This window comes from Serratia sp. 121840015-1, from assembly GCF_053627655.1.
Genome location: NZ_JBSEYF010000011.1, coordinates 1 through 43,170 on the forward strand (window position 1 = coordinate 1; position 43,170 = coordinate 43,170).

General features: G+C 56.8%; 53 protein-coding genes. 6 read left to right on the top strand and 47 right to left on the bottom strand.

Going from position 1 to position 43,170, the window contains the following annotated elements; translation table 11 throughout:
- The 3 genes from ACUXAC_RS25635 to ACUXAC_RS25645 all read right to left on the bottom strand — a co-directional run.
- A partial coding sequence (locus ACUXAC_RS25635; protein ID WP_454267014.1) for a hypothetical protein occupies positions 1-266 on the bottom strand: 266 nt, incomplete at its 3' end.
- 22 nt (positions 267-288) lie between these two features.
- Positions 289-558 carry a ParE family toxin-like protein gene (locus tag ACUXAC_RS25640; protein ID WP_149543304.1) on the bottom strand — a complete coding sequence of 90 codons (270 nt, stop codon included), beginning with the start codon at positions 556-558 and terminating at the stop codon, positions 289-291.
- Positions 546-1,328 (bottom strand): TraX family protein, encoded by a 783-nt coding sequence (locus tag ACUXAC_RS25645; RefSeq protein WP_454267016.1) that lies wholly within the window; start codon positions 1,326-1,328, stop codon positions 546-548. Before ACUXAC_RS25645 ends, ACUXAC_RS25640 begins: the two co-directional genes overlap by 13 nt.
- 221 nt (positions 1,329-1,549) lie before the next feature.
- On the opposite strand from ACUXAC_RS25645, the gene ACUXAC_RS25650 reads away from it, so the two are divergent.
- Entirely contained in the window at positions 1,550-2,554 is a 1,005-nt protein-coding gene (locus ACUXAC_RS25650) for a hypothetical protein (RefSeq protein ID WP_454267018.1), read from the top strand.
- Here the strand turns inward: ACUXAC_RS25650 and ACUXAC_RS25655 are convergent.
- The 35 genes from ACUXAC_RS25655 to ACUXAC_RS25825 all read right to left on the bottom strand — a co-directional run bounded on the left by ACUXAC_RS25655 (position 2,485) and on the right by ACUXAC_RS25825 (position 34,302).
- Entirely contained in the window at positions 2,485-2,868 is a 384-nt protein-coding gene (locus ACUXAC_RS25655; protein WP_454267020.1) for a hypothetical protein, read from the bottom strand. The genes ACUXAC_RS25650 and ACUXAC_RS25655 overlap by 70 nt on opposite strands.
- 10 nt (positions 2,869-2,878) lie before the next feature.
- On the bottom strand, positions 2,879-3,004 hold the full coding sequence (locus tag ACUXAC_RS25660; RefSeq protein WP_342171327.1) for a hypothetical protein: 126 nt from the start codon (positions 3,002-3,004) through the stop codon (positions 2,879-2,881).
- A gap of 83 nt (positions 3,005-3,087) precedes the next feature.
- Entirely contained in the window at positions 3,088-8,259 is a 5,172-nt protein-coding gene (gene mobF / locus ACUXAC_RS25665; RefSeq protein WP_454267021.1) for a MobF family relaxase, read from the bottom strand.
- A 2-nt stretch (positions 8,260-8,261) separates the two neighbouring features.
- Complete coding sequence (traD, locus tag ACUXAC_RS25670; protein ID WP_454267023.1) at positions 8,262-10,367, bottom strand: type IV conjugative transfer system coupling protein TraD; 2,106 nt, start codon at positions 10,365-10,367, stop codon at positions 8,262-8,264.
- A complete protein-coding gene (locus ACUXAC_RS25675; RefSeq protein ID WP_454267024.1) occupies positions 10,368-10,811 on the bottom strand; it encodes a phospholipase D family nuclease in 444 nt (147 codons plus the stop codon).
- A gap of 80 nt (positions 10,812-10,891) precedes the next feature.
- On the bottom strand, positions 10,892-11,206 hold the full coding sequence (locus tag ACUXAC_RS25680; protein ID WP_454267025.1) for a hypothetical protein: 315 nt from the start codon (positions 11,204-11,206) through the stop codon (positions 10,892-10,894).
- Positions 11,207-11,683: 477 nt separating this feature from the next.
- Positions 11,684-12,418 (bottom strand): conjugal transfer complement resistance protein TraT, encoded by a 735-nt coding sequence (gene traT / locus ACUXAC_RS25685; RefSeq protein WP_454267026.1) that lies wholly within the window; start codon positions 12,416-12,418, stop codon positions 11,684-11,686.
- Positions 12,415-12,993 carry a hypothetical protein gene (locus tag ACUXAC_RS25690; protein WP_454267027.1) on the bottom strand — a complete coding sequence of 193 codons (579 nt, stop codon included), beginning with the start codon at positions 12,991-12,993 and terminating at the stop codon, positions 12,415-12,417. The genes traT and ACUXAC_RS25690 overlap by 4 nt, the downstream gene beginning before the upstream one ends.
- The gene (gene traG / locus ACUXAC_RS25695; RefSeq protein ID WP_454267029.1) at positions 12,980-15,856 is read right to left on the bottom strand and encodes a conjugal transfer mating-pair stabilization protein TraG; all 2,877 of its coding nucleotides are present in this window, start codon (positions 15,854-15,856) and stop codon (positions 12,980-12,982) included. Before traG ends, ACUXAC_RS25690 begins: the two co-directional genes overlap by 14 nt.
- Before the next feature lie 3 nt (positions 15,857-15,859).
- The gene (locus ACUXAC_RS25700; protein ID WP_454267031.1) at positions 15,860-17,233 is read right to left on the bottom strand and encodes a conjugal transfer protein TraH; all 1,374 of its coding nucleotides are present in this window, start codon (positions 17,231-17,233) and stop codon (positions 15,860-15,862) included.
- Positions 17,220-17,543, bottom strand: a complete 324-nt coding sequence (locus ACUXAC_RS25705) for a hypothetical protein (protein ID WP_454267033.1) — start codon at positions 17,541-17,543, stop codon at positions 17,220-17,222. Before ACUXAC_RS25705 ends, ACUXAC_RS25700 begins: the two co-directional genes overlap by 14 nt.
- Positions 17,540-18,121 carry a type-F conjugative transfer system pilin assembly thiol-disulfide isomerase TrbB gene (gene trbB / locus ACUXAC_RS25710; RefSeq protein WP_241389624.1) on the bottom strand — a complete coding sequence of 194 codons (582 nt, stop codon included), beginning with the start codon at positions 18,119-18,121 and terminating at the stop codon, positions 17,540-17,542. Before trbB ends, ACUXAC_RS25705 begins: the two co-directional genes overlap by 4 nt.
- Positions 18,118-18,690 carry a DUF2726 domain-containing protein gene (locus ACUXAC_RS25715; RefSeq protein ID WP_342172899.1) on the bottom strand — a complete coding sequence of 191 codons (573 nt, stop codon included), beginning with the start codon at positions 18,688-18,690 and terminating at the stop codon, positions 18,118-18,120. The genes trbB and ACUXAC_RS25715 overlap by 4 nt, the downstream gene beginning before the upstream one ends.
- Positions 18,687-19,031, bottom strand: a complete 345-nt coding sequence (locus ACUXAC_RS25720) for a hypothetical protein (RefSeq protein ID WP_342172900.1) — start codon at positions 19,029-19,031, stop codon at positions 18,687-18,689. Before ACUXAC_RS25720 ends, ACUXAC_RS25715 begins: the two co-directional genes overlap by 4 nt.
- Before the next feature lie 21 nt (positions 19,032-19,052).
- On the bottom strand, positions 19,053-19,403 hold the full coding sequence (locus tag ACUXAC_RS25725) for a hypothetical protein (protein ID WP_454267035.1): 351 nt from the start codon (positions 19,401-19,403) through the stop codon (positions 19,053-19,055).
- Positions 19,404-19,421: 18 nt separating this feature from the next.
- On the bottom strand, positions 19,422-20,204 hold the full coding sequence (gene traF / locus ACUXAC_RS25730) for a type-F conjugative transfer system pilin assembly protein TraF (RefSeq protein ID WP_454267036.1): 783 nt from the start codon (positions 20,202-20,204) through the stop codon (positions 19,422-19,424).
- A complete protein-coding gene (locus ACUXAC_RS25735) occupies positions 20,204-22,045 on the bottom strand; it encodes a conjugal transfer protein TraN (protein ID WP_454267037.1) in 1,842 nt (613 codons plus the stop codon). Before ACUXAC_RS25735 ends, traF begins: the two co-directional genes overlap by 1 nt.
- A gap of 80 nt (positions 22,046-22,125) precedes the next feature.
- Complete coding sequence (gene trbC / locus ACUXAC_RS25740; RefSeq protein WP_454267038.1) at positions 22,126-22,581, bottom strand: type-F conjugative transfer system pilin assembly protein TrbC; 456 nt, start codon at positions 22,579-22,581, stop codon at positions 22,126-22,128.
- Entirely contained in the window at positions 22,551-23,552 is a 1,002-nt protein-coding gene (gene traU / locus ACUXAC_RS25745) for a conjugal transfer pilus assembly protein TraU (protein ID WP_454267039.1), read from the bottom strand. The genes trbC and traU overlap by 31 nt, the downstream gene beginning before the upstream one ends.
- Positions 23,549-24,379, bottom strand: coding sequence for a DsbA family protein (locus tag ACUXAC_RS25750; protein ID WP_454267040.1), 831 nt, complete (start codon positions 24,377-24,379; stop codon positions 23,549-23,551). The genes traU and ACUXAC_RS25750 overlap by 4 nt, the downstream gene beginning before the upstream one ends.
- Positions 24,376-25,035: a type-F conjugative transfer system protein TraW gene (gene traW, locus ACUXAC_RS25755; RefSeq protein WP_454267041.1), complete on the bottom strand. Its 660-nt coding sequence runs from the start codon at positions 25,033-25,035 to the stop codon at positions 24,376-24,378. The genes ACUXAC_RS25750 and traW overlap by 4 nt, the downstream gene beginning before the upstream one ends.
- Complete coding sequence (locus ACUXAC_RS25760) at positions 25,035-25,385, bottom strand: TrbI F-type domain-containing protein (protein ID WP_172690007.1); 351 nt, start codon at positions 25,383-25,385, stop codon at positions 25,035-25,037. Before ACUXAC_RS25760 ends, traW begins: the two co-directional genes overlap by 1 nt.
- Entirely contained in the window at positions 25,379-25,795 is a 417-nt protein-coding gene (locus tag ACUXAC_RS25765) for a hypothetical protein (RefSeq protein ID WP_454267042.1), read from the bottom strand. Before ACUXAC_RS25765 ends, ACUXAC_RS25760 begins: the two co-directional genes overlap by 7 nt.
- A 23-nt stretch (positions 25,796-25,818) precedes the next feature.
- Positions 25,819-26,094 (bottom strand): hypothetical protein, encoded by a 276-nt coding sequence (locus tag ACUXAC_RS25770; RefSeq protein ID WP_172690005.1) that lies wholly within the window; start codon positions 26,092-26,094, stop codon positions 25,819-25,821.
- Positions 26,091-28,700 carry a type IV secretion system protein TraC gene (traC, locus tag ACUXAC_RS25775; protein ID WP_454267043.1) on the bottom strand — a complete coding sequence of 870 codons (2,610 nt, stop codon included), beginning with the start codon at positions 28,698-28,700 and terminating at the stop codon, positions 26,091-26,093. Before traC ends, ACUXAC_RS25770 begins: the two co-directional genes overlap by 4 nt.
- Before the next feature lie 10 nt (positions 28,701-28,710).
- A complete protein-coding gene (gene traV / locus ACUXAC_RS25780; RefSeq protein WP_454267044.1) occupies positions 28,711-29,649 on the bottom strand; it encodes a type IV conjugative transfer system lipoprotein TraV in 939 nt (312 codons plus the stop codon).
- A 68-nt stretch (positions 29,650-29,717) separates the two neighbouring features.
- A complete protein-coding gene (locus tag ACUXAC_RS25785) occupies positions 29,718-29,927 on the bottom strand; it encodes a hypothetical protein (RefSeq protein ID WP_170853452.1) in 210 nt (69 codons plus the stop codon).
- A 43-nt stretch (positions 29,928-29,970) separates the two neighbouring features.
- The gene (locus ACUXAC_RS25790; RefSeq protein WP_241389640.1) at positions 29,971-30,435 is read right to left on the bottom strand and encodes a hypothetical protein; all 465 of its coding nucleotides are present in this window, start codon (positions 30,433-30,435) and stop codon (positions 29,971-29,973) included.
- The gene (locus ACUXAC_RS25795) at positions 30,410-30,769 is read right to left on the bottom strand and encodes a hypothetical protein (protein WP_172690000.1); all 360 of its coding nucleotides are present in this window, start codon (positions 30,767-30,769) and stop codon (positions 30,410-30,412) included. Before ACUXAC_RS25795 ends, ACUXAC_RS25790 begins: the two co-directional genes overlap by 26 nt.
- Complete coding sequence (locus ACUXAC_RS25800; protein ID WP_454267046.1) at positions 30,769-32,112, bottom strand: TrbI/VirB10 family protein; 1,344 nt, start codon at positions 32,110-32,112, stop codon at positions 30,769-30,771. The genes ACUXAC_RS25795 and ACUXAC_RS25800 overlap by 1 nt, the downstream gene beginning before the upstream one ends.
- Positions 32,102-32,821 (bottom strand): TraK domain-containing protein, encoded by a 720-nt coding sequence (locus ACUXAC_RS25805; RefSeq protein WP_170853456.1) that lies wholly within the window; start codon positions 32,819-32,821, stop codon positions 32,102-32,104. The genes ACUXAC_RS25800 and ACUXAC_RS25805 overlap by 11 nt, the downstream gene beginning before the upstream one ends.
- A complete protein-coding gene (locus ACUXAC_RS25810; RefSeq protein WP_454267048.1) occupies positions 32,811-33,386 on the bottom strand; it encodes a TraE/TraK family type IV conjugative transfer system protein in 576 nt (191 codons plus the stop codon). Before ACUXAC_RS25810 ends, ACUXAC_RS25805 begins: the two co-directional genes overlap by 11 nt.
- 9 nt (positions 33,387-33,395) lie before the next feature.
- Positions 33,396-33,692, bottom strand: coding sequence for a type IV conjugative transfer system protein TraL (gene traL, locus ACUXAC_RS25815; protein ID WP_164120214.1), 297 nt, complete (start codon positions 33,690-33,692; stop codon positions 33,396-33,398).
- A 10-nt stretch (positions 33,693-33,702) separates the two neighbouring features.
- Positions 33,703-34,005 carry a hypothetical protein gene (locus tag ACUXAC_RS25820; protein ID WP_149543229.1) on the bottom strand — a complete coding sequence of 101 codons (303 nt, stop codon included), beginning with the start codon at positions 34,003-34,005 and terminating at the stop codon, positions 33,703-33,705.
- A gap of 99 nt (positions 34,006-34,104) precedes the next feature.
- Positions 34,105-34,302 (bottom strand): TraY domain-containing protein, encoded by a 198-nt coding sequence (locus ACUXAC_RS25825; RefSeq protein WP_164120215.1) that lies wholly within the window; start codon positions 34,300-34,302, stop codon positions 34,105-34,107.
- 251 nt (positions 34,303-34,553) lie between these two features.
- Here ACUXAC_RS25825 and ACUXAC_RS25830 point away from each other — a divergent pair, with 251 nt between their 5' ends.
- The 4 genes from ACUXAC_RS25830 to ACUXAC_RS25845 are packed head-to-tail and all read left to right on the top strand — an operon-like array spanning position 34,554 to position 36,819.
- On the top strand, positions 34,554-35,138 hold the full coding sequence (locus tag ACUXAC_RS25830; RefSeq protein WP_164120216.1) for a helix-turn-helix domain-containing protein: 585 nt from the start codon (positions 34,554-34,556) through the stop codon (positions 35,136-35,138).
- Between the two features lie 14 nt (positions 35,139-35,152).
- The gene (locus ACUXAC_RS25835; protein WP_172689996.1) at positions 35,153-35,671 is read left to right on the top strand and encodes a hypothetical protein; all 519 of its coding nucleotides are present in this window, start codon (positions 35,153-35,155) and stop codon (positions 35,669-35,671) included.
- Position 35,672: 1 nt separating this feature from the next.
- Entirely contained in the window at positions 35,673-36,395 is a 723-nt protein-coding gene (locus ACUXAC_RS25840; protein WP_172689995.1) for an SDR family NAD(P)-dependent oxidoreductase, read from the top strand.
- Between the two features lie 22 nt (positions 36,396-36,417).
- Entirely contained in the window at positions 36,418-36,819 is a 402-nt protein-coding gene (locus ACUXAC_RS25845; protein ID WP_172689994.1) for an acyl-CoA thioesterase, read from the top strand.
- A gap of 108 nt (positions 36,820-36,927) precedes the next feature.
- Here the strand turns inward: ACUXAC_RS25845 and ACUXAC_RS25850 are convergent, their stop codons facing one another.
- Entirely contained in the window at positions 36,928-37,329 is a 402-nt protein-coding gene (locus tag ACUXAC_RS25850) for a relaxosome protein TraM (RefSeq protein ID WP_239511736.1), read from the bottom strand.
- A 356-nt stretch (positions 37,330-37,685) separates the two neighbouring features.
- On the opposite strand from ACUXAC_RS25850, the gene ACUXAC_RS25855 reads away from it, so the two are divergent.
- Entirely contained in the window at positions 37,686-38,267 is a 582-nt protein-coding gene (locus ACUXAC_RS25855) for a lytic transglycosylase domain-containing protein (RefSeq protein ID WP_454267050.1), read from the top strand.
- A 292-nt stretch (positions 38,268-38,559) separates the two neighbouring features.
- Here the strand turns inward: ACUXAC_RS25855 and ACUXAC_RS25860 are convergent, their stop codons facing one another.
- The 8 genes from ACUXAC_RS25860 to ACUXAC_RS25895 form a co-directional block, all read right to left on the bottom strand.
- Complete coding sequence (locus ACUXAC_RS25860; protein WP_454267051.1) at positions 38,560-38,856, bottom strand: DUF5983 family protein; 297 nt, start codon at positions 38,854-38,856, stop codon at positions 38,560-38,562.
- A 101-nt stretch (positions 38,857-38,957) separates the two neighbouring features.
- Positions 38,958-39,785, bottom strand: a complete 828-nt coding sequence (locus ACUXAC_RS25865) for a DUF932 domain-containing protein (protein ID WP_454267052.1) — start codon at positions 39,783-39,785, stop codon at positions 38,958-38,960.
- A gap of 56 nt (positions 39,786-39,841) precedes the next feature.
- Positions 39,842-40,213, bottom strand: coding sequence for a dehydrogenase (locus ACUXAC_RS25870; RefSeq protein ID WP_454267054.1), 372 nt, complete (start codon positions 40,211-40,213; stop codon positions 39,842-39,844).
- A 574-nt stretch (positions 40,214-40,787) separates the two neighbouring features.
- Positions 40,788-40,913 (bottom strand): hypothetical protein, encoded by a 126-nt coding sequence (locus ACUXAC_RS25875; RefSeq protein ID WP_255326676.1) that lies wholly within the window; start codon positions 40,911-40,913, stop codon positions 40,788-40,790.
- A gap of 37 nt (positions 40,914-40,950) precedes the next feature.
- Positions 40,951-41,748 carry an N-6 DNA methylase gene (locus ACUXAC_RS25880; protein WP_454267055.1) on the bottom strand — a complete coding sequence of 266 codons (798 nt, stop codon included), beginning with the start codon at positions 41,746-41,748 and terminating at the stop codon, positions 40,951-40,953.
- Between the two features lie 53 nt (positions 41,749-41,801).
- On the bottom strand, positions 41,802-42,062 hold the full coding sequence (locus ACUXAC_RS25885; RefSeq protein WP_094887931.1) for a hypothetical protein: 261 nt from the start codon (positions 42,060-42,062) through the stop codon (positions 41,802-41,804).
- 85 nt (positions 42,063-42,147) lie between these two features.
- Positions 42,148-42,495 (bottom strand): hypothetical protein, encoded by a 348-nt coding sequence (locus ACUXAC_RS25890; protein WP_454267057.1) that lies wholly within the window; start codon positions 42,493-42,495, stop codon positions 42,148-42,150.
- 36 nt (positions 42,496-42,531) lie between these two features.
- Positions 42,532-42,972 carry a protein TraE gene (locus tag ACUXAC_RS25895; protein ID WP_454267059.1) on the bottom strand — a complete coding sequence of 147 codons (441 nt, stop codon included), beginning with the start codon at positions 42,970-42,972 and terminating at the stop codon, positions 42,532-42,534.
- Positions 42,973-43,170 lie beyond the last annotated feature (198 nt).

Below are 43,170 nucleotides of genomic sequence, written 5' to 3' on the forward strand. Positions count from 1 at the left end.
AACAGGCCGGGGCGTTTCACCAGGCCCAGCAGCGCCTGCTCTACCTGGTCAGTGACCCGGTGATGGTGGGCAAAGCGGTGAATGGTCTCGCGCGCCGCCCTGTCGTACCGGTCACCCGGACGTTGTTCATCCACTGTTACGGTCACGTTACTGCCGCGTACCCAGCGCAACAGCGCCGCGTTCTGCGGCTGGATGGCCGGCAGGAAGGACACTGCCACAAATACGCTCACCCCCACGGTCAAAAAGCCGATAATGGTTTCCAGCATCTTTTCCCTCCTTTGATTGATTTCACGGCCTGCGCTGCAGGCGCTGCGTGTATTGCGCATGCGACAGCAGCGTCCAGCAACTTCCCTCGTCATCGCTCAGCAGCCGCCAGCCCTGACCTACATCCAGCTTGAGCAGCTCCCGCCGCGGCTTTAACCGCACCGCCTTGCGAAGTCCCGCCACCCAGTCGCGCCAGGCAACTTCCGCGCGCCGGCGCACGCGCACATCAAAGCCGGCCGGCAGCCGCAGTCGGCACCGCCGGCCATCGGCTCGCCGGGCCGTTACGCACTCCATGACACTCCCGCCGATAACGCCCAGAGCAGCGCCAAATGGGCAACGTAGGCCACAGGAAAGAACTGGCGCGGCAGCAGACGTCTTTCGCGCAGGGTACCGAGCGGCCGCAGTGCGATGGAGACCAGCAGCACAACCACCGACACCAGCAACCCGGCCAACATCGGGGCAGCGCCACCGCCAAGGTTCAGCAGCAAGACACACGCACACCAGGTCAGGGCAACGGCCGGGCGATACTCGGCAAGCCACCCCTGCTGCCGCGTCTCATCGGCCGGGGCATAGCACAAATAGCTCGCCAACATCACAAACACCCCGGCCCAGCCAAATGTGCCGCCGGCAAAATGATTGACCCAGGTCACCAGCAATACAATACCCAACCCTGCCCAGACAAAGCCTCCACGCGCATAAAACCGCTCGAACAGGCACAGATACTGCGTCATCACGGCAAACAGAAACAGGATGTTCATATCATCCAGCACGCCGGCGTCCGGCGCCACCGCCCGCCAGTAGACCGGCTGGGTAACCAGCGCCCACAACCACAGCCGGGTCGCCTGTCGCTGAGTGACGGGTCGCTGTGCCAGGTTAAATCCCCATACCAACGCAAACAGCGGGAAGGCGCCGCGCCCCAGCCACATCAGGATATCGTGATTGAGGTGCAGCGCCGCGTTGGCGTGGTCGCCCATCATCAGCAGCAGCGCCAGCAGCTTGATGCCGTCCTGCTGCAGTGAGGTAAAATCAAGCCGGCTGGCGGCCAGGGTTGAGATCCTTCGCATAGTCAGTTCCTTGTTCATGGGCGATCGGGTTAAATCGATAACCGTCCCCGTCAGACCCAACGCTGATTCGGCGCGTGTTGGTTCGTGAATGCGATTTCGTGAACGTCCTCGATAGTAACGATGCGATTAATATCCGCATCGGCGGCACGGGTGGATAATTGTTTCATAAAGAACCTCATTGCGTTAATTTTGAACAAATTTTGTTTGTGTAGGAGGGGCATATGCCAGCAAAGAAAGTACTGGTCGCTTTTTGTCACGAGCTGGGCTGTAACGTGACAATTGATGATGCACGACGTGCATATTTTGCGCTCGAACAGAAAGACCGTAAGCGGTTCAGATTTTCCTGCAGCGATCGCCATTGCAACGTCACTATGAGCGGCGTCAACTATCACATAAAAGCTGAAGACGGTGATAAATTCAAGGCCGCTCACTTTCGCTCACCTCATCCACACACGCCAGGCTGCGAATGGAATCAGTTCACCTATGATATCGAACAAGATATACAACCGGGTGAAACAAAGGATGATTTCACTGAAAGGAAAGCCAGACAAAAACTTAGAGACGACATCAATTATTTTGATGCGTCACTCGATAACGATACAACTACAGGAATTCCGTCACTTCGCCCCATTAACACGCCAGCCCCGGAACCCAAGCCAGACGAATCAAACAACAGCAAGAAAAATTCCAGGTGGAGTAAATATACGAAAACCACGGTGCTTCAGCGGCTTATTGATTTCTGGCAGGAAGCGAAGAACACTCTGCCCCATAAGGAATTCATGAAGTTGCGAATACATGTAAAAGGTATCGGCTCAGTTTACCTCAACAGATATATCACCCACATTCAGAATGGACTAACCAACCAATATGACGGGGTTATATACGGCGGTGGCCGCCTGGTCCGACGATATGGCCGTGGTTTTCTTTTTAGCTTTTTTGACAAGCATGAAGAAAAAGACGTTTCACTTTACGTAGATAAAGAAATCATGGCATCCGGCAACGGGATGTCTAATTACCTCCATGAAATATTGGAAACCGAAAATGTTCGCTACTTTCGGGTGTTTTTATTAAACCCGTCCTGGTCACAAAGAATCAATAAAGTCGGCGAACATGTAATAAATTTACATATAACGACAGTAAAGCAGCTGGTAATTTTTTATGAACTAAATTCGAGCAAGGTACATGAATCGACGTCCACCGAAAATGATGGCGACAATCCTGCATAACGGGCAAGCCTTACTGAAAAAAGAGTAATATCGGTGACATCCGGCAGCGAGATCTCCTTATGCGCCAGCCGGATGTCGTCGGGTAAAACTGGCGGTACACTGAGCCTGCCTTCCCAGATAGTCAGCAGAAAGTGGCCTTCAGCATGATCTATGTTTAATTCCGCAACCGCGCACCCCGCTCGGTAGCAGGTCATGCTGATTTTGTGAATACCGGGCAAATACGCTGTTAAATCGCTAATTACCGCTTTGCTATAGGCATCCTTTATGACGGCATCTGACGCCGTAACATCAAAAAGGTATACACGCTCAGGCATAATGAACTCCTTACGTTTGTGCCGCTGAAATCAGCGACGGGCGGCATGCATTGACGAGACGCTGGTCACCTGTCAGCAGCGCCAGCAGCGAGGTGAAATCCAGCCGACTGGCGGCCAGGGTTGAAATACGTTGCATGGCGGGCTCTTTGTATATGGCGACCGGAATCGCTGATCGGATGAAATCGGAATCAGCGATCGAGTTACCGTAATGCCCCATCGCTATTCCATGGTTTTCTGTTTGGTTTTGCTCATGTCCGGGTCTATTTCCGGCGCATGGCGCACGATATTGACCTCGTCGTTGGCCATCGATGGCCGCTTGTCATCCGTCGCTTCCAGACCGCGCACCGCATCCCGCAGGTGGTCGGCCTCCTGCCGGGCTTCGGCGTCCAGGGTAGACAGGTCGAGCTGGGCCGCGTCGTCCTGCGGCCGGACTTCCGCTTCCAGCGCCTTTTCATCCGGCAGGCCGGTCGCCTTGCGCTCACCGAACACCTCGGCTATCGCCTCCCGCTCCCGTGCCGCCTTCAGTTCTTCCTCGAGGCGCAGCGTATCGGCCGCCGGCGTATCGCTCTGCGCACTTGCAGTTCCGTCCGTGGAGGCCACGGCGTCGCCCCGCAGCAGCACCACCGCCCGGTCAGGCTGCGCCTGCATCAGGGCGCGCGCCTCATCAAGCTTCGCCGCCGTCAGCGGGGTGGTCTCTTTCTCCCCCTGCCGCAGCACCACCCGCTCCCCGTCTTCCGCGCCCTGGTAGTGCGCGTTATCGATATCCAGTCGTCCGGTGGCCGGCGACACCGGCACCACCCAGTTGCCGCGATGGCGGCCATGTTCATTGACCACCGCGTACAACAGGGCCGGCCGGCTGCCGCCCTGGAAGTGCGCTGCATCGCGCATGTCCGCGTCCAGCCGACTGGCGAGGCGGGTCTCGCCGGCCGGGCGACCGGCCTCAAAGTCGCGCACCGCCGCCTGCGCCGCGGCGTCATCGGCGCGCAATAGCACGTCATGCACCGTTTCGCGCCCGCCGGTGTGCTTTTCCACCTGCCGTTGCCAGCCCTCAAGGTCGTCGACATACAGCTGCACATGCTGCTTTGCGCGCGACAGGGCAACGTAGGCGCTGTCCTGTGACGCCATGCGCTTACGCGCGCCCTCAACCCCCTCAAGGGTTATCACGTAGTCCACCGAGGCGCCCTGGGCGCTGTAGGTGGTGACGGCGTAGCCATAGTCGATATGCCGGTCCCCCGGCACGGCGGTCGGGTCGAGGCTGACCTGCTGCTCACCGACCGTCACCTGCAGCCGCCCGCGCGCATCGATGCCGGTCACCACACCGATGTCGTTGGTGCGCAGCATCCGGTCGCGGTCGGTGGTGGTCAGCCGTAGCCGCTCCCCGACCGATACCGTCATCGTTTTTGCCTCAAATACCGCAACCTGGCTGCGCCTCAGGGTAGCCGGCGCCAGCCAGCGTTCGTCATGACCGTCCAGGCCGGTGAGTGATACCGTGCCGCTTTGGCCATCGACGGCCTTGATGGTGAAATAGTCCTCGCCCATCTTGACGACATGCCCGGTATTCGCCTGCCAGAACGCCCGGCTGCCGAGGTCCGCCTGGCTGTTCGACACGCGACTTAAGGTGCTGACCGTGATGCTTTCCCCAAGCTTGCCCTCTGCCTGCAGCCGGTCATGCACCGCGTCATTGATGGCACGCCGGTCGGCGTTCAGTTCGGCAACAATCAGGGTGTTGTCCCGGGCCTCGGGGGTGCGGCCGACATAGTCGGCCGCAATCAGCGCCGCCACATCGGACTCGCCGAGCGTCTTGAGGTCGATGACGCTGGATGACGGCACCGGAGCACCCGACTCGCGCGGGATGATGTCCGGCCCTACCTGCTGTGACACGGTCACCGCCTCGCGCACATTGCCGGCAATCATCGCCTCGATGGCCGGCCGCAGGGCCGGCGTCTGACGCACGATATCCTGCATGATGGCGATGTCGGCGGCGCTGCGATGCAGCGTGAGCGAGAACGGCACGCCGGACTCGAGCGGCTTGAGCTGGGCCTCGTCGCCGCTCATCACCGCCCGGCCGCCCCCCTGTGCAATCAGCGAGACGGCGGTGGCCATATCGCGGTTGCCCACCATCGAACTTTCGTCTATCACGAACACCGTGCGGGAAAAGTCCGGCTTCTCACCGCCTTCCTGCGCGCGTGACTGCTCGCTGAGGAAGCTGGCGAGAGTTTGCGCCGGGAGTCCCGCCGCGGTCAGCTCGCTGACCGCCCGGTGCGTCGGCGCCAGCCCCACCACCTGCGGCGGGTTGTCGAGCCTTGCCAGCGCGGCGGCGACCACCTTGAACTGGGTGGTTTTGCCTACCCCGGCATAGCCCTGGATAGTGACAAAGCGATCCTTGCTGGTTAATATCATCTCTGCAGCCTGCCGCTGTCCCTGAGTCAGGTTCGGGTACGGGTCCGCAACTCTCCCCGTTTGGCTGGGGTCACCCTCGTGATTGGTTAGGCCACTGTTTGTTGTCAACAGCGGCAGGCTGTTCTTCCCCTCGGCGATATGCCGCAGCAACGTTTTCTCCTGCTCCCAGCTCTCGCGCCGGATATAGGTGTCACCGCGCCCCTGAACGGTGGACAGGGCAATAATGTCGCCGCGCCGCTCAAGCCGCGCCAGCTCACCCAGCGCCACATCCGGGGTGACGCGTTCGTCCATCTGCCCGGCCAGTGCCGCCACCTTCAGTGCGGAGAACATCACGTTCGTGCCCGTCGCCTTTTCGATAGTCAGCCCCACCGCGCGCGACGTCGGCGTCATGCGCGCCTGCTGCAGGCTGCGCAGGGCCTCGGTGACCGTGTCCTTGCCGCCGAGCGCCTGCAGACCCTGCGTTACCGTCACCGAGGTGCGCGTGTGCGACAGCCTGGCTGTGATATCAGCCTCTGATAGCGGCGTGAAGGCGAGGATGGCGTCTCCGCTGCGCCGCAGCTGGTTGACCGTGGCATCCGAGACCTCCTTGCCGGCCAGCACCGCCACCACCTGCCCCTGCGTTTTGCGGCTTGCCCCCAGCGATTCGGTATAGGCGTAGTCCATCTTCAGCGGGGCACCGGTCAGCGGGATATGCGCACGCTTGCCCTGCATGTCCTCAACAACCAGTCGCTCCCGAAGCAGCAGGTTTTTGGGTTTGATGCCGACCACCCGCAGCTCGGCATCGGCGCGCAGGTGATGCCCCAGCTCGCCGGTCGCCCTGACCCGCTCACCTTCCTGCAGCGTCAGTGATGCCTTTTGCCAGAGACGATAGCTGCTGTCGATGGCGCTTATCGCCAGGCCGCTGCGGTTCCCGTTTGCGTCCTCGACCGACAATTTGTGGGTCTCCTTGCTGACGCCCACCACCGTCATGCGCTCAAGCACGTTTTTGCCCTCTACCCGCTCCAGCACCATCCCCACCTTGTAGGTGCTGCGGTTTTGCCGCGTGCCGGCGTCCAGCCACACGGGCGAAAGCGTATCAACCGTCTTGAGCGTGGCGCCGAGTACGCCTTCCTCACCCAGCGCGGTCCGAATGGCCTGCGTTAATTGGGCGCGCGTGCGGGCATTGCCCGCCTGCGCCACCACTGCCAGCCCGGCGGCCGCCTGCTTCGCCACGTGCCGGGCGGCAACCTGCAGGCGGTCATCCACCGTATCCTTTTGCACCAGCGTCACCGTGGCATTTTCCTGGCGCTCGGCGGTTTTGAGCTGCGTGACGCCGGCGGCGCGCAGCACCTCGGCGCCGAACCCGGTTGCACGCCGCGCATGCGTATCCAGTACGACGGCCACACCCTGACTGCGGTCAACCGCCTGCAGCACCTGATGGAGCTGCGGCACGCTCAGCTGCTCCGACTCGGGCAGCGCCACCTGCGAAGACGCAGGCAGGCCGCGCTCGGCGACCTCTTCCACCGTCATCACCGTGCCCACGTCCGCCCCCTTCAGGCGCGACCGGGCTGCCCGGCTCGCCACCACCACCACGCTCTCGCGCCCGGCCTGCGCCGCCGCCTCACCAAAGCGCGCCAGCAGGTCTGCCTGAAACGCCTGGCCGCCGCGCGCATCGATGAGCGTCAGCCCCCTGCCTGCCTGCGCCCACTGCGCGACAATGCCGGTCGCCTGCGCAGGCGCAGGCGTATCCGCCTGCTCCGCTGCCAGCCGGGCGGCAAGCTGAGACAAGCGCTGCTCGTCCCGCACATGTGCCGCCGACGTAAACAGCGTTTGCGCACCGTCCACTGCCAGCAGCGCGCCGCGCGCCACCGCGGTCTCGATTTCCGCGCGCACCGCGCCATACACCCCTTCACGCATCGGCAGGCGACCCAGCGCCGCGGTCAGCACCGCGTCAATGCCAAAGCGAACCGCGCTTTTGGACACGACGGCTATCGCCTGCTCCACGGCCTGCGCCGGTGTCATGGCATCGTCCTGCGCCGCCTGACGCTGCGTACGGGCCGCCAGCAGCGCGGCCGCGGCGGTCTGCGGCGCCGGCTCCGCGGTCTTATCCGCCGCCCGCGCGTCAACCTCCGCCTTAAAAGCCGCGTAATCAAAGCCGAGCTCATCCTTCAGCTTCTGCCGCCAGTAGTCGCGTACGTCATCCATGCTGGTAAAATCCTTTGCCTTGCGGGTATCGAGCGCCGCCCGGGTTTTCTCCCGGCTGCCGGCATCCGCCCCCGCTGCGGCGAGAATGTCCTGGCGCCGAGACGAGAAGGGCTCGGTCGGCACCCCGTCAATCTCAACCATCCCGTGCGGGCCGGCTTCGCGCAGCACATACCCCGCCCGCTCCAAATCAGCACGAAGAAAACCTCGGTACATCGCGCCGATACTGACCTGCTCTTTCCAGAGGATGTTGTTAAAGCCACTGCCGGCTTTGGTATCACTGGAGAGCGTTTTCCAGCCGCCGGCCGCCAGCGTGGCGTTGGCCACAATGGCGTGGGTATGCAGCTGCGGGTCGAGATTACGCGAGGTGTCGTGCAAAAACGTCGCCACCACCAGGTTGCCGGTCTGCTCAAGCGCGCTCACGCCGTCCGTCATGGTGCGTGTCGAGGCAAACTTCTCCAGCTCGTTAAGCGTGGCGGCCACCGCCCGCTTGTGCGCCCCAATCAGGAACGTGTCACCGGCAACCAGCGCCAGCACCGACACGCTCTTGGGCGCCGAGAAGGTCAGGTCGATGCCCGGCTGATGGGTATTCTTGCCGTTTTTCATGTGCGACAGGTCACCCCCGTCCGGCAGATGACCTTCCAGCACGGACCTGAACACCTCGCCCTTGACCGGCCCTTCAAGCCCCAGGCTCTCGGCGCCGGTGCCGAGCCACTCGGTGGCCATCTCGCCGATAAAGTAGTAGTTGTCTTTCTGCTCGTAGTAGCCGGCAGCGTTGGCGGCCGACTTGACCGCTGAGACGGATAGCATGGTTATCGCTCCACTCCGGTTTCAAATACCTTGACGGCAGGCTTAACCATCTGGTCTTCGTCCGCCAACTCGGGCGGCACCGCTTTGCCTGCTGCGCCGTTTTTCTCTGGCTGCGGGGTGGCTGCCTGCGCCGCGGCGAGAGACGGCGACGCGATATCCGTGCCGCGCCCCTCCGCCTCATCCTCCGCTTCGGGCGCCTGCGCGGCCGCCGCCGGCGGTACCTGCGCGCCGGCAACTATCGGACGTTCTTCAAACAACGCCGCCACCGCGTTACCGGTCAACCCCTGCAGCGTGTCGCCGCCTTCCAGCAATGCCTCGATATCCTCGTCCATCACCGCGTCGACGTCGCGCGGCACGCTCGCCTCGGCCACAACAGAAAAGGGCTCACGCGTCATCTTCATGTGCACCACCGGCAGCCGGCCCGGCAGGGTGATATAGCACTCCAGGTCGTCCAGCTTCTGGATATCCGAGTAGCTCACCAGGTGTTCGTTGACTTCATCCTTGGAGAACTGCACGCCGTCCCGAATGATATCGACGCCGTAGCTGTACTGGTCGCGGAACTTGAGGTGGCGTTTTTCACCCAGCTCTTCCTGCACGAACTTGGCCACGTGCGCACTGGGCGCGCGGCCGAACACGCGGGTATTGAGCAAATCCCAGATATCGGCGGCGCCCTCGCGGCCGAACTGCGTCTCCAGCTGCGGGTAGTTCTGCAGTCCCACCAGGGTGCAGCCGCCGAACTTGCGCGCTTCGGCCACGTATTCGCCGAGTATCGGCAGCTTGTGCAGCGACGGCAGCTCGTCAAGCAACAGCCAGATGCGCCGCTCGCGGTCCGCATCCGGGCGCAACCCCAGCACGTTGACCATCAGCATGTGCAGCCACGCGGTTAGCAGCGGCTTGAGCGCCTCGTGATGGCGCCCGTCGCTGGTGATGAAGATCCAGCCGTTGTCGCCGTCCATGTCCACGGTGTGTACCCAGTCACGCAGGTTGAAGGGCCGCTTGCCCTCCTCATCCAGCCCCTGCAGAAAGCGCAGCGCAGTGACATAGCTGGTGAGCACCATGCGGATGGTCATGGCGGTTTTCTCGACGCTGCCGTCCACCAGGTTGGCGGCATCGGTGTCCTTGAGGAAAGTGCGCAGGTCGTCAAGCGAGACCGACAGCAATTTTTTCATCAGGGTGCGCAGGTTGCGCTTATTCATTTTGGCGAGACGCCGCGCCACTTCCGCAAACAGCCGGCGGGCGGCCAGCAGCCAGAAGGGGTCGCCGCTCGGCGCGTCAGGCAACAGGGTCTTGGCGAAGTTCTCGAAATCCGCCACCGTGCGGCACTCGTCCCATAAATCCCAGGCGGCGCAGCGCGCATCAAACGGGTTGAGGATGATGTCCTTGTTTGCCCGGTAGAACAGCGGCAGGAAGTTGCCGCCCTTGTCGTAAATCATCACCTTGTCGCCGCGTGCGCGCAGCTGGCGGCAAAGGTTGTTGATCATGGTGCTTTTGCCGGCGCCGACGGTGCCGTGCATAACGATGTTCTGCATCTCGCTGTATTTGATGAGGTGCAGCCCGCACAGGGCGAGCGGCGACAGCCGATCGTGCTTCTTCAGGATCTTGTTGACTACTTTCACGTCGTCGACCAGCTCACGGCCGCCGACCATCTCGTTCTGCCGCTGCTTCTTGCCGCGACCGCCCAGATACCAGAACACGGCAAGAAAACCGAGCGTAAAGGTGACGCTGGCCGCACCCCAGCCCCAGAAGGCCACCTCCTTGAGAAGATTGCCCTGCTGCTGGAAATAGCGGTCGGCCACCACCTGCGCCGCCGTGAACTTGAACTCGACGACCTGACCGGTTTGCGGCCGTGTCCAGTGAAAGGTCATGGTGTTGCCGGCGCCGGAGGGGAATTGCCGGTGAAACGGCAGCACCACCCATTTGACCAGCCAGTAACTGCCGCCGTGGATGATTTGCTCAAAACGCATCGACAAACCGACCCATAGCGCAAACACGGCCAGCGAGGCCATCAATATCCAGAACGTGGCGATGTTCATGATTTGCAGGAACATGCCAATCATGTACTTGAGGACCTGACCGCCCTGGGTAAAGTCGCGGGTGTTAAGACTCATTCAGTATCTCCGCAAAACAGGCTCGCCCTCGTCCCACAGGCGGGCGAACTCACGTGAAAAATCGGCGGCAACCGTCGGCATATCCTGCAGCCAGAGGGCGTTCTCGGCATTACGCACATGCGCGCTCGCCGAGTAGTTATAGGACCCCGCCTGCACCGAGCGGCTGTCGATAACCATAAACTTGTGATGCATCGCGGCGTAGCGGTCGTTGAGGCGCACCGGCACGCCCTGGTTGGCCAAAAAGGTCACGGACGTGTATTTGCTGTTGGCTTTATCATCGGCCACCACCCGCACCCTGACGCCGCGCCTTTGGGCGGCAAGCAGCGCGGTGGCGATGGGTTTACTGGTAAAGCTGTAGGCCGCCATGTCGATGGACACCTGCGCACTGCCGATGGCGGCCAGCACCACCTGCTGCGCCGTACCGCCGGGTGAAAATCCCGTCATCACACCGGCAGCCTGCACACGCATGCAGGCCAGGCAGAGCAGCAGGGGAAAGACCGCTCGCCAATCAAGCCGGCAATGCATCATTGCCACGCCCCCCAATCAGCACGGCACTCAGGATTAAAAAGCAGTATCAGAAATTGATGCAGCGTAAGCTTCTCGATACGTTGGTCAATTTTCTTCGCCTCATCCTGATACATTTCAGCTTCTGCCAGCGTGGTTTCAGGCCAGTCATCTAATGCAGGAAAAATGTTCTTTATTTCTTTTCCTCTGCGATGAAGGATTTGGCTGTCCATATGCAGACCGTAATCAGGGATAAGTACTTCCACACGCGTAGTGATTTCCTGATAATGTGGCAGGACGTAATCCATGGCGAAGACCGAATGTTTATTTTCCATATAATTCCTCTGCGCTCATGTGCATTTAAATATTTATGAACATGCGAAAAACTCCGATTTCATCGGAGGTAAAAATCATTTGTTCAGCATTTGAATCAAGACTTACGGCAACAGTCTTTTAGTCTCCTTGAGAAATATCTTTGCATTACAGTTCTGTAAAATGGCATTCATTGTTTTCATATCCACCTTGGGTTGCGGATAGTCTCGTACATCCGCATGAGTCTTACATTTGCGTGTTTTTTCGGTCGTCATAACTAATACCCATTGTCATTCAAGCTGATTGAAAAGAATAACCAGACGTTCAGCAGTACACGGATAGAGAAGAGCGCATGCTTACTTGCTCTTTACGTAAAGAGCATCTTATTCGCCCTTACTGGCATACCTGTGATTTGCTTGCCTTCGGCATGACACTGGCTTGCATATGCGCAGGCTTATCTTTGCTGTCAGCATTGAGAGCAGAAAATTATTCGCTTTGCATTAAAGGATATTGGCAATGGATTTGGCCAGCTGGTCTTCGAGCACCGGTTTGGCTTCCTCAAACTTGAGGTTGACCTTGTTGGCGTTGGACACCACCCGGGTCTGATACTTGTGCTGGTTACCCTGCTGCGTGCTGGTCTGCACCTTGGCGCCGGATGTGCCCTGACGCAGCGCCGCGACGTTGTCGGTGCGCACGCTGGCGGTGGTGCGCTCGGCAATTTGCACATCGGTGACCATGGTGTAGTTGGTGTCTTCAACCAGGGCGTCGGCGGCGGCACCGAGCAGGCCGGCGGCCAGACCGACACCCAGGGTGGCACCGGCGGAATTGGAGTTGTAGGCAGTGATCCCCGCGCCGAGCGCCGCGCCGGCCACGCCGCCTTCGTAGCCCTGACTGAGGAAGCCCTGCGCCTCGCGCAGATCCATCTTGTCCGCCTTGAGTACGTTCGCCTGTACCCAGTAGTAAGCGGAGGCGGGGTTGCTGACCACCACATAGCCCTTGGCCTTGACGGCATCGGCGATTTTGGCCTGCAGCGCGCTCATGTCCTTGTCAGAGGTGTTCTTGATCTGCAGGTACACGGTCCGCTCGCCGGCCGGTTCGAGCCAGATGGTCTCGCTCATCTGGGTCTTGACCTCGAGGTTGCGCTTTTTGATGGCGGTGCTCATGGCGCCACAGCCGGAGAGAGCCAGCGTACTGCTGACCAGGGCTACCATCATTATTTTTTGAGTAGATTTCATTTTTTTTCCTTATTTACACCATTGAGAAACTCTTGCAACTCATTGTTTTTGAAATCATCCTTCGCTGCATCGACCAGCCCCGCCAGGCTAGGGAGGTTGTATCGCCCCAGATCAAAGAGAAGGGCGAAGCCGGTAAAGAATAGTAACGGCACTTGGAGAAATGGGAGGACTGCCGCCCACCCACTTGCCAAACCTAAGGCTGAAGCTGTTAGTAAAACGCCAAAATGGAAATACGCATAGTGAGACACCTTTTCTCTTATTAGTGCGAGAAGCTTAGACTGTTTTCTTGTCGCTTCAGGAATAAACAGATATTGCGTATAATAAGAGTAAATAAATAGCCCAAGCATAACATTGGCTATTAAGGAAGCAACTGCCATCCCACTAAAAAAACCAACATCAAATCTTTGATTAGAAGTCAAGAAGCAAGAAATATTAGCAGCCAATATCAAGTGCACTGCAACTATGTAAATAATCGTAGGGCGCATCCCTTGAGACAATGAAGGCACCTCAGCATCGGATTCCTTTACTGCCTTGACAATCATTGCGACTTCTTCACGAACTTCACTTTGTTTCATTTTTGCCGCCTTTCTGTTGATTCAGTATTTCTTTGGCTTGATCAAGATAGTCAGCATCTTTCCCTTTACCAGGGAAAGTTATTCCTTCCTGATGTAACACCGCCGCCTGATGCTTTATTCTATAATCTTTATTCTGTTGGTTAAAGTTTGTTTTATTATTATTCAGGCCTTTTTCCACATCACCCTTATCGTAATTAACGAGGTCTTCATTGTCTTTCATACGAGCGGTCGTATCTTTCCCCATGGTATCGACTCGCTGTTTGACGTCCTTCTTGATTTTTGCATCGGCAACCTTGCCATCTATATCCCCCATTGCCGCACCGTATGCGCCACCCTGCGCTTTTGCCGTGTTGACGGGCGCGTGGATACCGTCGCCAACGTGGCTGGCCGCCTGGCCATAGTGCGTGTCCAGTCGTCCGCGCAGCTTGTACTCGACGAACGCCTCCGCCAGGTCTTCCCGGCGCATACGCACCGCCTCGCTGTTGGTGTTGGTCAGCACCTCGCGTGCCTCATCATCAGACAGCTTGCCGTGCACATACCCCACAAACTCCTGCGTGTAGTTGCTGCGTGCCTGCGCGCTGAGCGTATCGGTATTCGATGCCATCTGCTGGAACTCGTGCGTGCGGGTCTGGCTGTCGGTGAACTGCTGGTAATGGCTGTCGCTGGTTGTTATGCCGGCAGAGATTTGTTGCATCAGGCCGGCAGCGTTATTGTCGACGTGCTGCCCGTTGAAATTGACGCTGTAATTGCGCATCACGTCCAGGCCATCACTGAAGGTCTTGGCATCACTGGCGGAGATATCGTGCCCCGCATCCCTGGTGTTGCGACCACCTTCCGAGGTTTGGGCCGAGCTACCTGAACTGCCTGTTCGCTCAACGCCTCCATGGATATCCGCTTTACCGGATGCACCGAATGTCAACGATGCAGCCTTGCCAATTATCGACCTGTCGGTGTCGATACCCGCAGAGGCCCTCGCTCCCACATTTACATTGAGTGCTTTGGATTTGTTTTCCAACTCAGAATAAGCCTGATCAAACGAAATGTGATTGCGCTTCGCGTAGGCCTCCGTCACCGCCATCGCCTTGTTCATGCGCTGCGCATCGACGGTCGACATGCCGGTCTGCGCCGCCAGTGTGGTGCTGTCGCTGTTGCCGAACTGGTCGTGGAACTGGCGCAGCTTGCCACCGGTCTCGTTAACCGAGTGATTGTAGCCCTCCAGCGCCGTCTGGGTCTGCACCTCGCTCTCCCGCGTCAGTTTCTGGGCGGCCGAGGCGCGATGGTGGTCGAAGTTGATGTCGACCGGCAGTTTCGACATCGCCTCCCCGGTCTGATACACATGCTGGCCATCTGCGGTCCGGGTTTCGGTGGCGCCGTTGCCCAGCTGCGTGGTGGTCTGACCGCTGCGCCAGACGCGGTTCAGGTCGGTCTTGAAGCCGTTGACGTTGTCGACCGACTGGTTATTGATGCTGTAGTTGCCGCTCGCCACGTTCCCGGCATCGCCCGCCGTGGCGCTCATCAGCGCGTTGCCCACATACGAGCCGGCGCTGGCCACCCCCTGCCCGATGCGGGTGAACAGGTAGTTCGAGAGGAACGGCACCGTCAGCGTCAGCCAGCCGGCAACGCCCGCCAGGGTGGTGGCATCAGACATCACCTGGTTCTCGTTGGACAGCGTCGGGCCGGCGCCCTTGAGCATATAGGCACTGGTGAAGTTGACGATGAAGTTCAGGATGGAGAACATCAGTGGCCACATCATCAGGCTGGCGAACCAGCCGAGGTAACTTTTCACCACCGGCCAGGCCATCTCGCGCACAAACATCAGCAGCAGCATCAGCGGGAACAGGCAAACGAACATCACCATGAACACCGTATGCAGCAGCGGCATCACCTGGCTGGCCATCTGGTAGCCGCTGTGATGGGTGAGCTTGAGTTTCATCAGCGACATTTCCGAGTTCATGTCGACCAGCGACCCCATGTCGCCCATAGAGCGACTGTAGCTGTTAAGGCCGCGCTTGATGCCGGCAATCATCACGTTTTGCTTGAGGATGTCGCTCGACGACTTGCCTGCCTCAAAGAAGTAGTTGTATGACCCTTCCAGGTACTGCGGCAGTACCGTGGTATTGTTGCGCAGCCCCGGCAGCATGCGTTGCACCAGCCGCAGGAAGCTGCCGCCGTTTTGTCCGCTTTCCGCCGCTATCTGACTGCGGATGGTGGGGGTGACCTCGATGCACGATTTGTAAACCGTGTCCGTGCCGGTGTTGAACATGATGCCGCGCAGCGGGCTAGGCTTTTTGAATATCAGGGCATCGATGTCCCTGGACTGCATCAGTTGGCTGACCGTGTATTTGTGGTTGAGCTGCACATCGGGGATGATGCAGTTCTTCACGTATTCGTTGAAGTTCTCCGCCAGCACCTCATTCTTGAGTCTGACGACGAACGATTCCTGCATCAGGCGCGTGCCGAACATCATGCCGGTTTGTGAGTAGGCCCGCTCTGCCGGCAGATGCAGGATATCCTCAAACCCGGTCGACAGGGTGATGGAGGCCGTCGTCATCAGCCACATCGGCACCGCCAGCCCCATCGGGACGTTGTCGACCCGCCCTGTCTCCTGCGGCCGGTTCAGGTCGTTGACCACCACGGTGGCACGCGGCGTGAGCAAGGCGGAGGTGACGATGACGAACGTCAGTCCCCAGCCAAACATCACCTTCGCATCATGCGTGCGCACAAAGGCAATCAGACAGGTCAGCACGCCCAGCGTCTCGGCCAGCCACAGGATACTGCGCCAGCCGGCGGTATTGACCATGGTCGCCACAAAGTTCAGGCCCATGGTGATGATGCTGCCGTTACCCGTCACCCAGATATCCATCCGTCAGCCTCCAAATTCGTAGTTGCTCAGGGTCTTGTCGGTCAGGCTGCTGGAGAGCTGCTGGCGCATGTACCCCAGATTCTGCTCGAGTTCCATCACGCCGTTTTGCTGCACCTGAATGCGCTGCACGCGCTGACCCAGCTGATTGCGTACCGACAGCAGGTTCTCGCGGAACCGCGCGTTTTCGTCTTCGGTATTGAGGGTGCCCGACGCCGCCGTCTCGGCCACATCCAGCAGGCCGTTTATGTAGGTCATCACCATATCGGCGGCGATATATTCCGAGAGCGAGGTCACCACCGTCGCATCCAGCCCCAGCGATGCCGAGTCAATGGTGTAACGCAGCACCTTGACGCGCGTACTGGCCACCAGAGCCTTCTCTTCATTGGTCAGGCTGGCGTCACTGCGGCTTTTGCGGAACACCTCCTGAATGATGTTGCGCACGCGCGACGTCATGCCCTTGTCAGGCGATAGCGTAAACTCACTGGCCGAGGGCTTGAGGCACTCGCTGTTTTCGTTGCAGCGGTAGATTTTGGCGGTGCCACCGTTCAGCAGGGTATTGCACAGCGCCTCGCTGCCGCCCCTGGGTGCCAGGAACGTGGGATTGCCCTTTTCGTCGTATATCACCGTGCCCACCATCGACATGACGAGCTCCTTCAGCTCCCTGTCGTCGCTGATGAACTGATTGATTTTCTCGAAGGTGGACCAGGTCAGGTTGCGACTGCGGGGAATGCGTTTTTTCTCTTCCGGCGTCGCCTTGCTGAACACCTTGTCGGTCTCGTCACCCACGCCGCACCCCTGCCGCGAAGCCGCCCAGTCCGAGAACATGTCGTGCTGGCCGCCGATGTCCTGGCAGATTTTCTTCGAGGCTTCCTGGGTTTTCGGCCACAGGCCGCCGACAATCGACTGCGCGGCCTGGCAGGTCGAGATGTTCATGTTGTTGATGGAAGTGAGCATGTTCTGCAGATTGTCCTTGATGGCCTTGCACTGCGGGCACACGGTTTCCAGCCCCAGGTCGAACGCGTACCCCACGGCATTGCTGAGGATTTGCTTGCCCATCATCTTGAGCTGGTCGGTATTGATGAAAGAGAATGACCCCAGATAGGCATCAATGCCGCCGCAGCCGGATTTGATGTCGGGCAGCGTCACGGAAATCAGCTGGATGTTACGCACCGGCATGCGCATGAAGAGGTTGCCCCCGGTCAGATAGCCCGCCGACTGCCCCTGCCAGGCCGCCGCCTGCGTCACGTTGGCGCCGCCGTCGCCCATCTGGTCAAAGAATTTGTTGAGGTCACCCTGAATGCCGGCGTGCGACGGCTGCGCACTGCAGGCAAGCAAGACACCTGCTGCCAGCAGACCGCCGAGGTTATTTTTTCTCATTTTTGCGTCTCCCGTCCGCCCCGAATTTGTTAAGCAGCCGCCGCGCGCTGCGGAAAATTGCAAGCAACAGCTGCACGTAAAACACCACCGTTGCCAACAGCGCCAGCCCCATGCCCGCCCAGATGAGCACCTTTATCACCCCGTCCCAGCGGAGCACCGGCAGCGCTGTGGCGGCCAGCCATTCCAGCCCCGGCAGGTGCAGCGACAGCCACACCATGTCGGCGCACCACCCCCGAAGCCCCATTGCCGCCAGTACCAGCAAGACCGCATAGCCCATCTGGCGATACGGCTGCGCGATAAATGCCCTCACAGCACCCCCATGCGCAGCGCCATGGCAAAGCTCTCGTCAATACGCTGCTTCAGCACCTCGTCGCTGATGGCGCCCTGCGACAGCGGAATGGCAACCAGCGTTTCGCGGTTGACCAGAAAGTCGGTGGGCGTGGCCTTTGGCAGTTCGGCAAAGAAGTCGTTAATCACGGTGTCATTGGCCGGCAACACGTCGGGGAAAGTGGCATCGCCCTTGCCGTCGAAGCTGTAGACAAACACCGGCAGGTTCAGCTGCGCGCTGACCGCCCGGAGCACCGGATTGAACTGGTGGCAGTACGGGCAGTCGGAGCGAATGAAATGCACCACCTGCCACTGCGCGATATTGATGCTGCGACCGTCGCGCAGCCGGTAGTCAACCCGTCCGCGCCTGGGCGCGGCAGCCTTCTTGTCTTTCCCCTGCACGCCCGCTGCCGGCGAAACGCGCCCGGCATCACCGAGAGACAAGGCCTCCGGCTTTCCCTGCTCCAGCGCCTGCAGCTCGTCGCGCAGCCCGGCGTGCGCGACGGACGCCACGACCAGCAGCACTGCGGCCAGCACGCTCCAGCGTTTACGTGTCGTCATACGCCCAGCTCCTGCAGCCACGCCGGGGCAGTGGCAAGAAACTCGTTCGGACGACACACGCGCCAACAGGGAATGCCAGCCGTCTTCAAAACATCATCAAAGATGGCATCACGACGTCGCCGATCCGGACGATGGTGCGAAAGGTCGTCGAGTTTGATAACGGCCAGCACGGTAAAATCGTCATGACGCACCAACACGAAGTCACAGTGCCACTGCGATATCTGACGAAACAGGGCGTTATACTCCCGGCTCCCGGGCTTGTACCGCGCCGACACAGTGACGATGTCGCAGAGGCGAACCTGCGGACATACCCGAAAACCCAGCGGCAAAGCATGCACCTCAAACGCGCGGAGAAACTGTCGCTCACTGTCCGTCATGAACGGCTTGCGCTGCCAGGCATCGCCCTGCGCCTGCAGCCGGGCAGACATCCCTTTGCCAGGCGCTGTCTTGGCACCTTTTCCGTCTGCTTTCTTGATGAATGCCAACAGAAAGATAAAAAGCACGAAAAGAAAAAAAGCCGCACCAATGAGGGCACCAGAGGGAGACAAAGACGTCGTCCAGTTGTTCACTTATCACCTCCCCGCCCGCATAGCTTCGGCAAGGCCAATTTCCACACCTCGTGTGCGCCTGCCATCGTCGCCGCCGTCAGAGCGGCGATCAGGTCATAGGCTGCAAACACGGCGGCAGCGGTCACCAGGCTCGCGACCAGCAACGCGGCAATCAAAGCGACGGCAATCAGCACCAGCACAAGCTGAGACGCCGGACTCCCCGCGGAAACAGCCTGTGACGCCATGCCATACGCGAACAACGTAGACTCGGACGAGATCGCTTTGATGGCGGCCACGCCGTATTTTTCTGCGTACACCATGACTGACAGCAGCGTTATCAATACAAATGTGAGTTTTCTCATTGGTATTCCTCTATTTATGGATTACAGATCAACTCGCTCAATCCCATCACGCCATAGGGACGCCGTCGGACGCAGCCAGATACACACGGGTCCATCGTCGTGATCGTGCAACGAGCCCAGAAACCAGCCATTACCGGCCGGCGGTCGTGGCATCCAGCCGCATGCATCCCAATCCTCGTCATCAAAGCCGGCCAGGAACAGCGCGGGGTCTTCATCGCGCATCAGCATGACCCACGCTTCCAGATCCTGCTCGCGCAACCAGCCCGAGAAGTCCGCGGCGGTTTCCAGATAAACCGCGCGCATCGCCGGGTGCGTCCAGTACCCCTGCGCATCTCGCTCAACCTCTGCGGCGGTAATGTGTCGTTTTGTCATGTCATGCTCCTTTTTCGTTCAGTCCCGGGGTTTGAAATCGGTGACGACATTCAGCACGCGCCGTGCCAGGTCATCCTGCGTGATAAAACCGTAGGCCAGCGGCTTGTAGGTTCCCGTCCCCGGCTCCACCAGGTAGATGGCCGGAAAATGTTTTATGCCCATCTTTTTGGCCTGCCCGGTATCCCTTCGGCTGTCCGGCAGATCCGCGCTGATGCGACCATCGATACTCACCGGCACCAGGTGCAACCCATACTGCGCGGCAAACTCCTTCACCACGCTGCCCAGCTTGTTATCCAGCGGCTCCTGGCCGCGATAGAATAAAAACACCCCGTAGCGCTGGTTGACCTGGTCGATAGCGCGCGCCTGCGCCTGGCGCTCTTTGGCGTATTCGATAGGCGCTGCCCCGTTGTAGAAGGGGTGCTTGAGGTTGTAGTCCAGCTCCGGGTAGTCCAGCAGCACCTTCTGCCAGGTGGCGCTGAATGCGCTGGCCTTGTTGACCAGAAAATCCTGCACCACCTTGTAGCGCCGTATGTTTTCCGGCTGCGGATCGAGTACCGCCGTGATAAGCAGTTCCTTGCGTATTTTCTCGATACGCGCAAGCCGTTCGATGGGTGATGCGGGCGGCGGTGCTGATGCAGGCGCCGGCGGCGCGTTCTTCGGCGGTTTGGTCTTCTTGTCGTACCAGTACCAGCCCTTGACGGGCTTATCGACATACCCCTGGGGTTCATCATTTTGTTCCGCCACTGCCAGCGTCGGCGCCAGCAGCAAGATCAGAACCAGTAACTGATTGCGCGGTTTCATCAGTTGCTTCCTTTTTGAATGTTGCGACTGATTTGCTCACGGATACGCGCAGAGAGCACATCCTGGTCGGGCAGCTTCACCTTGCCCTGCAGCTCGTCGTAGAAATCGCTGAAATCAATGCGGTCAAACTTGAGCCGTTCGAACTCGCCCATCACCATGCCGCGGCAGTCCGGGCTTTTGCCGCTGCCAAACCCGATACCCAACTGGCCCTGGCGGCCCTGCTCCTGCACGATGCGCGCCAGCAGGCTGTCATAGACGCAATAGCTGTGTTTTTTCTGCAGGCAGGCGCCCAATACCTTTTTCGAGCAATACTCCCCGACATCGATAACCAGCTTGCGTTCCTTGGCCTTGCCGATGGCCTTTTCCTCATCGTTGCAGTGCGCCAGCCCGACATCGTGCCCCCAACCGCCGCCCTTGCAGCAGTTGCTGAACCCGATGGCGGTTTTGCGGCACGACATGGGCTTGCCGGTAAAGAAGCGAATACGTTCCGGATCAAGCCCGGCCACGTCCTTGCCGGCCGCCGCCAGCGCAGCCAGCTGAGACACGGCCGCCTTGAAGTCGTTGTTCTTCTCGTCCTTGATGGACGCGCAGCTGCCGTCATCGCAATAGAATTTGTCGCCGCACAGCCAGCCTTCGCCGCTGACGGTGTGCTGGCACTGGTAGCTCAGCGATTCGCGTACGCAAAAGTCGCCGACTTTCTGCAGGCAGCGGCGGGTGCCGACCGTGCAGTTCCTGTCCCTCTCCCAGCGCCCGCAGCTGTTGTCATCACTCTCATAGAGCTGCCAGTCTTGCGTGGTCTGCCAGCAGTCCTGATAGACCGGATACGCCACGCCGTTATCCCAGACCGTGCGGGTTTCCGCGCCCTGGGAACAATATTCCCGAAGCATGACGGCATTTTCCTTGTCCACGCCGCAGCTGGGCGTCCATTCTACGCGTGTCGTAAACACGCGCGTGTCGACCTCGAGATCAAAGTGGAGGGTGGCCGGGACAGGAGACTGGTGGCGAATACGCGCACCGCCAGAGCCGTGAACATATTGCATGTCGCCATGCGTGGCTTCAAAAGCCTGGCCGGCAACGAGTTCCGATTGCGCCGGCCAAAAGTCGGCACCGGACTGCTCGGTCCATCCGTGGTAATACAATGCCGTTCCCAGCAGGCTGATATCCGTGCGCTGATTGCCGGCCACCCTGGGATATCGGTAGGACGCATGCACAATCCGCCCGCTCATGGGGGGGGTCACGGTGATGTGCACCGCGTCCCCGTAAATCTGGTAAGGCAAATCCGACAAGGTGACTTCAAATGATTTTGTCTCCTTGCCGCCCGTAACGCTGCCGACAATGTTGGCCGTGTTGTGGCATTGCGCGGTCACCGACTGCGCCTTCTCACACGCATGCGAGGTATAGCTGACCTTGTTGACCACCTGCCTGACGCATTTGGGCCCGACGCCGGCGGCGATGACGTCCGCGTCTTTGCGGATGTCGTCACTGCGTTTAATCATGTCGGAGTCGTAATCAATCTTGTCGGCGGGGTTGTTGATAAAGGACTTGCGCATCTCCTTGCCGAGCTCGGTCTGTGCCAGCGCCTGTTGCCCTTTGGCGCCAATATCGGTATCCGTCTGCGTCCCGCCCTGGTAATAGCCGCTTTCCGGCGGGTTATCGGTGTAACGGTCAAAATACTGCTCCGGCTTCACCTGCCCGGCCCCCTGCTGTGCACCGCTGAGCGCCGCCGCTGCGGCGGCCTCACCCTCGTTCATGTCGTTATCGCCGGCAATGGCAGGGGTAGCTGCACAGGCTGCCAGCAGACTGCCGAGCAGTGTGCGAGATAGCGCGTTTCGTATTGTCATATCACCTCCGTGCCACCCTGCCGGCTCTCTGTCGTGGGGTTTCCCTGGTGTTGAAAACCCCGGTGTTGGTCCTGCTCTTTTTATTGTGGTTGTTGGGTGCTGCGCGTTTTGGCGCACTCGCCGCGCGCATCGATAAGCTCCAGCCCGTCGCGCACGGCCAGATTGCCGTACACCACATCAAACTTCTCGCCGCAGCGCCTGACCAATGCCGGCACGCTCGCAATGCCGTAGTGAGCGAACCGCAGCGGGTCGATATTGACGCTGCCCACGCCATACTTGTTCTCCAGCTGGTACACCGCCTGCGCGGTGGTTTTCATGTCGTCATTGACCAGCCCGCGCAGGTAAACCGGCACCTTCTCACGCTGCGCCGCACGCAGCAGCGCAACCAGGCTTTTTTCAGGAATGGAGAACGAGACGAAATAGGCGACCTCGTCCGGCGTGTGGTCAAGCGGACGGCTGCGTTCCTCCGCCTGCGCCCCCAGGGCAAGCATCAACGCCACCGGCATCAGAGCACGACGCAATTTCGTTTTTTCCATATCAGGTACCCGTAGTTCTTTTTGGTGGTTGGCTTCTCTTTGCCCAGCTGCCAGCGCATCACGCTGCGCCCCAGCGGATGGCACGCATTGGCGTCGGGCACCGTGTTGACCATCTGATAGCGGTAGCGGCTTTTGGGCATGATGACGGTCGGATACTCGTGGCAGACCGCCCGGTTGGCACCGATGGTGTCCCAGATCATCCCCTGGCGGTGCAGTTTGAAATTCATGCGCTCGGTCAGCAAAATGCCGCTGTTGAGGCCGCTGCTCTCGTTGACCAGGTTGCCGGAAAACGGGTACATCGAGCCGTGGCCGCCGGCACACCAGAACAGCGCATCCAGCGGCTTGCGCACCTCGGCGGCGATGGCATCGGCTGCGCAGGCCATTTGTGCCACCGGATTGGCGAACAAGATCGCTTCCGGACTGATAAACAGCGCCAGCGAGTCATCTTTCCACATCGGATCAAGCTCCGACATGTAGGCGATGTCGTATTCACCGCCCTGCATGCAGCCGACGGAGGTGATGATGTTGAGCCAGCTGATGAGCGGGTACTTGTACCAGTGAACGTGATAGAAGGTGCCGGGATTATTCACGCCCAACTTGGTTCCCGTACCGGTACCCACCTTCGGGATGGGAATGGAAAACCCGCCCATATTGACCATGCAGCCGGGCGCACGCGTGACGTTACTGATGGCGAACGGCTCCCAGAACCCGATGGCGATACCGGGTCGCTGAAAAAGCGGCGGCGGCGCCGGACAAAGCTGTATCGGCGAGCTGGGGTTACTGGTATCCGTCAGGTCGCCTTTGGACAGTTCGGTCTTGCCGATGGTCATCGGGAACAGGCACTTCCAGCAGATATCGGTGATGGGGTTCATCCAGCGACCGTCGCAGGTCGGATCTTTCGCCTGGGCAGCGGTGCTGCCCAAAGCCAGGGCAAGCGCCACTGCAACACCGGCCAAGCCAGGGCGTTTCATTTGTCCGCCTTGCCCGCGGTCTTGCCGCGCCCTTTTGCAATGGCCGCCTGCAGCGTGGACGCATCCACCGCGCCGTACATCACCGATGTGTTGTCGGCGTTGGCATGTTGGGTTGGCATCACGATAAACGCCGGCGTGCCGCTGATACCCAGATCACCGGCCAGTACCGCATTGCCTTTCAGGTCTGTTTCCGCCCCGATGCCTGAGACCGTGCTGCCGACCTTCTGCACATCGGCCCCCGCCAGCTGCGTAGCCTGCCGAATATCCGCCTGCGTCAGTTGCCCCTCGGCGTGTCCCGTCTTGAATAGCGCATGGTGATAGCGGGCATAGGCGTCAGCCCCCTGTTGCCGCCAGATGCTCACTCCTCGGATAGCGGCGTCGCGGGAAAGCGGCCAGCGTTCACCAAAAATCGGATATTCCCGGAAGGACACCCGCAACGCGGCGTCCTTGTCCATTACTGCCTCTACCACCGGTGCCATGCGCGAACACCAGATGCACTGATAGTCAAAAAACTGGATCAGGGTGACGTCACCGTCAGGGCGCACGGTCGGCGCCTGTTCCGCATCCAACAAAACCTTCTGCTGCGCCAGCACCGCATCCAGCGCCTGGCGCTGTTCGGCAACATTTTCACGCTGCTGCAGCTTTTCGCTCATCTCGACCAGCAGATCGGGATGGTCACGCAGGTAGTCCGCGGCAATCTGGCCAATCGCCGCTTGCTGCTCCGGGGTAAAGGTTACCGCGCCTGGCGAAGCGTATGCCGGCAACTGCGAATACAGCGCTGCAGCGACGCTGACCACGACAGCCTGTGCAGTCGTCTTGATCTTCATGATTTGGGTCCTTTTTTGATTTCCTGGCCGTCATCGGCCACGGCCACTTCGGTGATGCGCAGCAGTTTTTTCCCCGGCATCTGGTCAACGATGGCCGGCACACGGCGAATGCCGAACTTGTTGACCAGCACGGCGCCCTGGTCGAAATAGACGCGCACGTCCAGCGCGTCGCTGCTGTCCTTGATGTTGCCGCCGACCAGGATGAGCTTGTCCATCACGCCCGGCCGTGGGCGTTGCCTGAACCAGGTGAGCTGCGCGGCATCGCGCCCGTCGATAAACACCAGCGTCTGGTTGAAGGTCGGCAGCACGTCGAACGGCGACACCCGCTGCCCCTTGCGGGCAAACACGTTCCCCTTGTCGTCTGCAATGTCTTTTTGCACGACGAACGACGGATCGAACGTCCGCACCACCCTGGCCTCGGCACGCCGCACCCCCTCGATAGGGGCGGGGTTCAACACGCTATCCGTGACGCGGTCACGCAGTTCCTGCTGGATACGTTCCTGCGTTTTCCCGGCGAAATGCTCACCGAGCCGCTCACGAATAACGCTCAAAAGGTCATGCTCCCGGATGGGCCAGATATCGCCCACCGTGCCGAGGTTGGCCGCCTGAGTCAGCGAAGGCAGCGCCAGGCAAAGGGCAACCAGTACGCGGCGCATCACTGCCCTCCTTGCATGGCGGCAGCGAGATCCTTGCGTATCTGCGGCGTCACATCAGGCAGGCCGGCCACCACGGCGGCGCTGACCACAATCACCTCATGCTGCGTTGCGGCCCGCGCCGTCAGCACCTGATTGAGCTTCTGGTTATAGCGCTGCAGCAGCGCGGTGCGCTCGTCATCGCTGAGTTTGAGACGCGCGCTTTGCAGCAAAAACCTGTCGGTTGTGCCCTTCATGTCGAAGGTCACCAGTTTGGGCGGCTGCAACAGCAGCAGCCAGAGTGCCGCCGTCACCAGCACGGCGCACACCACCGAGACAAACCCGGTCAGCCAGTATTCGCGAGGTGTCACCATCCCGGACCTCCAAGGCAATTGCAATGAAGCGGACGATGATGGAACTCGGAGATAACCGTAATCATCGCCCCACCAAGACTGACAACCAGCATCAATATAAAGACAAGGCGCAATAATGCCGCCAGACTCAGCCTGTTGAAGCTTTCAGCGATATACGCCCCTGCACCCACCACACCGATGCTCACCATCGCAATGGGCAGTACCGACTGCGTAAATGCATCGAGAGACTTAAATGCCCTGCCACTGATAAGCGCCTCGGCCCCCTCAATGACCAGTAACCCAAACAGCCAGGCCGTACCGAAGATAAACAGCGTTACCAGCGCATACCCCACGCCGCGAAACCACTCGGTGGCGATAAAGCTTGCGGACAGCGGTGGCCGCTCTGCCACCGTCGATTTTGTGTGATGCATCTTTCCCTCCGTCAAAGCGTTGTCTACGCCAGCAGACCGGCAACGCCGGCAAACACCCACAGCCCCAGGGCCAGGCGCAGCAGACTTACTGCTTGATACCCCTTGCCCGCCCATTGATACCGCAGCGCCAGCCCTGCGGCCGCCAGAAGTCCGGCGACCAGCAGCGCGCGCAAGGCCGCGATGAATTCCCCCGTGCCCATATCCCGCACTGCCATCAGGCCGATGGCCGCCATCGACACAGTCAGCACAACGGCCGGATGACGGCGCAGCGCCCGGCGCACTCGCTCAACCGCGGTCATAACGGCATTTTCAGCAGTGCGTGCAACTCACGCCGCTTGTTCGCATCCCGCTCGACCATCTCGAACAGGATGTCCTTGATATCCGCCCCCTCCGCCAGCCGCTTTTCGCGGTAGGTGAAGTCTTCCCCCCTGGACGAGAACAGCTTGTCGCTGAGCGGATCGAGCAGCAGGCGATGGAAGCTGCTGGACTCTTCGATGCTGACCAGGAACGAGCTGTACTTGGCCTTGCCTGCGGCAGGAAACTTCTTGATGAGTGCCCACTCGTGCTCAGAGAAGGCGTTCGGCTCTTCCTTTTCAAACATGGCGAAGGCCGTGGCATTCTGTTTGCCGGTGAACTTGTAGGAGCTGTTGTCAAAGGCGGCCAGCGAGGCGGTACTGAGGTTCTTGTCGCGGATGGACTGGGTCACCGTACCGCAGGAGCCGTTGTGACGGCGGGCCGTTCGATAACCCTCTTCGATGAACTCGCGGATTTTTACGTTCGACCCGCCCAGCAGCTTCCAGCCCTCATCGATGATGCTCATCTTGCGCAGGTTGCGCGGCGTTGAGTACATCAGGTTTTCCGACCAAATCATCAGCGTGAACAGCACGGCCGACAACAGGTCGTTACGGCTTCGCAGGTCGCCAAGTTCGGTAACCACAAAGCGCAGGTCGTGGCCGAGCGTCGGCTGGTCACTGTTGAAGTACTCGCCGTAAACCCCTTTTGTCGTGTACTTGTTGAGCAGCGTGACCATTTCGTCGATACGTCCGGCTATCTGCGGACCGCTTTTCAGCGCCACGTCACGCTGGCGCTTTTTGAGGTAATCCACCACATGGTCGATGCGCATGCCCTGCTGATATTCCGGCCATTGCGTGGTGATGGCCTCCATCATCAGGGATTCGTGCACCTCATCCAGCAAGCCGCTGGGGCTGGCCAGAATGCACAGCTGGTCGCGTATGCGCTCGGCGGCCAGCTTGATGTCGGTGACGTTGGCGAACGGGTTGAATCGCAGGTTTTCACCGTTGATGTAGTCGCCACCGATGCTGCTGCAGAACGCCTTGTAGGAGTCACCGATATCGGTGATGGCAACGTAGCCGCCACTGTCGCTGACCTGACGCGCGAGCGCCTGAGCCAGCACTGATTTACCGGCACCGGAGGTACCGGAGAGGTACCAGTTGTAATTGACGTTGGGCAGGTTCTCATCGAACACGTCAAGGAACGCCACCTGATTGCGGTAGCTTGCCAGCAGTATCCCGGCGTTTGACAGCTTGTTGTCGCCGATAACCGGCATCAGGTTGGCTGCGTGGAAGCACTCCGCGCGCTGCGTGGCACCGGTGCGGTTGAGGTCGCGCCACAGCTTGTCGTCGGCCATGGTGAACGGCAGCGTCGCCAGCAGATTACGCACCTGCATGTAGTCGGCGCGCACCATCTTCACCCCCTGGCGGGCAAAGGCCTTCTTGGTGTTTTCTGTCTGCCTGGACATGACGTCATCATCGTCGTCGCAGAAGAACGTCAGCCCATAGAAATAGCGCGTCAGCGCCGTGCGCCCCGCGTCCAGCTCGGTCCGCAGACCTTTCCATTCCTGATGTTGGCGGACCACGCCCGGAATATACCTGGCATACGGCGTGTTGACGCGACTGTCGAGACTCAGGAAGCGGTTCCTGGCTTCCCCTTGGCTTTTCACCTGCTCGTCGGTGACCAGTACCATGCTGAACAGGAATGGGCACTGGATACTGCTGGTCGGCGATGCCAGGTCGGCAAGCAGATTGCCGTTCTGCCACAGATAGTGCTCATGCGGGTTGCGGTCCAGGTTCATGCAGACCATGCGGCTGGAAAAATCCCGCTCCTGCTCATCCGTGCCCGATATCCGAATATACCCGGGTTTGACCAGCCACGAGGTGCTGTTATCGACCATCTGCGCTGTCAGGTCTGACTGCGGGTCGTACGCTTTTTCATAGCTCGGAAGGCGGGCCACATCGTGGTTGCAGAGTTCACGCATCACGCCGATGACATCGTCAGCCGACGCCGGCTGCGTGTAGATATCGGCCGCCACCAGGGCGTTAGAAAGGGTTCGCCGCACTTCCTTCACATGAATAAGGTCAGCCTCGGTCACGCGGCGAACCTTCTGCGCCCAGGTGAAAAACAGCCGATAGTCGCGCAGCGTCAGCGGGTGCCCGAGCCCGTTGGGAAAACCGTGGCGGGCGCCATGCAGCGCGAAGCGCCGGTTGATGTCGTTGCACTCGTCGGCGCGGTACCCGCTCCAGCCGAAGTCCTTTAGGCCATAGTCAATCTGCTCCTGCAGCGCCCCGCTGCTGACCATCAGCACCTGCAAGGGCGTGCCGCGCGGTACGGACTCCTGCAACAGCGCCTCCAGGCTGTTGACCACCTGCTCATTGGCCCCGATGAGGGGCTGGGACTCGAGCACAAACCCGATGGAGCCCTTGTTGATGAAGATTTTCTCTTCACTCATGTAGTCGGCGAACGGCAGCAGGTCGCGGATATGGGGGTAATCCATATCATCCAGCATCTTCTGGGTCTCGCGCACGGTCTCCTTGTCACCGAGAATGCTGGCGACATCATCAATGATGTTGAGCGGGTTGAACTTCAATCCGGAAAGGTCGAACTTCATGCTTCAGACCTCACAACACGCCGTGCCAGTTGGCAGGCTTGGTGACGGTATAAACGACCTCGCCCATGTGGACGTTGTCATCGGGAGAAACGTAGGGGGCTATCCAGATGCGGGCCACGCCATCGGGCCGGCGAAACGCCGACGCGGGTTCGGGATAGCAGCGCGGGCTGTTGCATGAGACACCGGTGGCGGTGGGGACAGCCACACCGGAACGGGCCTGCGACGCGGAAGTAAACACCGAAGCGCCCGCGCCTGCGCGCGCAGGCGCGGCAACGCCCCCTGCCAGCGCCGGCTGAACATCCAGCCGCACATGCCCGGTATCTATTAGCCGATAGCCCGCGAGGTTGAGGCCCTTGCCACCGGCGTTACCGGGCTTGCCAGCGGATGCAGAGGTCATTTCATCGGCCTGGGACATCCAGACGCCGGTATCCCGCGCTGGCTTGTCGAACTCGAACTCGGAGTTCATGCCGGCGCAGCCGGTCAGAAGCAAGGGAAGAAACACCAGAGACTTACGCATCGCGACGGCCCCCCCCTGCGCTGCTGCCTGTTGACGTGCCTGCAGCGAGCGCAGCCGTGCGCGAGGGCTGAAATCGTTATAGTAGTCCTCGATATTGGGGAATCCGAGCTCGGCTGCGTGGTAATAGTCGCGCGAAAATTTCATAAGGAGGAGATAAGTGCCGGCGAACAGCGCCATTAGCGTCAACTCGACAAGGCTGTTCGCCAGAACATCTGGCGCAAGATGATCGGTGAATAGCGTATCCGCGCCATTCAGTACCGGCTGGGCGATCATGCCAATGCCCATCACCCCCATAACCGCAAGAAAGCCAAACAGCATCGCGAACAACTCCTGCTCAATGATGCGCAGCGCCAGAGCGCCGCGATGATGCGTCCAGTCGCTCGCAAACAGCTGACGAGATTTGGGACTGGTTGTGATACCGAGAATATTCATGCTTCAACTCCTGTTGGTGACGTCCGTTCCCGGAGACCAGAAAGTAGAGTGGGTGACTCCGCGACCGGCTACAGCGTGGGGTTTTCAGCGGCAGCGTCATCGGCGCGTAGCGCCTGGCCGAGCTCAATAATCCATCGGCGCTGCATATCACCATCGACGATCAACGCATCCGGCAGAGTGACCTCCCCGACGCCGCACGCCCCGGAGATAGCCATGTTGTGTGGCGCACTCGTCAGCATCGTGGACAGGCCGGTATCGTAATTTTTGTGTTGGTGCATTGGGCTGCGCCCTCCGTTTTCCTATATGAATGTCTGCCGTTGCTTACGCACGTTCAGAATCGCTTTGCAGAAGGCAGGCCTCCTCCCTCACCCATGTCAAAAGTTGGCGGGGCGTCAGTCTGTCTTCGTGAGCAAGTTCCAGTAACGCCTGGTGCCACTCCGGTATCCGGGGAACGTAGTGCGCCAGCAAGACCGTAATTTTTCGCCTGATCTGGGCTTGCACCCCCAGAGCCAGAACCGCCCAAAGCGCAATCGCGCACAAAAAGTACTGGCTGTGCATGACCAAAGGGTCCGAATCGGGCGAACGCAGCATTACGATAAAATCCCGTAAGGACGCCACCTGCTCGCTCACCACCAGACCAACAAAGGCCACGTAGGCCAAAGTGGCCAAAGCGGCGACGATGAGCGACCTTTGACTGAACTTCTCGAAGCGCGCATATCGCTGGCCAAGTCGTCCGATTTGGTTCAGCCTGTTACGCTGCTCATTGGCCATCATGGTGGGACTCATGGCTTTCACCTTCGGCTGTCTTCGCTGTTTCACAGGCTGAGGACATTACCTGCAGCCTGCTCAGCATGACCTTGGTCTCTGCCAGCTGTTCACGCATGACCTCCAACTGCGCCAGCAAAAGCGATTGCGTTTCCGAGTCGGCAACGTTATGCACCTCACGCACTATTTCGTCGCCCGCGGCTACTTCGTGAAGCTCACTCTCATTCAGTAGAGTTGCCGTTTGCTGCGTAGACTTGGCCGCGTCATTTGCTGCTACGGTTATGCCGGCGTTGTAGCCAACCCAGGACGCTAAAGCCACAACGCCAATGAGTGCCAGATAAGTAAATGAACGCATCAACTCCCTCCTTGTGCCGGTTTGGCACTCTGCGCGCCTTCAGGTGTGATAAAATCATTGATTTGCAGAGACTCGGCATCACCGAGTTTGCCGATAAGCTCTGGCGGCAGGTCACTGTTCCCCTGCGCGGCGGTGGTCGTATCTGCAGTGTGGGTTGCCGCGCCTTTTTGCGCCGCCTGTTCGCTCGCTTCCTGGTCTTCGATAAACGACGCCCTGAAACCTTCGGTAAACACGATTTCCACGCGGTTGGCAGCGCCAATCGGGATAATCGGGTGGTACTGCTCGGCACGCTGGATGTAGTAGTCGGCCAGCTTGGTGGCCGCCGTACTGGCGCCGCCCCCCAGACCGGCGCGGGCCACGTCGCCGCCGGATATGGTTGAAGTTGCCCCCACGCCGGCAACGGTCTGCCCCACCTGCTGAACGCTCTGGCCAATGCCTGACAGGGCGCCGGCCCCGAAGGCCAGGCCGAGTATTTTGCCGTTGCGCATCACGGGCACACCCTTGATGCCGGCCTTGCCGTAGAACACCGCGTGCCCCTTCACTTCCATATCGATATGCTTGTCTCCAACCACGCAGGAGAGCGATTTGACGCGCACCTCTGCACGTTCACTGGAGACGTCACCGAAAGCGCCGGCGGTCACAAAGCAGTTGTCGAGCTTGCCCAGGCGCTTGTTGTTGGGCAGGTGCGCCATGCCGGTCAGCTTGAACTGCATCGGCTTGAGGTGCTCTTCCCCGGAAACGGACGCGTTGACGTCAGCGCCTTCGAGAATGATGGCGTTGGAGAAGGTGCCTGACGGCACATAGAAACTATCGGGCTTGGGCTTTTTTGCCGCGTCGACCTTGCTGTAATCAAAGGTGAAGTTATCGAGCTGCCCGCGCGCAACAGGCGGGGGCTGAAGACGGTACTGGGCAGCAGGTTGGCCCTGCCCGGCCGCTGCCGCCGGCGCGGTGGTTTGTTCTTTCGACTTGAGCGCCTGCATCTGCGTAAGCATGTCGTCGATACGGCCTTTCAGCTCGGCATTCTCGCTGTTGACGTCACTGAGTTTTTTGTTGAAGTCAGCCACCATGTCCTTCAGGTCGGCGACGGCCTTGTTGGCTTCCCTTTCTCGCTGCTGCGAATCCAAAAGCACGCCCCCCTGTGCGCCTTCAAACGTGTTCACCACCTGACCGGTCAGGTCGGGTTCGGCGGGCGCGTCACCACCGGTAACATCATCAGCGCCGGCTGCGCCGCCCCCGGTGGATTTGTTGAGATACCAGAGCAGCGCGACGAAAACGACGACGCCGGCGATGATGACGGTAAACAGTTTCTGCTGCTTTCCCTTGACCCAACGGTTAATGTTCATCGGCAGCGCCCTCCTTCAACACCACAATGGCCGAGACGGTCACGCCGGGTGAGATGACATCAAGCTGCGGCCAGAAAGAGACGGCCATGACCCCCTTGCTCCAGAGATAACGTTCGTTGAGTTCGATGCGCCCTGCGCTACGGTTAGTGATATCCAGCCGGACGATGCGCAGCCGATCCCCCTGCCAGGCTGATACAGGGCGCACCCTGAATGCCTGCAGAACCGACGCGGATAACGGCACCTCACGGTTTTTGGTGTAGACAAACCCGGCCGGCATGTCGTTATTGACAAAACGCGAGACAAGCTGAGAAATCAGCTCACTGTACCCGGGCTTATCGGCTTCCCATGCACCGGCCTGCGCCGTGCCACGAATGGCCTTGTTGTTGACGATGAGCGACAACCCGGCCTGCCGGCGTGGCGTGGCGTAAAGCGAAAAGGTGAAGCCGCTTTCGGTCGTGACATAAAGCGTGAAGGGCTTGTCGTGAACCGTCGCGAACACCAGTCCGCCGGCATCGTTGACGGCCTGCTGCGTGATGACACCGCGGGTGGCCAGAATGCCTTTTACCCGGTCATCGTTCACGGTGATGTAGTTGGGGTCGGTGGTGCTGACGGTGACCGCAACGCGTGCATTGGGGTTGATATCCACTTCCTGAGCCTGCGCGGCAAAGGCAAACAGCGCAGCGGAAATCACCAGGGATTTACTGTTCAACGGGCACCTCCACAAAGGCGTTGAAGCACATGCCGTCATTGCGCGTGTCCAGGCGAATGCGATATTTTTTCTCAACGGGCCGGACATCGTTCATACCGTAGGTGAACTGCAGATTGCCGGCGACATCAACGATGCCCTTGTCTGCATTGACCTGAATTTTGTTGGGATAGAAGACCGAGCTGCCTTCATTCATGGCAAGACTCCTGCGCTCCGCGCTGAGGGCTGGCTCAAGCACTTTCTTTTGCCCTTCGCAGGCGTAAGCTATTAGCAGCTTGTGTGCGGCATCGGCCGTCTCGCTGGAGATGTTGAGGCGTAAATTGACCAGGCTGAGCGCCATCAATCGCAGATAGCGCGCATCACCGCGCTCACCCACAAACCCGAATTCGCTGTTGGCGCTCATCGGTAAAATAATCAGTTGTCGGTTGTTGAGCAGCGCGTTGGTGAGCGCACGGTTATCGGAATAAAGCCGATGCGCCAGCAGTCCGCTGATAGCGGCGATAATTAGCATAATCACCAACGCCAGCGCCAGATTGCGGTCACGGCGGGACTTCAGGTTATATTCCATGGGGTGACCTCAGGGTATCCAGTGACGTTTGTAGCTTTCTGGCAATACATCAACAAAAAGTCGAAGCCAGCTGGTAGGCAGGAACCAATAGGCAAGGCTGAGCATATAGCTGGAGCCCTTCCCTCTCTTTAAGGCACGCATTCCGAAAAAAGCCGCAAAAACCGTTGGACCGAAAATCCACATATTGACGAAGATGGTCAGCGCGCACAGCGGTATATAGAGAACAAATTCGTCGCGGGGCAATCCAAACCAACGCTTTGCTTCGGAAAGCGTAGCCGGAAAGACATACCGGTTACGCTGTTCCATAGTTCACCCGTTAAAACAAGCCAGTTACGACGTTAACGAACAGCAGGACGGCAACGATACCGATGAATACCGCCGGGCTTTTCGATTTAATAAACATCCACAACGCCGCCAGCATTTCGACGAAATAAATAACGTAAACAACCGCACTCCCCGCGCCGAATGTCGCCTTCACATCCCCTTTAGCCTTGGCAAAATAATCCTTGGCATAAGCTTCAGTAGCCGGCATTAACATCAGCGCCAGCATGAGTACAGTCATAGCTACCGCACCCAAAAAGAGCGGGTTCTTCAGGTACAAAGCCACTTTTCCTTGCATGGCAAAATCCTCAAGGTTAAAGAAATAAAAAAATGAATATGCGTATAACTGATTAAAGGCTCTGGGTAATGGACCTCCTTTTATTAACAACTAAAATAGTCACCTACTAAATCTTTTCCCGGTGGCAGCAATATCAACAAACTCATTGAGGTGGTCTTCAAGTCTCAACAAGGCTTCCTGACGCTTGGTGCGCCCTGAGCGCTCAGCCGAACGAGAAAGGAGTTCGTTAACCCTGGCATTGATCTCAAGGGTAAGCGTAACGTTCCTAAACTCATGATTTGAAGTTAATTTTTTCATTAAACACCAAATGATTATGTAAAAAAAGAATCCACATAAAGACAAAAAGAGGCATAAGATGTGCTTAGGAAGCTATGTTTTTAGTAAACACCCAAAGATAACTCCAAAAAGCACAGGCAATGAATTAAAAACCCCATCATCATCATTAAAAACTCCTACAGAGTTATATTTACATGCTTTAACTTTGTCAAGAGCAAATTTGTTATCATCACTATGCTTTTGTAATATCAGGGGTTTTAGGAGGAGCCCCTGTGAAAAGAGATAAAAATAAAGAGATAGGTGATAGACTTCGGTCGATCAGAGAGCGATGTGGATTGACAAGAAAAGAGGTCGAATTACAAACGAATGGAGAAATCAAATCCGCTTCACTCTCAACTTTTGAAAATAATCAATCGCAGATAAGTCTGCGATACCTAAAGGTTTTATTAGACTTCTATAGATTGAAAGGGGTTAGATCAAGTTATGACTGGGTGATTAGTGGTGACGGAATGCAGCCTATAGAACATGAAGGATTGGCATCTAATATCACAGCAGTTAAAGAGTCAGCGTATTTCTTGCAGAATAATCAAAACTCTAAAATTATAACAGCAACCACTAACAGATTTTCCCCATATATAAAAACAGGAGATTTTATCGGGATTATTAAAAGAGACTCTTTCACACACGAGTTAAAATTATACACACTAATGAGAGAAGACACACCGGAATTTATTTTCGGAAAAAAAGATAAGGAGACAAGCTTAATATACTATATAGACAGATCAGATATCGTTACACAAGAAAATGATCTTCCCCATCAGATATATGAAGTAATATGGGTGAGAAAACAGTCGTAAAAGGGATGAATTGAATGGAAATCATTAATAAAAAAACAGTCATGACGCAATATACTTTGGGTGATATCCTTGAAATAGATATTGCGTTTGATAAGCTAAGAGAATCGATAAGATGCACCTACTTAACATATCTTTATGAGAATGATAACATAAAGGATTATTTCTGTTCGAACTGTGATTGGCAAAAGCAACTTATTGACAATCATTTAATTAACGTTTGCCCAATTTATAAGTATGCCTTCGAGCGCACACATGACTTAAGAGAAGATAATGGTCATATTATAACTGTTTGGGATTACGTACCACATAAAAAAGGAGAAGAACAAGACCTATCAGATTTCAGGTCGTCCTATAATATTGCGCATGGAATCGGAATTGCCATATGCAAAGGTAAATATCGTGAATCAATCGTCTTTGGAGGCCATGTTGATGATAAAAGGTTCTATGAGAAAACACTTAAAACAGAATTTTTGTCACGCCATCTAAAATTATTTAGAGAGGCTATATCTCAACCTAAAATAAAGGAAATGTAAAATGAAGAGAAATGTGTTAATAACTGGAGCTAATCGAGGAATTGGTTTAGGTATAGCAAATGAGTTTTTAAAATCTAGAGAACTTTATAATATTATATCAACAACGAGAAACAAAGGAGAGCTAGCCAATTTAAAGAGGGATGGATTTACCCCAGTATTCTTGGATGTTTCTAGTCAGACTTCAATAGATGAGGCAGAAGCCCAACTAAAGGAACTCAACCTTTTACCTGACATTATTATCAACAATGCTGGTATAGCCAACACAAAATTGTTTATGCAAATTTCCGAAAAAGATGTTGAGGAAATTTTCAATGTTAATTTTTATGGTACATTTAGAGTAATCAGGAAATTTATAAAGAACATGTCTAAAAATAAGTTTGGACGGATAATTAATATATCGAGTGTATTAGCTGGAATGCCACAAAAGGGCTTTTCTCATTATTGCGCATCTAAAGCGGCAATTGAATCGATGACGAGAGTTATATCGTTAGAGTACGCAAGTAAAGGTATCACAGCCAACTGCATTGCACCCGGATTTGTTGAAACTGAAATATTAGACTGCTTAGGAGAAGAAGGGGCAAACATGATTGAAAATAAAATACCTGTAAAATCCATTTCTACTCCAGCAGACATAGGTGCCATTTCGGTATTTCTTGCATCAGAAGCAGCAAGACATATAACAGGAGAAACAATCAACATTAACGGAGGTTTGTACTTTAGATAATAAACATCAAGAGGATTTGAAAATGTACACAAAGCAATATGATGTAATTAATGAACATCTAGATTTTCAGGGAGTAGTTGATGGCTTATACTTCCCATTTTATATGGAATGGTGCCGACACTCTTATTTAAAAGAAGTGGCAGGGATCGATATAGAACTTGAGTTTAGAAAAGGTTTTATATACACAATGACCAACATGTCAATAAGTTATAAAAAGAGCCTCTATTCAAATGATAGACTAACTGTTTCTTGTGATTTATCAAGGAAAGAAGGAAAATTTAAATTTATTTTTCACGAGAGGATTTTTGTCATGGATAAAATATGTGCCGAAGCATATGTAACAGCAGTATGCTTGAAAGAAGGCCGACCAATAATTCCTGATCCAATTAATAAATTACTAGAAGTTAGATGTCAATCTAGATAAATACAAAAGTGCACATCTTCTATGAAGTGATATTATGACAGCTATCAAAATAGGCCACTAATTACGAAGTGGCCTATCGCCCATATCAGTAAGGCGGTTAATTGATAACTATTTAAAAAACTCTGCAAGTTTACCAGCCACCCTTTCATTTACCATAGTGATGAAATCATCACTTAAAAATTGTTCCGTTTTGACGACCTTCTCTCTATCAACAACTTCTTTCATGACAAAGTAGAGAGCTTCTGTAAAAAATGAAGATATGAGCACATTTTTTGATAACATATGAAGTTTCTCATCTAAAGATTTCTGCCCCTCATCTTTATTCTTTTTATTCTCCTCTACTCGCATACCGAGTTTGAACATTTCCATCACATATGCAGCCCTATTTGCTGTATCACGGGTTTCGCCATCATCAAGCCTCATCTGTACCTGGTGGTCTACCTTCTCCATCCAAGAATAAGGAATAGTTAGGTACACCCTGTTATTAGATTTCTTTTCAATATCGGCCATTATGAAACCTTTGTTCATATGATTTAAAACCAATAGGCATCATGCATAACACCTACTAATAGTAACCAGAACGAGTGTACCGCATTCAGAAAGCAACTCGCAAGATGCTTTTAAGCATCTTATAAGCAGCTCTACAATTGCTCTTAAGATGCTCACTACATTCTATTCAGCATCCAATAGAAGAATGTTATACTTAATACACTGATTTTAAATCAGTTGCTTAAAAGCTGCTTTCAAGCACTTTATGAGCAACATACTGATTGCTTTACAGCAATAGCACAAAACATACATGAATTACGTAATTAGATTATAAGTCATTGTTAAATAAAACAATAATCAAAAATAATCATTTTTGCATGTGGTGTGAAAAATCTAGTTTTACATATACGCCTGTGTTAATATTAACCAACGTTGAGTTAATACCTTACGGGCCTCTTGCGATGATGTGTAGAATAGCGGCAGCATTGCTGGCAATTATGGTTTTCTTTAGTGGTAACGTTCGCGCTGATTGTTTCAATCGGGCGGGTGCTTACTATCGTATAGATCCGGATTATCTCCGTGCCATCGCATTTAGAGAATCAGGCTTCAATAACTCGGCGGTCAATCACAACAGAGACAAGACGGGAAAAATCATCAGTTCAGATTATTGCGTCATGCAAATCAACACCAACACTGTCAATCGCTTCAAACGAGAGTACCCCTTGCTATCGATAAAACAGCTCAAAGATAATCCCTGTCTTTGCATACATGTTGGCGCCCTGGTATTAAGACGTAACTTTAATCAATACGGACTGAGTTGGTTAGCAGTAGGTATGTATAATGCCGGCGTAAAAAATCGGCAGGAAACCATCTCTAACAGGTATAACTACGCAATGAAGATTGACCGAATTTATAAAGATATAAAAAGCGGAAAACTAATACCGCCAGCTATCAACTGACTCCGCCCTTATGCACATATCCACACGCAATTAAGCCAGTGAGTAACCGGCCTACCCTGACCGGTTATGAACGGGAGCGGTTATTTCACCGGGGCAAGGTGAAATAACTTTGCCTGTGGGGATGTGTATAAGGGCTGCCGCATATTACCATACCACACACCTGACGTGTTTCTCGTCAGGTGTGTGGTATGGGCGCCCCTTTGGGGCAGCGGGAGCGGGAAATGTATTTCCCGCTGGGCGGGCGGGGAGAATAAGAGCTGCCCCCTCGATGGGGACGGCTCTTATCAGCGCGCTACCATTCAAAAACCTCATGGCAGGGAAGAATGGACGCATCACAATCAAAATGGATGTAGCCTATACGATGATATTTTATCTGGTGAATTAAAAACCGCCTCAGCGCCTTTGACGCTCCTTGTGACTTTAATACCCGCAGCCGCCAGCGATAATCCGTCAGCACCAGAATATAACCGTACTGGATGTTAACCACCCAGGAACGAAAAGCCGCCTGCCCTGCCATTGTCGCTAACAGCTCGTTATCTTCCGATGTAAAATGTGCCGTACTGCATACCCGTAAATTTTCCGTTTGCATCTTTCACCCCGTTATTTCATACTGTCCGCGTAGTATTAACTGTTCGTTCTGTAGCAGTGTTCGGCCCCGGTATTGATGGGCGTCATTACCGGGGCAACCTGTTACTTCATTCGGTTTTTGAATTCATCCGCAATCAGCCATAACGCACGGTTCAGTTTTATATCGCCATCGATACCGTTGACCGCCCGAGTACGGGTATTTTTACCGGTCACGCTTTTACCGGGTAATCCGCCTTTAATCATGTTTTCCTGAACGCGCTGGAATGTCGTCCATAAATCATTGCTGTAATCTTCACGTCGACGCGGACGCAAAACTTGCGACGGCGTGATCGGGGATTTATCTTCATACTCGTAGCGATAACTTAACGCCGCCCGCGCAAATAATTCCTGGTCGCGCTCGGTCAGTGAAATGCATTTCATGGTATCGAGGTCATTATCGACGCGGTCAAATATGCCGAGCACTTCATAGGCACCTTCAATCACCTGACCGACCACATCCCCTTTATGCGGGACACGAACATCACCGAACGATTGACCAAATACCATGCCGTTGGCACAGACATAGCGGAACATCCCCGGGATCATTTGGTAACTGCTGCTCCCGTCGTGGCTGTTCAATAATACGATTTCGGGGACTTCCTTATTGCCGGAGACAATCATATTTTCCCGACGCAGCCGCAGCATGTGTTTGGTATGGCCGCGTTTGCTTTCATCCCGGACGCGCGTCTGGCAGGCATAAAACGGCTGAAAACCTTCCTCGCGTAATTTATCCAGCAGCGTAATGGTGGGTATATACGTATAGCGGTCACTGCGCGAATCGTGTTTATCTTCTGAAAACACGCTCGGCACCACGTTCATTAATTCGTCGTTGGTTAATGGGCGGTCTTTACGGATGGCGTTATAACGGCCAAAACGGGAAGTCAGACGCATGATATTCTCCTTTCTCTTTGAGTAATACCGGCCAATTTTTTTAGACCGGCGATGAATTAACGGTATGAGTGATTGATAGCCAGCTGAAGGTGCAGCCGATAACGCGCATGTTCCCAGGCAGTGACACCAGTCTCGCCAAAATAGGCACCGGCCAGACGCTGCGCCTGAATCCAATGTTGCGCGACGGCATACGCAATTTTCGGTTTATCGGACGGCGAGTTATCGACGCCGTTAAACACCACCCGATCCGTCATCGTGTTAAAAATTTCATACAGCGATTGCGCCAGTTCGTCAGGGGACAAATACACGCCGTGCAATTCCTCCATCAATGCCAGTTGACGGATCATGATGCTTTCCGCGTCGGGGTATTTTCCCGCCCATCGTTTGGAAGATTCTTTGGTGGCGGTGTTGACGTTTTGCGTGTTCATCCTGCGCTTGCTCCTCTCTGGTGGTTATTCCATCGTTCGGTGAGTTCCCTGGCGGCAAAGGGCGACGGAGCAACGGCGTAAGGAGACACGCAAGGGGCGAGACGAAAAGTTTTTACCTGGAAAAAGTTTTCGGTGAAGTGCATTTCACCCCTTGCGGGGCGACGCGACGGTGCTACGAACAGCCCTCCGCCGGGGAACGGCCGTCCGATGGCGCACCGGAAACGCAGCGAGGAGGAACACAGCCGACACGGCGACAAGCCGGGGCGAACTTAGCGTTCCTCGCCAGGGCGAGGGACAGTGAAAAGCGGCGCCGGCATCGCCGGCTGCAAGCGAGCCCATCGCGTGACGGATGGAAGCCCGCCAGGGGGGAGACGGCGGGCCGGCTCCCTGCGCAGCACGACAGCCGGGCCCGAAGGGCACGCCCAGGCATCCTGCGGAAACCCGATTCACCGAAGAAATACCGGCAGCCAACAAGGGAGAAGTAGGGAAATCGCCACCAGGTCTTTTTGACAGTGTGCGAGAAGGGAAAGAAAGGCCGGTGCCGCAGGCTCCGGCCTTTCGTTCTGTTCGTCTTTTACCGCGCGGTGCTGACCGAAGCCACCGTTACCAGGTAGCACACGGCGTCGGCAAAAAATGCCCAAAGGTTCACACCCCGATCGGTAAATTCGCCCGGTAGCGGCAGCGTGTCGTTTTCTGCCATGCGTTATCGGGCAGGATCGCCCTGCCCGCCTCGGGTGTTAGCGATACATCGGCCAGCGCGTGGACGTCACGCGATACCAAAACGGCGTATACATCTCGCGCTGATAGGTCAGTGTCAGGCTGTTGCCGATCACCACGCGCGCCGGGATACCCAGCAGCGACAACTGGATGTAACACATCCGCGCCGCCACCGGATCGATGTCCACGCAGTCGGCGCGCAGCTGCGTTTGCGGGTTATATCCGCGCGCCAGCATCACTTTGGCAAACGCGATCACCATCCCGCCCGCGCCGCAGGTCGGTTCGGACAGCGTGATATACGGCTCATTGTCCAACGCCGCCAGCCGATCACCGGCTACCAGTCCCGCCATCAGTTCGGAGAGATGGAACGGCGTGAAAAACTGGCCGATGTTGCCGCTGCCCAGCTCCAGCTCCATAAACAGCGAGCCGAGAAAATCCCCCATGTCCTGATCCAGCCCGATGATCAGCCATGAATACAACTGCGCCATGCGCTGCTGGTCGGCTTTTTCATAGCGCTGGATGGTGGCCAGATACTCCGCCTCGATGTCCGGCGACTTTAACAGCAGATTTTCAAGCGCACAGGCCGTCAGTTTCACAAAATCGCTGAACACTTCGTAGCGATGGTGATAACGCGCCGTCTCACGAAACGTACTCAAAAACGCCTTGCGCGGATCATCGCCGGTGATTGTCCGTTTTCGTCCCGGTACAGGGTCGGCGGGTTTTGGCTGTTCTAACGCATCAGCCCTGACGTTCTTTTCCGCCGGGCGCACTGCATCGACGGGCACGGAAAACAGGGCATCAAAAGAGAGTTGTGACATCAATTAACCTCCGGGTCAGTGAATAGCCGCCCGGTACGGGGCGGCTCGCGTTATCAGGCCATTGCCCGCGTTAACTCCAGCGCACGCAGAACGTGCCCCCACTCACTGCCCCGCATCGACGGCACCCGCACCGATTTGCCCTTGCGAACACATCCGGCGATATGACGCCCGAACGACCGCAGATCCGGATCGACGTCGGCGGCGGCTATATCGCCGCGCGCGATCCGCCGCTGGCGTTTCACCTGCTCGCACTCCGCCTGTAGGCGCTTTACATACTCGTCGGTTACTGTCATGATGCTTACATTCGATTTCATGGTTGATCTCCATGCTGATTGATGAATGCCGGCCAACTTTCCTAGGGCTAACCGGCACGAGAGAGCAGGCGAAAGCCTGCTTTTTTCATTTACGGGCTTGCGTCTCCCGGCTTAGCACCTCCTTATTGATCCGCGCCAAAATGGCGCTATGCGATAACGTCACCACGTCACGGAACTTAAAATAGCGATCGCCGACTTTGGCGAAAATGTAGGTAACGTCCCCGCAGTACATTTCGGCCAGCTTGAAAGTTTCGCTATGTGCGTCGCCCTCCCAGTCTTTCGGGTACATCACCGCGATGGCATCCATAAACGCCGCCAGCGTGATTTCTTCCACGTCGCTGCGTGCCTGCTGCTCGCGCCGTTGCCAGTACGCGGCCTCGGTGCTCGCATCCCACGCCATGCGGTTTTCAGTGCTGATTTCGGTCTGATACATCGTTTTTTCTCCTCGGTTAGGGTGGCTTGCCACCGGTTAAATGCGGGTCAACGTGCCGTAGCAAGGCAACGTGCGGCCATCGTCTGACACCTCGACGAAAACGCCGGTATCGAGACACAGCCAGATGAAGCCTTTTTGCATAAAGCGATACCCGGTTGTGCTCAGGCAAACAGGGCGCACAGGCTCGACCTGTTCCACGGCGTACACCGTGCAGCCCTTCGCGCGGGTTTCGCGCGCAAATCGCATTACGGCATCAAACGGATTGCAGGCGTTGGTGATGTGGCTGCAATTGAGGTTCACCGTGCCCCCGATGCAGGGCGCCGAGAATTTGACAGAAAAGCGGCCGATCGCCTGCGTAACGAACAGGCAGGCTTTTACATCCCAATCATCAGACGCTCCGTTGACAATGGATTTTTTCCCATATCTCTTAGAGCGTCCCTTCGTGGCGGTTTTGACGTTGACGTTTTGTGTGTTCATGCTGCTTTCCTTCCTGGGTGGTTGATTTATCTCTCGTCGGAACCTTGCGCGGCGAAAAGCTGACGTAGCGACGGCGAACGGGGGAACGCAAGGGCGCCGCTTGCGGCGTGCATTTCACCCTTGCGGGCACGCGGGCGACGGTGCTACAAAAGCGGCCGCGTAAGGGCCGATGAGAGATAACCACCGGTAAGCTGAGCA

Bases quoted from the DNA above. Each gene is read 5' to 3' on its own strand.
- ACUXAC_RS25640 (WP_149543304.1), bottom strand. From the start codon at position 558: ATGGAGTGCGTAACGGCCCGGCGAGCCGATGGCCGGCGGTGCCGACTG.
- ACUXAC_RS25645 (WP_454267016.1), bottom strand. From the start codon at position 1,328: ATGCGAAGGATCTCAACCCTGGCCGCCAGCCGGCTTGATTTTACCTCA.
- ACUXAC_RS25650 (WP_454267018.1), top strand. From the start codon at position 1,550: ATGCCAGCAAAGAAAGTACTGGTCGCTTTTTGTCACGAGCTGGGCTGT.
- ACUXAC_RS25655 (WP_454267020.1), bottom strand. From the start codon at position 2,868: ATGCCTGAGCGTGTATACCTTTTTGATGTTACGGCGTCAGATGCCGTC.
- ACUXAC_RS25660 (WP_342171327.1), bottom strand. From the start codon at position 3,004: ATGCAACGTATTTCAACCCTGGCCGCCAGTCGGCTGGATTTCACCTCG.
- mobF (WP_454267021.1), bottom strand. From the start codon at position 8,259: ATGCTATCCGTCTCAGCGGTCAAGTCGGCCGCCAACGCTGCCGGCTAC.
- traD (WP_454267023.1), bottom strand. From the start codon at position 10,367: ATGAGTCTTAACACCCGCGACTTTACCCAGGGCGGTCAGGTCCTCAAG.
- ACUXAC_RS25675 (WP_454267024.1), bottom strand. From the start codon at position 10,811: ATGACGGGATTTTCACCCGGCGGTACGGCGCAGCAGGTGGTGCTGGCC.
- ACUXAC_RS25680 (WP_454267025.1), bottom strand. From the start codon at position 11,206: ATGGAAAATAAACATTCGGTCTTCGCCATGGATTACGTCCTGCCACAT.
- traT (WP_454267026.1), bottom strand. From the start codon at position 12,418: ATGAAATCTACTCAAAAAATAATGATGGTAGCCCTGGTCAGCAGTACG.
- ACUXAC_RS25690 (WP_454267027.1), bottom strand. From the start codon at position 12,993: ATGAAACAAAGTGAAGTTCGTGAAGAAGTCGCAATGATTGTCAAGGCA.
- traG (WP_454267029.1), bottom strand. From the start codon at position 15,856: ATGGATATCTGGGTGACGGGTAACGGCAGCATCATCACCATGGGCCTG.
- ACUXAC_RS25700 (WP_454267031.1), bottom strand. From the start codon at position 17,233: ATGAGAAAAAATAACCTCGGCGGTCTGCTGGCAGCAGGTGTCTTGCTT.
- trbB (WP_241389624.1), bottom strand. From the start codon at position 18,121: ATGACGACACGTAAACGCTGGAGCGTGCTGGCCGCAGTGCTGCTGGTC.
- ACUXAC_RS25720 (WP_342172900.1), bottom strand. From the start codon at position 19,031: ATGAGAAAACTCACATTTGTATTGATAACGCTGCTGTCAGTCATGGTG.
- ACUXAC_RS25725 (WP_454267035.1), bottom strand. From the start codon at position 19,403: ATGACAAAACGACACATTACCGCCGCAGAGGTTGAGCGAGATGCGCAG.
- traF (WP_454267036.1), bottom strand. From the start codon at position 20,204: ATGAAACCGCGCAATCAGTTACTGGTTCTGATCTTGCTGCTGGCGCCG.
- ACUXAC_RS25735 (WP_454267037.1), bottom strand. From the start codon at position 22,045: ATGACAATACGAAACGCGCTATCTCGCACACTGCTCGGCAGTCTGCTG.
- trbC (WP_454267038.1), bottom strand. From the start codon at position 22,581: ATGGAAAAAACGAAATTGCGTCGTGCTCTGATGCCGGTGGCGTTGATG.
- traU (WP_454267039.1), bottom strand. From the start codon at position 23,552: ATGAAACGCCCTGGCTTGGCCGGTGTTGCAGTGGCGCTTGCCCTGGCT.
- ACUXAC_RS25750 (WP_454267040.1), bottom strand. From the start codon at position 24,379: ATGAAGATCAAGACGACTGCACAGGCTGTCGTGGTCAGCGTCGCTGCA.
- traW (WP_454267041.1), bottom strand. From the start codon at position 25,035: ATGCGCCGCGTACTGGTTGCCCTTTGCCTGGCGCTGCCTTCGCTGACT.
- ACUXAC_RS25760 (WP_172690007.1), bottom strand. From the start codon at position 25,385: ATGGTGACACCTCGCGAATACTGGCTGACCGGGTTTGTCTCGGTGGTG.
- ACUXAC_RS25765 (WP_454267042.1), bottom strand. From the start codon at position 25,795: ATGCATCACACAAAATCGACGGTGGCAGAGCGGCCACCGCTGTCCGCA.
- ACUXAC_RS25770 (WP_172690005.1), bottom strand. From the start codon at position 26,094: ATGACCGCGGTTGAGCGAGTGCGCCGGGCGCTGCGCCGTCATCCGGCC.
- traC (WP_454267043.1), bottom strand. From the start codon at position 28,700: ATGAAGTTCGACCTTTCCGGATTGAAGTTCAACCCGCTCAACATCATT.
- traV (WP_454267044.1), bottom strand. From the start codon at position 29,649: ATGAATATTCTCGGTATCACAACCAGTCCCAAATCTCGTCAGCTGTTT.
- ACUXAC_RS25785 (WP_170853452.1), bottom strand. From the start codon at position 29,927: ATGCACCAACACAAAAATTACGATACCGGCCTGTCCACGATGCTGACG.
- ACUXAC_RS25790 (WP_241389640.1), bottom strand. From the start codon at position 30,435: ATGAGTCCCACCATGATGGCCAATGAGCAGCGTAACAGGCTGAACCAA.
- ACUXAC_RS25795 (WP_172690000.1), bottom strand. From the start codon at position 30,769: ATGCGTTCATTTACTTATCTGGCACTCATTGGCGTTGTGGCTTTAGCG.
- ACUXAC_RS25800 (WP_454267046.1), bottom strand. From the start codon at position 32,112: ATGAACATTAACCGTTGGGTCAAGGGAAAGCAGCAGAAACTGTTTACC.
- ACUXAC_RS25810 (WP_454267048.1), bottom strand. From the start codon at position 33,386: ATGGAATATAACCTGAAGTCCCGCCGTGACCGCAATCTGGCGCTGGCG.
- traL (WP_164120214.1), bottom strand. From the start codon at position 33,692: ATGGAACAGCGTAACCGGTATGTCTTTCCGGCTACGCTTTCCGAAGCA.
- ACUXAC_RS25820 (WP_149543229.1), bottom strand. From the start codon at position 34,005: ATGCAAGGAAAAGTGGCTTTGTACCTGAAGAACCCGCTCTTTTTGGGT.
- ACUXAC_RS25825 (WP_164120215.1), bottom strand. From the start codon at position 34,302: ATGAAAAAATTAACTTCAAATCATGAGTTTAGGAACGTTACGCTTACC.
- ACUXAC_RS25835 (WP_172689996.1), top strand. From the start codon at position 35,153: ATGGAAATCATTAATAAAAAAACAGTCATGACGCAATATACTTTGGGT.
- ACUXAC_RS25840 (WP_172689995.1), top strand. From the start codon at position 35,673: ATGAAGAGAAATGTGTTAATAACTGGAGCTAATCGAGGAATTGGTTTA.
- ACUXAC_RS25845 (WP_172689994.1), top strand. From the start codon at position 36,418: ATGTACACAAAGCAATATGATGTAATTAATGAACATCTAGATTTTCAG.
- ACUXAC_RS25850 (WP_239511736.1), bottom strand. From the start codon at position 37,329: ATGGCCGATATTGAAAAGAAATCTAATAACAGGGTGTACCTAACTATT.
- ACUXAC_RS25855 (WP_454267050.1), top strand. From the start codon at position 37,686: ATGTGGTGTGAAAAATCTAGTTTTACATATACGCCTGTGTTAATATTA.
- ACUXAC_RS25860 (WP_454267051.1), bottom strand. From the start codon at position 38,856: ATGCAAACGGAAAATTTACGGGTATGCAGTACGGCACATTTTACATCG.
- ACUXAC_RS25865 (WP_454267052.1), bottom strand. From the start codon at position 39,785: ATGCGTCTGACTTCCCGTTTTGGCCGTTATAACGCCATCCGTAAAGAC.
- ACUXAC_RS25870 (WP_454267054.1), bottom strand. From the start codon at position 40,213: ATGAACACGCAAAACGTCAACACCGCCACCAAAGAATCTTCCAAACGA.
- ACUXAC_RS25875 (WP_255326676.1), bottom strand. From the start codon at position 40,913: ATGGCAGAAAACGACACGCTGCCGCTACCGGGCGAATTTACCGATCGG.
- ACUXAC_RS25880 (WP_454267055.1), bottom strand. From the start codon at position 41,748: ATGTCACAACTCTCTTTTGATGCCCTGTTTTCCGTGCCCGTCGATGCA.
- ACUXAC_RS25885 (WP_094887931.1), bottom strand. From the start codon at position 42,062: ATGAAATCGAATGTAAGCATCATGACAGTAACCGACGAGTATGTAAAG.
- ACUXAC_RS25890 (WP_454267057.1), bottom strand. From the start codon at position 42,495: ATGTATCAGACCGAAATCAGCACTGAAAACCGCATGGCGTGGGATGCG.
- ACUXAC_RS25895 (WP_454267059.1), bottom strand. From the start codon at position 42,972: ATGAACACACAAAACGTCAACGTCAAAACCGCCACGAAGGGACGCTCT.